Origin of the sequence: Moraxella sp. CTOTU48717 (assembly GCF_032057165.1) — a bacterium.
In the GTDB taxonomy this organism is placed as follows: Bacteria; Pseudomonadota; Gammaproteobacteria; order Pseudomonadales; family Moraxellaceae; genus Faucicola; species Faucicola tetraodonis.
Genome location: NZ_DAMBBC010000007.1, coordinates 1 through 57,671, shown reverse-complemented (window position 1 = coordinate 57,671; position 57,671 = coordinate 1). Strand labels below are relative to the sequence as shown.

The 57,671-nt window shown below is 44.2% G+C and carries 44 protein-coding genes and 1 pseudogene (1 of these 45 running past the window's edge); 18 read left to right on the top strand and 27 right to left on the bottom strand.

The window, feature by feature from the left end:
* On the top strand, positions 1-100 hold the 3' end of the coding sequence (locus tag RT084_RS05770; RefSeq protein ID WP_313098020.1) for an FAD-dependent monooxygenase. The gene continues 1,346 nt to the left of window position 1, outside the view; 100 of the gene's 1,446 nt are visible here — the last part of the coding sequence; the start codon falls outside the window, past its left edge; it ends in the stop codon at positions 98-100.
* 99 nt (positions 101-199) lie between these two features.
* Here the strand turns inward: RT084_RS05770 and RT084_RS05765 are convergent, their stop codons facing one another.
* A complete protein-coding gene (locus RT084_RS05765) occupies positions 200-1,864 on the bottom strand; it encodes a fatty acid--CoA ligase (protein ID WP_095355397.1) in 1,665 nt (554 codons plus the stop codon).
* Between the two features lie 259 nt (positions 1,865-2,123).
* On the opposite strand from RT084_RS05765, the gene RT084_RS05760 reads away from it, so the two are divergent.
* The 3 genes from RT084_RS05760 (at position 2,124) to RT084_RS05750 (ending at position 4,633) form a co-directional block, all read left to right on the top strand.
* The gene (locus RT084_RS05760; RefSeq protein WP_312114321.1) at positions 2,124-3,311 is read left to right on the top strand and encodes a cupin domain-containing protein; all 1,188 of its coding nucleotides are present in this window, start codon (positions 2,124-2,126) and stop codon (positions 3,309-3,311) included.
* A gap of 12 nt (positions 3,312-3,323) precedes the next feature.
* On the top strand, positions 3,324-3,995 hold the full coding sequence (locus tag RT084_RS05755) for a hypothetical protein (RefSeq protein WP_312114319.1): 672 nt from the start codon (positions 3,324-3,326) through the stop codon (positions 3,993-3,995).
* A gap of 80 nt (positions 3,996-4,075) precedes the next feature.
* Positions 4,076-4,633, top strand: coding sequence for a hypoxanthine-guanine phosphoribosyltransferase (locus RT084_RS05750; protein ID WP_007115322.1), 558 nt, complete (start codon positions 4,076-4,078; stop codon positions 4,631-4,633).
* Positions 4,634-4,735: 102 nt separating this feature from the next.
* Here RT084_RS05750 and recD read toward each other — a convergent pair whose 3' ends face one another.
* Genes recD through RT084_RS05735 form a run of 3 tightly spaced genes read right to left on the bottom strand, consistent with a single transcriptional unit; the run spans position 4,736 to position 15,839 of the window.
* Positions 4,736-6,694 carry an exodeoxyribonuclease V subunit alpha gene (gene recD / locus RT084_RS05745; protein ID WP_313098018.1) on the bottom strand — a complete coding sequence of 653 codons (1,959 nt, stop codon included), beginning with the start codon at positions 6,692-6,694 and terminating at the stop codon, positions 4,736-4,738.
* Positions 6,695-6,724: 30 nt separating this feature from the next.
* Positions 6,725-11,236: a UvrD-helicase domain-containing protein gene (locus RT084_RS05740; RefSeq protein WP_313098016.1), complete on the bottom strand. Its 4,512-nt coding sequence runs from the start codon at positions 11,234-11,236 to the stop codon at positions 6,725-6,727.
* Between the two features lie 25 nt (positions 11,237-11,261).
* The gene (locus RT084_RS05735; protein ID WP_313098014.1) at positions 11,262-15,839 is read right to left on the bottom strand and encodes an exodeoxyribonuclease V subunit gamma; all 4,578 of its coding nucleotides are present in this window, start codon (positions 15,837-15,839) and stop codon (positions 11,262-11,264) included.
* Between the two features lie 362 nt (positions 15,840-16,201).
* Here RT084_RS05735 and RT084_RS05730 point away from each other — a divergent pair, with 362 nt between their 5' ends.
* A complete protein-coding gene (locus tag RT084_RS05730; protein WP_313098013.1) occupies positions 16,202-16,420 on the top strand; it encodes a hypothetical protein in 219 nt (72 codons plus the stop codon).
* Positions 16,421-16,444: 24 nt separating this feature from the next.
* On the opposite strand, the gene RT084_RS05725 is transcribed toward RT084_RS05730, so the two are convergent.
* A complete protein-coding gene (locus tag RT084_RS05725) occupies positions 16,445-17,116 on the bottom strand; it encodes a YoaK family protein (protein ID WP_313098011.1) in 672 nt (223 codons plus the stop codon).
* A gap of 186 nt (positions 17,117-17,302) precedes the next feature.
* Positions 17,303-18,106, bottom strand: a complete 804-nt coding sequence (locus RT084_RS05720; RefSeq protein WP_312533836.1) for an enoyl-ACP reductase FabI — start codon at positions 18,104-18,106, stop codon at positions 17,303-17,305.
* 189 nt (positions 18,107-18,295) lie between these two features.
* On the opposite strand from RT084_RS05720, the gene folE reads away from it, so the two are divergent.
* Together folE and RT084_RS05710 are read left to right on the top strand one after the other, a co-directional pair.
* Positions 18,296-18,874, top strand: a complete 579-nt coding sequence (folE, locus tag RT084_RS05715; protein WP_007115330.1) for a GTP cyclohydrolase I FolE — start codon at positions 18,296-18,298, stop codon at positions 18,872-18,874.
* Positions 18,875-19,104: 230 nt separating this feature from the next.
* Positions 19,105-20,163 carry an NAD(P)H-dependent flavin oxidoreductase gene (locus tag RT084_RS05710; protein WP_313098004.1) on the top strand — a complete coding sequence of 353 codons (1,059 nt, stop codon included), beginning with the start codon at positions 19,105-19,107 and terminating at the stop codon, positions 20,161-20,163.
* 77 nt (positions 20,164-20,240) lie between these two features.
* Here the strand turns inward: RT084_RS05710 and ggt are convergent, their stop codons facing one another.
* The 5 genes from ggt to RT084_RS05685 form a co-directional block, all read right to left on the bottom strand.
* Positions 20,241-22,010, bottom strand: coding sequence for a gamma-glutamyltransferase (gene ggt / locus RT084_RS05705; RefSeq protein WP_313098001.1), 1,770 nt, complete (start codon positions 22,008-22,010; stop codon positions 20,241-20,243).
* A 224-nt stretch (positions 22,011-22,234) separates the two neighbouring features.
* Positions 22,235-23,635 carry a siroheme synthase CysG gene (gene cysG / locus RT084_RS05700; protein WP_312385407.1) on the bottom strand — a complete coding sequence of 467 codons (1,401 nt, stop codon included), beginning with the start codon at positions 23,633-23,635 and terminating at the stop codon, positions 22,235-22,237.
* Positions 23,636-23,723: 88 nt separating this feature from the next.
* Entirely contained in the window at positions 23,724-24,359 is a 636-nt protein-coding gene (locus tag RT084_RS05695) for a phosphoadenosine phosphosulfate reductase domain-containing protein (RefSeq protein WP_312385406.1), read from the bottom strand.
* A gap of 219 nt (positions 24,360-24,578) precedes the next feature.
* Positions 24,579-25,154 (bottom strand): DUF934 domain-containing protein, encoded by a 576-nt coding sequence (locus RT084_RS05690; RefSeq protein ID WP_099834026.1) that lies wholly within the window; start codon positions 25,152-25,154, stop codon positions 24,579-24,581.
* A gap of 3 nt (positions 25,155-25,157) precedes the next feature.
* Complete coding sequence (locus tag RT084_RS05685) at positions 25,158-26,867, bottom strand: nitrite/sulfite reductase (protein ID WP_313097996.1); 1,710 nt, start codon at positions 26,865-26,867, stop codon at positions 25,158-25,160.
* Positions 26,868-27,144: 277 nt separating this feature from the next.
* On the opposite strand from RT084_RS05685, the gene sat reads away from it, so the two are divergent.
* Positions 27,145-28,401 carry a sulfate adenylyltransferase gene (gene sat / locus RT084_RS05680; protein ID WP_313097994.1) on the top strand — a complete coding sequence of 419 codons (1,257 nt, stop codon included), beginning with the start codon at positions 27,145-27,147 and terminating at the stop codon, positions 28,399-28,401.
* 173 nt (positions 28,402-28,574) lie between these two features.
* Here sat and RT084_RS05675 read toward each other — a convergent pair.
* The 4 genes and pseudogenes from RT084_RS05675 to RT084_RS05660 all read right to left on the bottom strand — a co-directional run.
* Positions 28,575-29,285 (bottom strand): annotated as a pseudogene (locus RT084_RS05675) (sulfate/molybdate ABC transporter ATP-binding protein); the annotation flags it as partial.
* 42 nt (positions 29,286-29,327) lie between these two features.
* On the bottom strand, positions 29,328-30,182 hold the full coding sequence (gene cysW, locus RT084_RS05670) for a sulfate ABC transporter permease subunit CysW (RefSeq protein ID WP_050325393.1): 855 nt from the start codon (positions 30,180-30,182) through the stop codon (positions 29,328-29,330).
* The gene (gene cysT, locus RT084_RS05665) at positions 30,179-31,090 is read right to left on the bottom strand and encodes a sulfate ABC transporter permease subunit CysT (protein ID WP_198510400.1); all 912 of its coding nucleotides are present in this window, start codon (positions 31,088-31,090) and stop codon (positions 30,179-30,181) included. The genes cysW and cysT overlap by 4 nt, the downstream gene beginning before the upstream one ends.
* Positions 31,091-31,309: 219 nt before the next feature.
* Positions 31,310-32,458 carry a sulfate ABC transporter substrate-binding protein gene (locus tag RT084_RS05660; protein ID WP_409418428.1) on the bottom strand — a complete coding sequence of 383 codons (1,149 nt, stop codon included), beginning with the start codon at positions 32,456-32,458 and terminating at the stop codon, positions 31,310-31,312.
* A 277-nt stretch (positions 32,459-32,735) separates the two neighbouring features.
* Between RT084_RS05660 and xseA the strand changes: the two genes are divergently transcribed.
* The gene (gene xseA, locus RT084_RS05655) at positions 32,736-34,253 is read left to right on the top strand and encodes an exodeoxyribonuclease VII large subunit (RefSeq protein ID WP_313097992.1); all 1,518 of its coding nucleotides are present in this window, start codon (positions 32,736-32,738) and stop codon (positions 34,251-34,253) included.
* Between the two features lie 23 nt (positions 34,254-34,276).
* On the top strand, positions 34,277-34,471 hold the full coding sequence (xseB, locus tag RT084_RS05650; protein ID WP_076776608.1) for an exodeoxyribonuclease VII small subunit: 195 nt from the start codon (positions 34,277-34,279) through the stop codon (positions 34,469-34,471).
* 66 nt (positions 34,472-34,537) lie between these two features.
* Here xseB and RT084_RS05645 read toward each other — a convergent pair whose 3' ends face one another.
* The 3 genes from RT084_RS05645 to RT084_RS05635 all read right to left on the bottom strand — a co-directional run bounded on the left by RT084_RS05645 (position 34,538) and on the right by RT084_RS05635 (position 39,627).
* The gene (locus RT084_RS05645; protein WP_313097989.1) at positions 34,538-36,586 is read right to left on the bottom strand and encodes a potassium transporter Kup; all 2,049 of its coding nucleotides are present in this window, start codon (positions 36,584-36,586) and stop codon (positions 34,538-34,540) included.
* A gap of 153 nt (positions 36,587-36,739) precedes the next feature.
* Complete coding sequence (locus tag RT084_RS05640; protein ID WP_313097988.1) at positions 36,740-38,317, bottom strand: DHA2 family efflux MFS transporter permease subunit; 1,578 nt, start codon at positions 38,315-38,317, stop codon at positions 36,740-36,742.
* A gap of 8 nt (positions 38,318-38,325) precedes the next feature.
* The gene (locus tag RT084_RS05635) at positions 38,326-39,627 is read right to left on the bottom strand and encodes an HlyD family efflux transporter periplasmic adaptor subunit (RefSeq protein WP_313097986.1); all 1,302 of its coding nucleotides are present in this window, start codon (positions 39,625-39,627) and stop codon (positions 38,326-38,328) included.
* A gap of 296 nt (positions 39,628-39,923) precedes the next feature.
* Between RT084_RS05635 and RT084_RS05630 the strand changes: the two genes are divergently transcribed.
* On the top strand, positions 39,924-40,481 hold the full coding sequence (locus tag RT084_RS05630; RefSeq protein WP_203171935.1) for a TetR/AcrR family transcriptional regulator: 558 nt from the start codon (positions 39,924-39,926) through the stop codon (positions 40,479-40,481).
* A 73-nt stretch (positions 40,482-40,554) separates the two neighbouring features.
* Here the strand turns inward: RT084_RS05630 and RT084_RS05625 are convergent, their stop codons facing one another.
* Positions 40,555-41,667 carry a metallophosphoesterase gene (locus tag RT084_RS05625; RefSeq protein WP_313097983.1) on the bottom strand — a complete coding sequence of 371 codons (1,113 nt, stop codon included), beginning with the start codon at positions 41,665-41,667 and terminating at the stop codon, positions 40,555-40,557.
* A 260-nt stretch (positions 41,668-41,927) separates the two neighbouring features.
* Here RT084_RS05625 and mnmA point away from each other — a divergent pair, with 260 nt between their 5' ends.
* Positions 41,928-43,103 carry a tRNA 2-thiouridine(34) synthase MnmA gene (gene mnmA / locus RT084_RS05620; protein ID WP_313097981.1) on the top strand — a complete coding sequence of 392 codons (1,176 nt, stop codon included), beginning with the start codon at positions 41,928-41,930 and terminating at the stop codon, positions 43,101-43,103.
* A gap of 69 nt (positions 43,104-43,172) precedes the next feature.
* Here the strand turns inward: mnmA and RT084_RS05615 are convergent, their stop codons facing one another.
* The 3 genes from RT084_RS05615 to RT084_RS05605 form a co-directional block, all read right to left on the bottom strand.
* The gene (locus tag RT084_RS05615; protein WP_313097979.1) at positions 43,173-44,051 is read right to left on the bottom strand and encodes a metal ABC transporter permease; all 879 of its coding nucleotides are present in this window, start codon (positions 44,049-44,051) and stop codon (positions 43,173-43,175) included.
* A 63-nt stretch (positions 44,052-44,114) separates the two neighbouring features.
* Positions 44,115-44,909, bottom strand: coding sequence for a metal ABC transporter ATP-binding protein (locus RT084_RS05610; protein WP_313097977.1), 795 nt, complete (start codon positions 44,907-44,909; stop codon positions 44,115-44,117).
* A gap of 202 nt (positions 44,910-45,111) precedes the next feature.
* Complete coding sequence (locus RT084_RS05605) at positions 45,112-46,287, bottom strand: metal ABC transporter solute-binding protein, Zn/Mn family (protein ID WP_313097976.1); 1,176 nt, start codon at positions 46,285-46,287, stop codon at positions 45,112-45,114.
* Between the two features lie 261 nt (positions 46,288-46,548).
* Between RT084_RS05605 and RT084_RS05600 the strand changes: the two genes are divergently transcribed.
* On the top strand, positions 46,549-47,319 hold the full coding sequence (locus tag RT084_RS05600; RefSeq protein WP_313097974.1) for a MipA/OmpV family protein: 771 nt from the start codon (positions 46,549-46,551) through the stop codon (positions 47,317-47,319).
* A 79-nt stretch (positions 47,320-47,398) separates the two neighbouring features.
* On the opposite strand, the gene RT084_RS05595 is transcribed toward RT084_RS05600, so the two are convergent.
* Positions 47,399-47,668, bottom strand: a complete 270-nt coding sequence (locus RT084_RS05595) for a hypothetical protein (protein WP_313097972.1) — start codon at positions 47,666-47,668, stop codon at positions 47,399-47,401.
* Positions 47,669-47,728: 60 nt separating this feature from the next.
* Positions 47,729-48,604 carry a DNA/RNA non-specific endonuclease gene (locus RT084_RS05590; protein WP_313097970.1) on the bottom strand — a complete coding sequence of 292 codons (876 nt, stop codon included), beginning with the start codon at positions 48,602-48,604 and terminating at the stop codon, positions 47,729-47,731.
* 279 nt (positions 48,605-48,883) lie between these two features.
* On the opposite strand from RT084_RS05590, the gene queC reads away from it, so the two are divergent.
* From queC to rlmKL, 5 genes are all read left to right on the top strand, one after another.
* On the top strand, positions 48,884-49,594 hold the full coding sequence (queC, locus tag RT084_RS05585; RefSeq protein ID WP_219299395.1) for a 7-cyano-7-deazaguanine synthase QueC: 711 nt from the start codon (positions 48,884-48,886) through the stop codon (positions 49,592-49,594).
* Positions 49,595-49,701: 107 nt separating this feature from the next.
* Positions 49,702-50,016 carry a hypothetical protein gene (locus RT084_RS05580; protein WP_065252727.1) on the top strand — a complete coding sequence of 105 codons (315 nt, stop codon included), beginning with the start codon at positions 49,702-49,704 and terminating at the stop codon, positions 50,014-50,016.
* A gap of 139 nt (positions 50,017-50,155) precedes the next feature.
* Positions 50,156-50,662 carry a peroxiredoxin gene (locus RT084_RS05575; RefSeq protein WP_065252728.1) on the top strand — a complete coding sequence of 169 codons (507 nt, stop codon included), beginning with the start codon at positions 50,156-50,158 and terminating at the stop codon, positions 50,660-50,662.
* A 70-nt stretch (positions 50,663-50,732) separates the two neighbouring features.
* Positions 50,733-51,863 (top strand): mechanosensitive ion channel family protein, encoded by a 1,131-nt coding sequence (locus RT084_RS05570; protein WP_076776581.1) that lies wholly within the window; start codon positions 50,733-50,735, stop codon positions 51,861-51,863.
* 82 nt (positions 51,864-51,945) lie between these two features.
* Positions 51,946-54,192, top strand: a complete 2,247-nt coding sequence (rlmKL, locus tag RT084_RS05565; RefSeq protein WP_313097968.1) for a bifunctional 23S rRNA (guanine(2069)-N(7))-methyltransferase RlmK/23S rRNA (guanine(2445)-N(2))-methyltransferase RlmL — start codon at positions 51,946-51,948, stop codon at positions 54,190-54,192.
* A gap of 66 nt (positions 54,193-54,258) precedes the next feature.
* Here the strand turns inward: rlmKL and RT084_RS05560 are convergent, their stop codons facing one another.
* The 3 genes from RT084_RS05560 to dusB form a co-directional block, all read right to left on the bottom strand.
* The gene (locus RT084_RS05560; protein WP_312385379.1) at positions 54,259-55,092 is read right to left on the bottom strand and encodes an META domain-containing protein; all 834 of its coding nucleotides are present in this window, start codon (positions 55,090-55,092) and stop codon (positions 54,259-54,261) included.
* 181 nt (positions 55,093-55,273) lie between these two features.
* A complete protein-coding gene (locus RT084_RS05555) occupies positions 55,274-55,912 on the bottom strand; it encodes a peroxiredoxin (protein WP_050325417.1) in 639 nt (212 codons plus the stop codon).
* 189 nt (positions 55,913-56,101) lie between these two features.
* Positions 56,102-57,100, bottom strand: a complete 999-nt coding sequence (dusB, locus tag RT084_RS05550) for a tRNA dihydrouridine synthase DusB (RefSeq protein WP_312385377.1) — start codon at positions 57,098-57,100, stop codon at positions 56,102-56,104.
* Positions 57,101-57,671 lie beyond the last annotated feature (571 nt).

Genomic DNA, 57,671 nt, shown 5'->3' with positions numbered 1-57,671 from the left:
AATTGATGTCAATGAGGTCAATATAGTGGCAAACGATATTGCCAAAGCCCGACATTACCCGTTATCAATGGCAAAGGTCAATCAACGGTTAATGGTTTGATGGATTGCTTGATTATTTGATTGGTTGGGTAATAAAAAAGGTAGAAAAAATTCTACCTTTTTTACTTTCTTTTTTACTTTGTCATGATTAAGTAACAGTCTAAGCAAATAACCCTTGGGCATATTGATCGCGGATGACTTTTTTGTCAATTTTACCCACGCTGGTTTTTGGCAATTCCGTGATGAATTTCACATCCTGCGGAATACCGTATTTTGGCAAATGACCGCGCTCATACGCTTGTTGCGCAATCGCGATGATGTCTTCAGCTTTGGTGTCTTGATAATCGGGTTTGAGCACAATCAACGCCATCGGACGCTCACCCCAGCGCGCATCAGGAATCGCAATCACAGCAATGTCGGCAACGCTTGGGTGTAATGACATGATGGTTTCTACTTCAAGCGAAGATATCCATTCGCCCCCCGATTTGATGACATCTTTTAGTCGGTCGGTGATTTTGACATTGCCTTTTGCGTCCATCCAACCGATGTCTTGGGTGTGCAGATAACCGCCCTCCCACAGCTCGTTGCCTGCGTCCTGATTTTTGTAGTAACTTTGCGTCAACCAAGGTGAACGTACCACGATTTCGCCTGTGGATGTGCCATCGTTTGGCATACGTTTGCCATTGTGCCAGATTTGCAAATCGACCAATGGCACCGGCGAGCCAGACAAGCAGCGATGCTCAATTTGTTGTTCTTCGCTCATGTCTTGGAATGTTTCATCAAAGTTGACAATGCTGATAATAGGACAAGTCTCTGACATGCCATAGCCGGTACAAACTTCGATGCCGCTGGCTACAGCCATTTTGGCAAGCCCTTGATTGAGTTTAGAGCCGCCGATGACCATTTTTAAGCCGTTGAATTTTTCTTGGCGGCTGTTGATTTCACCCAGTAGCATTTGCAAAATCGTTGGTACGCCATGCGTGGTGGTGACATTGTGTTTTTTTACCAAGTCAACCATAGTAGAAGGCACATAGCGACCCGGATAGATTTGCTCCAGTCCTAGCATGGTTGCGACAAAAGGGAAACCCCAAGCATGGACATGGAACATAGGCGTCATTGGCATATAGACATCTGAGTAGCGCAGCCCTTGACCTTCGATATTAAGTGCATTGGCAACGGCAACGACGAGCGTATGCATGACGATTTGACGATGGCTAAAAAATACGCCTTTGGGGTTGCCTGTTGTGCCGCTGGTATAGAAGGTTGTGGCAATGGTGTTTTCATCAAAATCTTCAAACTCGTACTCATCGCTGGCTTGCGCTAGCATGGTTTCGTATTCGCCTTGGGCGTATGGGGCCATTGGCGTGTTGTTATCATCCAACCAAATCACATGCTCGACCGATGGCGCATCTTGGGTATGGCTTTTGATCATCGGTGAAAATTCTGAATTTAGCAGTAGTGCTTTTGGTTTGGCATGATTGATGGTATATAGCACTTTGTCTTCTGACAAACGCACATTGACGGTTTGCAAGATATAGCCACACATCGGAATGGCAAAATAACATTCCAAATAACGGTGTGTATCCCAATCCATGACTGCAACCACATCGCCTTTTTGTAGGTTTAAGCCTTTTAAGACATTGGCTAAGCGATTGACACGTTTGAAAAACTCATGATAGGTGTAGCTGGTTTTGTCGGCATAATGGATTTTTTTGTCGCCAGAGACCACTTTGGCGCGAGACAATAAATTTTTGATAAGCAAGGGAAAACCATAAGCTTGGTCTGCTTGTAGGTAGTTTTCGTGTTGATTTAAAATAGCTGTCATAGAACATTCCTTTGTTGTGGTATAACCAACGAGTCAATCAAATATTGCTCGTCTAACTTTCCTGTGAGTACTTCCTTGTGAGTATTGACTATATACGAGCGCTATAACCAATACAACAAAAAATATGAAACTTTCCAGTTCAATATGTTTCATATTTTTACGCTTTTTTTACACTTTGGTGAAAAAAATTTTATTATGGGGTTTTGATAGACTGCCTTTGCTATAATGCGCGTTACATATTCCCACTGAATGAAAAAATATGACCCAGCACTTTTGTTTGCCTAGTGATATCAGCCCCGAACAATTTTTGAGCGAGTATTGGCAAAAAAAACCACTCCTAATCAAGCAGGGCTTGCCGCAATTGGTTGGTATGTTTGAGCCAGACGATATCATCGGACTTGCCCAAGATGAAGACGCCACTGCCCGACTCATCAGCGAAAATAACCAGCAATGGTCACTTAAAACCAGCCCTCTTACCGCTAAAGACTTTCAAAAGCTGCCAAAACATTGGACGGTGCTAGTGCAAAATATGGAACAATGGTCGCCAGCGCTTGGCAACCTATGGCATGCGTTTGATTTTATTCCACAGTGGCAACGTGATGACATCATGGTGTCGTATGCGCCATCAGGTGGCAGCGTTGGCAAGCATTACGACAATTACGATGTCTTTTTGGCGCAAGGGTACGGCAAACGTCATTGGCAATTGGGCAAGTATTGCGACCAAACAACCCAATTTGAAGCAGGGCAACCGATTCGTTTGATGAATGAGATGGGCGAGCTGATATTTGATGAGGTGCTTGAGCCAGGCGATGTGCTGTATGTACCGACCAATCTCTCCCATTACGGGGTGGCCGTTGAGGATTGTTTGACTTTTTCGTTTGGATTTAGGCGCCCTACCCCATTACAACTGCTCGATAGTTTGGCGGATGTGGCTACCCATTTTGATGATTTAGCCATTCCCCTCAAAATCAACCAACCTTCTGCAGTTGCAGGCGAGCTGTCGATAGCCAGCGTTCACGATATCAAAGCGCAGCTGATTGCGCTGCTAAACTCTGAACTTGGCGATGAAATAATGACTCAAGCGATTAGCGAAACGGTAAGCAAACGTCAATATGAGCTGATGCTGCCTGACACGTATGCCGATATTGATGAAATACAAAGCGCCTTGGCAGCGGGTGCTGTCATCATGCAAGACATGTCTAGCCGTATTGTATTTACCCAAACTGAAGCCGACTCAAAAACTCAAGCAAAAATTTATGTCAATGGCTGTGCCATTGACGCGGACGATATACCCGCTAACGCGCAATCACTCCTCATTCGGCTCGCCAATGGCAAATCCGTCGATGAGCAAATTTTGCAAGCAGCCGATGTCGAAACTGATATAATTTGTGATTGGATAGAAAATGGCTGGGTAGTGATTGATTACCCTGAAGAAATCATTGGATAACGAAAAAATATTATGAGCTATTATTTTGGGTTTACCCCTTCCGCAGAATTGAGCGCTACCATTGATAAGGCATATGAGCTGATTGCTAGCAAAAGCAGCGAACGTTATGACGTTTATCGCGATAAAATCACCCAGTTGACCAGTAAAGAGCTGATGGATGCGCTACTGATTAAATTAATCGAATCGCTACCGGATGATTCAGAACGAAAAGCGCATTTGATTAAAACCGCAGAAACCATTGAAGCGACTAGCGACAAACTGATTAACACACTGCTAAGCCCTACAAAAAATGAAGATGTGTTACCTAGCTTTGATTTTTTTGACCAAAAAGTGTTAAAAAACACCCAACTGGGTGAACGTCGTATCTCAGTGCCACTCACTGACGAGCTAGCAAAGAGTTTACTGGCTACCATAGAAAATGTCCAAGCAGGTAAAGGGCTTGAAGAGCAGCAAAATTTGATTCGGTTATTTAGCGAACTAACCAGAGCCTGTTTGCAGCATTTTTTGGTCGATTTTACCAAAACGCTCAATTTAAATATGCTTAAACGTGCGGCAATTCCAGTGACTGACGGCATCATCGTCAAAGTAATTGACATTGCCCTACACCGTTTAATCCCACAAATGCCGCAAGAATCGCTGGAGCGTTTTACCAAACATTACCAAGCGTTAATATTTAACAATTAGGTATTGCTAACCGTTATTATTCAATTAGATAAAACTGCGTTACAATAGCCCACTTATTTTTTTAAATTAATAGGTCCACCATGAATCAACTTAGCAATCAGCAAATCGAAGAAGCGCTACGCAATTCTGAATGTCTTATCAGTAGTTTTGAAGTGAGTAGTGCTTACGAGCGTTTGGCAGCCAGTGTCAACCTGCACTATGCAGGTCAAAACCCCATTGTGATGGTGGTGATGAATGGCGGGTTGATTCCAGCAGGTCAATTGCTTACCCAGTTTACTTTTTATCATCGTATGTACTATATCCATGCGACTCGCTATCGCAACAACCAAGGCACCAATGAACTTGAATGGAAATTCAAACCTGAAATTGATTTGGCGGGTGAAGATATTTTATTGATTGATGATATCTTTGATGAAGGCATTACCCTAAAAGCGGTGGTGGACGAGCTGGCAAAAGAAAATCCAAAATCTATCCGCACTTGTGTGCTACTCAATAAACTCCATGACCGAAAAGTACAAGAGTTTAAAGTTGATTTTGTGGGTCTCGATGTGGCGGATCGCTATGTGTATGGCTGCGGTATGGACTATCACGGGTATCTACGCCATATGCCAGGGATTTATGCGTTAAAAAATGTGTAAAACTGCTTGTCATAAATAAAAAGGTATCGCATGATACCTTTTTTTATAGCGTATTTTTTTAGAAGATATCTTTTTATGATGTCGGTTTTTATGACCTATCTTTTATGGCGTGTTGTTAAGATGATCAAATTGTAGTTGCAACCCAGTTTGTCGCACCGCTTTTTGCGTCACCGCTAACTCAAAATTCTCTTTAGCGCTATATATGGATAAGGCGGATTTACTGCGCGTCACCGCTGTATAAATCAGCGCTTGGCTTAGTAGCCTTGTATGCGCTTTATCAATACAAATGGCGACCGTGTGAAATTCTGAGCCTTGTGACTTATGAATGGTCATCGCATACGCATAGTCGCAACTTTCACGGCTTAATCGCTGAATGGGTATCACTTTTTCTGCAAAACACGCGTATAACTGCCCTTGGTACAACAGACAAATCGCAATATCGCCATTGAATAACCCCAACTGATAATCATTGTTTTGGATGATAATCGGTAAACCGTGATAAAAGTAAGCTTTGGTTCGAGTGATTTTAGAAAACTCGGTAAAAGCCAGGCTCATCTGTTGGTTGATTGATTGGGTGCCCAATTGTCCTTGATGACCCGCACACAGAATACGATAACTATCAAATACTTCAAATAACCCTTTTCGATTATCCGCTTCAAAAATATTGACGGGCTTGCTGTACCATTGCTGCATAAGCGCAAAAAATGGATGGTAAGGTTTCGCTAATTGGCTGAAAACAGCAGGCAGACTCGAAGACGCATCAATTGGGTAAAAAGGAATATTGGCTGTTTGCTGTTTTTTACCAGCCAAGTCTGGTGGATTCTCACTTTGAGATGACTTAAGTGATTGTAAATCATTGGGTTGTAATAATCGCTGGATGAGCTTTATTTTTTTAGACGCAGGCAAATTTTGCTGAATGGCGAGAGCAAACTGACCGACAACTGAATTTGAATCAAAGCGTTTTGACTCCGTCAACTCAGTGATATAAGGCTGCAAGCGAGTCACCGCGCACAAATCTGATAGAACCGACCCCGCGTCTACCGCCGCCAGCTGGTTTGCATCACCCAACAAAATCAGCCGACCCGTGGGTTTGATAGCATCAACCAACTGACTGGCTAGCTCAAGCCCTAGCATAGACGCTTCATCTACGATAATCAAATCATCGGGTAATGGATTTTTGGCATGATAGCGTGGTATGCCATCACTACCAATACCTAGCAGCCGATGTAAGGTTTTTGCATTATCCAAAGTGATTTCTTCATCCTGCAAGCTTTTTTGCAAGCTTATACGTAATGACTCTTGCATACGCTTCGCTGCCTTCCCTGTCGGTGCAGTCAAGGTGATAGATAAAGGTGGTAAGTTAGGGTCCTGTTTTCTTTTGTGCTCGTGCCCCTTTTGCAGCGTGGTTACCAGCTTAGCCACGGTAAAAGTCTTACCCGTACCAGGCCCACCGATAATGATACTCAGCGCGTGTTGACTCGATTTGTCGATGGCGAGCTGCTGCATCGCATTGGGCGCTAAACCATTATCGATGTCCTGTGATGCAGATATACTACTAAACGCTGCCACTTTTCTATGGGCAATTTTCATCAACTGCTTGGCTAACGATTGTTCTGCATACCATTGCCGATGTAGCCAGACCAGGTACTTATGTTCTGTTGCAGAAACTTCATCATCTGATTGTGCGAGCTTTTGAAGAATGATAGGCGCATTGGTATCATGGTTGCGTAATTCATCACTCGCCCCTATTACGCTTGCCCAGTTATTGTCCGTCAACTCTGTTATCAGTGATTTTTCATTCTCATCGCTGATAGTCATCTCGTATACGGTATGACCTTCTGATAGTTGGTTATTGAGCTCATCAAAAATTTGCAAGATTTTCGATTTTTCTTTGGTTTTTTGGTCGTTATTTTTATTCTCTTTGCTTAGGCTATTTTTATTGGTTTTGTTGTTAGTTAGCTGTGATTTTTGCTGCTTGCGGTATTGAATAAAATTGGCTAATTGGGTTAATTTAGCAGTTTCTTCAATTGTAGCGGTTGGCTCAGTCGTGTTTGTTTTCATGATAAATTCTTTATGCGTAATGGTTAAATTTTAATTGCCATTGGGATAGCCGAACATATCATCGAGTGCCAAGATAAAGGCACTATCAAACTGTTTTACTAGCTTCCCACAGATAGCGTGTTTGGGTGACATACCGCGTAAAAAAGCATACTCGACCGCACCCAAATGGGTATTGATATCATAATTAGGTAGTCGTAACTTTAAATAGCGATGCAGCGCCACTTGGTAGATGCTTGCTTGCAACCAATAACTATGCGTGGTCATCGCATCATATAATGCTGCTTGGTTATAATTGTCAAAATCATTGCCAAGATAATTGCTTTTATAATCGACGATAAAAAACTGTGTGCCGTGCTGATACACCAAGTCAATCTCCCCTTTAAGATACTGCCAAACCATGGTATTGACTTCTTGGCTCTGCAATTGCAGTGGGATATCAAATTGATGAAACAACGTGTTTAAGTCGCTAAATGACAAATGCTGGTTTAAGCGTAAATTAAACCCTAATTCAGCAACTTTTTGGTTATATTTGATATTGACCAGCGGCACTGATGAAGCGGCTAACGGTGTATGGATGATGTCATCTAGCCAATCCACCAACGCAATATAATCAGGCTGCAAATCATCAATGTTGATATCGTGCCAGTTGCCATACTGCCCTGCACTACTCTCTTTTGTAGAAAAATAATTGCTCGGCATTTGGTAGCGTCTTAACGTGCGATCCACCATGACTGACCAGCGTTTTAACTTGTCTGCTCTGGAATCTTGCTGTGGCACCGCCAACTCAGGGGTTTCATTGTAATTATTGGCGATGTCTTCTAAAACACTATGTAAAAAAGTCCCCGGGTTTGTGCCTTTTTCAAAGCTAAATCTAATGGAATTAATCTCGTTACTCGACTCCCCCACTAGCCGACTATTGGGGATAAGCAATAAATGGGTTTGCGCCGCTGACAAAATATCATCATCTTGCCTATCTTCGGCATTAACCACTGTGTCAACGCTGGTATGCTCGATATAACGAGACAATGCGGTAAAACTGGTATTCGCCCATCCTTTAAAAGTGTCGATGGTGATAACTTTGATGATTTCATCGTAATCAATCTTAGCGACTGTCTTAGCGACTGTAGCATTTTGTTCATTTTGCCCATTTGTTTTGGGTTTGAAATTTAGCTTCAAATTATAATATTTGCTTAGGCTATTTGAATTTATGATATTTGTCGTTTCAGTCAACGTTTGTTTGACAGCAAATTTTGCCAAATCGTCCATAAAAGGCGCCAAAGCAGAATTTTTCACCGCAGATTTTTTGGCGACAGTCACAAGATACACTTGTTCTTTTGCGCGGGTAAGGGCAACGTACAATAATCGCAGTCGTTCTTCATAGGCAGATTGGTCTTCAATGGCGACATAATTGATTGGGTTGATTGGGTTGTTATTAGTTATTTGGCTGGGTAACGCGGTCAATCGGCGGCTTAACAGCGGGTTATCATTGTTTTGAGTGAATTGGGGCGCTGCTTGATGAGTGGTTTGTATACCATACAGATATAACGGCGCACCATGAAACTTGGCTTTACTCTCCCCGGTAAATCCAACCACAAACACTATCGGAAACTCCAAACCTTTAGACGCGTGAACCGTCATCAGTTGCACCCCTTCATCAGATGGCAAGCGCTGCTGCGTTGACCAATCTTCTTTTGGCTGCTGTTGCACTTGGGCGCAGAACCACTCAAACAGTTGATGCTCGCCTACCTGTCCATTGAACTGGTCGCTAATAATATCTAACAACTGGCGCAAATCAATGAGCAATCGCTCGCCATTTGGATTTTTGGCGAGGCGCTGCCAAAAATTGAGTGTGATTTGGCTGGGTAAAGTAAGGGGCTGATTGAGCAGCCACTGTATAGCCACCAAAAAACTGTGTTTTTGCCACAATTCGCTGGCGGTCAATACCAACTGCTGAATCTCAGCCAAGCTGGTGTTTGTTGACGCTTGATGAGCTTGATGAGGCTGAGCTTGCCCTTGCGCCGCTTGGGCGTTAGTTTGATTAAGCGCATCATACAACTGGTTGATTTGTTCAAGGGTCAGCTGAAAAAAACTAGACAACATCAAGGATTTTAATTTTGATTCGCTAAATGGCGTCAACAGCACGCTTTGCAAGGTCATCAAATCAACACTCATGCTATCGCCGAACACACTTTGACTACCGCCTCTGACCGTCGCAATCCCATGATGATGTAAGCGTTTCTCGATGGTATGAAGTTCACTGTTTTTGACTGCCAACACACAAATATCACTCAGCGTCAAGCCACGAGTCTGGTAGCTTAATGGTTTACTATCATCAAATAAATCAAAAATTTGCGCGGCAATGGCATCGGCATAATCCACCGTTTTTTCATCACTTGATGAGATGATGTCATTCGAGGATTCAGTATCATTTGATATGCCGTCATTCTCGGCTACTGCCACCACTTGCTGACTATAGGGCGCTTTATATTCGATAGCAATATGATTGAATGCAGGTAAGCTAGCAGCTTCATTGTCTACCGCATTACCGACAGCCAGCTCTGCGGTTTGGCGCGTGGCAGAGATTTTACGATAATAAATTTCACGCCCCATAAAATACGGCTGTTGGTTGATATTGGGCAGCTGGTCGGCTTGATTTGGGTCAATATCTTGCTTGCCAACGCCATACCAGTGATTGAGGCTATCAATCAGCGCGGCTGATGAGCGATGGTTTTGGTTCAGTGACTTGGGTTGTTCTGGAAATAATTTTTTTAGCGTGGTGTAGTTTTGTACGTCCCCACCGCGAAATCCATAAATTGCCTGTTTGGGATCCCCTACCAACAGCAAAAACTGCGATGGGGTGTGATATTTTTTAGCATTTGATTTTTCCACTTTATCTGCTGTCTCTGGCTCAAAGTCTTGTAAATAAACCCTTTGAATCAGTAACGCTTGTTCGGTGTTGATATCTTGCGATTCGTCAATTAAGGCGATGGGATACTGATGGCGAATATAACGCGCTAACGATTGACCTTTTTTGCCCGATAACGCATCGTTTAACCGCGCCAATTGTAAGGCAAAGGTAGTTAGCCGCTGTGATTCTAGTCGTTTTGGTAGGTGGGTACGCACATAACGGCTGATAAACTGGGTAAAGTAAAAATTTACTTGTTTAAAGTAGTCTTGCAAGGCTTGCGTTTGTTGGATAAGCTGCCACATGTTGTCCACGATATCAAAGGATTTGAATGTAGCGCTTTGCTGTTCTTTTTTGCTATTAAAGCCTTTATCGTTGGCGTATAAATCTTCAATGCCATCTAGTACCTTAGCTATATTGCCAACTTTGTACATAGCAAAAACATTGGTAATGTCACCCGTGCTGAGTAAATTTTGCAGATTTTTAATTTCGTTAAAGTATTTATGAAGTTTATTGCTAGCACTAAACCCTTGGGCTTTACGAAAGTCACTATCAAAATATGCCTCAAACCCACTATCATTATCATTTGCAATCGACTGCATCAGCGCCTTAATAGTAGTGGTATCAAACGCTGTCAATGGTACAGTATCGATGTCAGCGGTATAAAAATTCAGCGCGCGATTGACCGCCTCGTAGTAATCATCAACCGGTAAAAACACGTTATTATCAAACATCATTGGATACAATTCAGGCATATTGGCATTGACCTGCGCCATAAATGCCCTAAGTTGGTCGTGAATCATACCCTTGATGATGCCGCTGACATCATTACTGATTTGCACCTCGGCAGAAAACCCCGTTTCGCTACTGTATTCTCTTAGCCACTTTTGACACAAACTATCGAGGGTGCTGACGAATAAGCGATCAAGCTGGTTGAGCGCCAATGTGGTGCGCTGCAGTGCGATACGAAAATTGACAGTGTTTTTGGCAGGTTTGTGGGTGCTGTTTTCACTATCATCAGCGCTTGGCTTTAGGGTGTTTAAGCTTGCTCTCGGGCTTACTTTTGGGCTTGCTGCAGCGGTTACATCTACCGGCAAACCAAAGATTTGTTTGGCGACCCACTCGATTAAGTGTTGATTGATAGGATCTTGGTACTTACCCAGTAAATTTTTTTGTGTCGCAAGCGCTTGCACCTGCGCAATAAAATGTGCATATTTTTGCACAGCGATAGCTTTGCTGCTATCCAAATCGCTGTCGTTTAACGGTGTAAATGTAGAATGATTAATCATTTGCAGCAATTGATAAAAATCTTGCAAACGCTCACGAATCCGCTGGCGCATTTCGGCGGCGGCACTGCGCGTAAAGGTCGTGGCGATAATTTTTTCACACGGCTGCCCCGCTTGCACGATTAATCGCAACATCACGCCAGTCAGCGTCCATGTTTTGCCTGTGCCTGCTGAGGCTTCAATCAAATGGCGCCCTGTCAATGGCAACGTGACAGCAGGCGGTAGTAAAGGTTCAGCGTCTTCTTTAATGCGTGCTTTGTCGATGTTTATTTGAGTGTTTGTTTCGATGTTTGCCTCGATATTTGTTTCACTACTTACTTTTATGCTTGGGGTATGAATATCGTGTTTCATAAGATTTCTTCGATAAAAATGCGTGTCATGCTTCAATGAGTTGGTGCAATTCTTTGACCATAGATAACATAGGCTCATAAATCAGCGCGCCCAACGTCTGTGCAAACCCAATAATCACCGATGGTTTATAATCGCCGATTAAATGCTGCCAAATCGGGTAGTCAAACTGGTTCACATCCACAAAATTAAAATTACTGTCTTTTAACCAATCACCTAGATGCTGGCTGGCTGGTGCCTCTGGCTGCTTTTGTTGTTTTTGTAAAAATGACAGGCAAAAAGCAGGCGGTACAATGGTTACGACGCTATCGATGAGTTGATACACCATCACAATATCCTGCAAATAACCACAGGCTTGCTCACAAGGGATGGCAGGTAAATACACGGTTTTTTTATTGCTAAACTGCCACAGCGAAAAGCCATCATTCAGCTGTGCTTGTTGAGCCGTGGTGCGGCGCAGTACTTGCCAACATAAATGATGCAACCAAAATTGTAACAGGTATTTTTCTTTGCCAGAGGTTGGCAAATAATTTAACCAATAGCTGGGATTGGCAGCTGCGGCAACCTTATTTTCAATTGATTGATACGGTTTATATAATGGCAAGTTGGCAGTGATGACCCAGCTTTCTTTACTGTCCATCAGTCCTGCTTGTTTATCCAGCGCCAAGGCACTGATGGCGATTCGCTGCTCTTCACAGGGGGTTAACGCGGTTGCCACCCATTGGATGACCTCGTCCGTATTTTGTACATCTAATGCCCCAAATTTATCTGAATAAAAATTCCCTAACAACTTTGCCTCAGTAGCCTCGAGCTGTTGGCTGATGGTTTTTAAGTGATGAACAAATTCCTGCAAATCTTTTTTGAGTTGTTGCTGATTTTGCTGCAACGATTGGTAGCGGTTCACCCCGGCTGGTAATAACTCATTGATAGCGATGTTGATTGACTCTTGAACCATTGGCTTTTGTGCGTTTGCTGCCAGTTTCATCTCGTTTTGATGGCTATTATGGGTATTATCGCCCTTATCGGACAAGGCTTGTGCAAAAAAAGCGTCTAACAAAGATTTACGCAACAACCAGCCATCTAACGCATCCAAGGTTAACGATTCAAACTCGTTATCATTGTCATTTCTATCATTGCCAACGCTATCATTGTCACCTTGGGCAGGGATAGCAATATTTTGTGCCTTTACAAAGGCTTTGGCAGGATCGGCTAGGTTGCCAACGATTTTGCTTAAATTGACATAATGCTGCTGCGACTGTTCAGGCATATCAGACAGCTGCTGTTTTAGTTGTTGCCACTGCGATAGCCAGTCGGTTAGTTGCTTTGTATCCCAGACTTGCACGATTGGCTGAGTGGACGTAGCGTCTTTATCTTGCAGCGCTGTATAAAGATTATGCCAGATTTTGGCAGGTGGGTACAGGGCAGTTTTTGATAGCTTGATTTGCTGGTTTAGAGTAGCTGTGGTTTGTTGTAAATCAGCGGATACCCCCTCGTCATTAATTTGCTCGGGACTTTGAATACCTTTATCTTTATGCTCGCTCTTTTGCTCGTTTTTTTGCTCAGTTTGCGGCAATTCAAAATAACTTTTATCAAATGGCAAGGCGGCATGATGGGTGACCAAATAGGCTTTTACCCATTGTTCAAAGTTGGCTGATTGGGGATTTGGAGAATTATTGCTTAGGCTATTTTGGTCGTTATTGGGGTCAATGATTACGTCATCACTCGCCATTCGGTTTTGCAAAAAGTCGAGTAATTCCTGTACGGGACTGGCAGGTAAATGCTCGTGGGTATCTGTGGTACTTTTACCATTATAAAATATCCAGCACGCTTGCTTGGCGCACAATAGCGCATCCAAAAACGCGCCTAAATCGTCATCTTCTCGAAATCTGTCACCGCGAATGGGCAATCCTGCCTGCATCAGATTATAACGGTTTTGCTGCTCTTGCTTTGGAAACTCAGACAAATTTAAATTCAGCATCACCACCAATTTATACGGCAGGCTACGCACTGAACCGATACGGGCAAAGGTAATCACGCCTGACGGCTCGGCACTCACTTGCTGATTGATAATTGATTGGGCGATGTTTTCGAGTACAAAAGTGAGTTTAAGTGGCAAATGCTCAGTGTCAATTTGCTGCACTGGCTCGGTAGATATGTTGGGATTTTTTGCGGTTTTGCTTGTTACCGTCGCGAGGTATTTGCTATTGGCTTCAATATTTTCTTTTAGGTCATTTTGTGCGGCAAAAATCGCGCGCCACGCATTGGTTTGATTAAATAGGCTAAATTTTTGTTGAATGAGCTTTTCTATTTGGGTTAGCCATTCAGGCAGGGTTTTGACGTCATTACCTAGGTGACGATTGTCATCCAACGTTTGATAAATATCACACAGCACAGCGACGATGTCGGCATCCGCCATGGTCAAGTTTGTCAGTGGTACAAACTTCTCTACCACACCAAAGCTATTGGTATACTCGCCAAAACTGACCACCGTGGCTTTGGGCATCATCACGCCAGCGACCAAGCGCTCAAGCGCATAAGCAAAGGTGTATCGATAGTCATCATCGGCAGCACTTAAGGTTTGCTGCAAATCCAGCTCGTCAAACCCGCGAATAAATCCTGCCTGAGTCAGCAAATCACAAGCACGGGTCATCTGCTCCAAATTAAGCCCAAAGCTTTCATATAGCGGCGCTAGCATCAACCAATCAAATACTTCGCTACGCTGAAACCGAGCGCCTGCCCGATTGAGCAGCGTGTAGTACCCTGTAATCGCTTGCCAAAGCAGGTTGATATCTTTTGCCACCACACCTGTCACTTTGGCGGGCAACTGATAGCCATCGCCGCCCACATGTTTGGGGAACGTGGCTTCAATGATGTTTTGGTGGGTTTCGATATCGGGCAATAATACCAAAATATCTGACAATGCCCGTCTATCCCAAGGATCGGTGGGAATCTGCGCGGGTGTGGCTTGCATGTCGCTATAATTTAGCCACGCGATAATCATACTGCGTAGCACTTCAAGCTGGCGCACCATGCTATGACAGACATGAATGGCAATACTGGTATCAAGTGGTTTGGGTCGCCATTTTTCCACGTTTTCAAGTTGCTTATTGGATTCTTGCTTGAGTTTGTCTTTGATGGCTTTGTATAGACCAAGCGTGGATTCGATATCTTTAAGCCCATTACTTTGAATATTGGCAAGCTGCTGCTGTAAAAGCTGGGTTTGCTGCGCGAGGTTTTGCCGGCTATCTTCAGCTGCTTTTGCTGCCTTTGCTTCCTCGCCTTTCACCAGTTTAAGCATGTCATTGATTTTGGCAGTGGTCGCGACTTCTTCTAGCATTAAGATGTCATGTTGGATAAATTCAAGTAACGTATTAGGCGGTGTGTTATCAAAATCATCTTGCCATAGCACATGTTCATATTCATTACCCGACAAGCTTGCCAGCATGGCAAACACTTCACGCGATTGTTTGCCAAACCGTGACAACAAGGTATGACCATAATCCTTTAGATACCAAGCGTCATGCTTGCTGGCATCGTCTTCCATTTGCATCTGCATAAGCCAGTTTTTATCAACGATATCTGCCCAAAATTGCTCTGACGGGTTAAAGTGTAAAATCGTGACGTCGGTGAGCACCCCTAAGCGTTGTAAATCCAATAACTCTGTCGGCGGTAACTGCTGCAAAGTAAATAAAAAGATGTGTTTTGGTAACTTGCTACGGCTGATATTGCGGATACGGGTCTCTGAATGGTTTAATGCCTGCCAAAACTGCTGATGCAGCAGCTCGCGAAACCGGTAGTCATCATCAAACAGCTGCCGCCATAAAAATCGCTGCGCGGCTTCTAGCTGTTCGTAGTGCTCAACGAGCCAGTCAGGCGTCTCGATGGCGTTGGACGCATCCCGCCCGTTTAAGCGGTTATGCAGCGCATCTTTTTTGGCAATCATGTCACTCACCGCGACAGGCTTGTCTTGCCCCCAATGAGTGAGCCACTGCGGACGATAAGTCATATAGCGATTGAGCATATTTGCCATATCACTGGCTAGCTGCCAGATACGTTGATCTTGGGTTTGTAAGTCAGCAGATTGGCTAATCACGTCATTAGACAGTAGCGATTGGTTATTCGCCCAGCTCAAACTGTCAACGATGGCGGGTGTATCAGGTGCAAAACCAGTCGCATTTGGGCTATTTGCCTCTTTGTCTTCAACCAGCGGCGATAAAAATGGATAAAGCGGATGTCGCGGCTGCTCAACAATGGCTTGTCGGTACTGGGTTAAATAGCCAAAGATTTGCCACTGCATGACGTTTTTGGATAGCATTGCCACTTCCGGCACGTCTAATACATCGTCGTCTTCCGAGATGCGTGCATACGTTCTTAAAACCCGCTGCATCAGACCCAAAAAATAGCGACCCCAAAATTCGGTGGTTACTAAGGTGCTGATGCCTGCCTTATCTGCGACTTGTTTTTTTAACCACTCCCCCATGACTTTAGATGGCACAATCACCTGAAAAGGCTCAAAAATTGAGCCTTGATAACTGGGATTTTTGTAGGCGTTTAACAAATGGTCAAATAGCGTATCGATTTTATTACTTTGTACAATCGTTAGCATGCAGTAAATACTCAAGAATTTTTATAGATAGTAAGTGAGTCGCTCAAAAAATTATACAGCAAAAAAAACACCTCACCATCACCGCTCAATGAAAAAATCGCCCGAATTGCCACATTCACGACAGCTAGTGTCGCCTGCAATCTATTAACCTCTGTAAATCATTTAGCTGTCATGCGCTACAAAGTATGCAATACATCGCGAACAAAGTGATAAACTTATCCCTACGTCACTCATGAGTATGTTTTTGGTTACGTTTCATTTTTAAGTATTGTAAGCCATTTGGTTTACTTATAATATTAAGCTCACTAGGTCTAACGTATAAAAGAAAAAACCCTATAAGAGAAAACAATAAGGAGATGACCATGACAGACAACAATAACGCTAACCCTATCGACAAATCTCAATTAGACAACGCCCAATCTGATGTTGCCAATGAAGCGATGGAAGGCATCAATCGTACCGACATCAACCAAGATAATGCGAGCACTCCTACCTCTAAGGGCTCTGATGAATCGCTACTTGATATGTTACATGAGGCGAAAAAACTCGAAGATGAAGATGAAGATGAAGATGAAGAATAAGATAAAATCAAACGGTTAAGGTCGCTACTTAGCCGTTTTTTTACGGGTTAATAAATATACTTGATAAGCCAGCGCTGACGATAACACAATCACAATAGGTAGCATCAATGTCATGTATTTGTAGTGGATATAGCCCAAAGCACCTACTACCCCGCCCCCGCAAAAGCTATACCATATCATCGCTTGAAACACGAACATCTTCTTATTAATCGGTCTGCCCGCCAGCCAATTACCCAAGGCTGAGCCCATATCTGAGGTCAATCCTGTCAAATGGGTGGTACGAATCACCGCACCGCTATAGGTCGCGACCATCGAATTTTGTAAGCCGCAAGCCATCGCGGCAAAAACCTGCCCCCAAAACGACTGATAGCTAAATAAAATCAAACTGATGATTAATAAACTTGCTTCAATTAACAGAGCTTTGCCATAGCGTTTACCTTCTTTTAATGCCGTACTACCCACCACAAAGCCACTGATAACTGCCCCAGATAAAAACGATAACAGCACGATACAAACCATCGCCATCTGCTGGTAGTGCTGTTCCGCCAATGCTGTGGCAAATAGCGTCACATTGCCCGTTACATGCGAAGCAGATAAATGCGTGAAGCCGACTAATGCGGTGCTATTGATACACCCTGCATTAAACGCCAGTACGCAGCCACCCCATAAAATCCACTTAGGTAATTTATTAATCATTAGCTACCGCCATTTATCAGTCTTTAGCTGACTTGCCAAACATGTTAAGCCTGACAAAAAATGGTAATCTTAACCACACGGCTTTGCAATCCCTATCGAAACATCCATCAAAAAAAGTAAGCAAAAAACAGCAAGCAAAAAAAAGAGCAACCATGGTCGCTCTTTTATCAACTACTCGCCTAAAAATCAGTCCTCTACCTGCATCATCACTTGTTCAGAGAGCGCCACGGTATTAAACCCAGCATCGACAAATAAAATCTCGCCGGTGATACCAGACGCCCAAGGCGATAACAAGAACATCGCGGCATTACCCACTTCTTCGATATTGACATTGCGCTGTAGCGGTGACATTTTGGCATTGGTGTCGAGCATTTTACGCAATGATTTGATACCGCTTGCCGCCAAGGTACGAATTGGACCTGCAGAAATCCCATTGACACGGATACCATCGCTACCCATTGAGCTGGCAAGGTAGCGAATGCTCGCTTCCAGACTGGCCTTGGCTAGACCCATGACATTGTAGTTTGGCAACACATGGATACTGCCTTCATACGTCAAGGTTAACAGCGAGCCTTGGCGTTTTGCCAGTAACTCACGGCTGGCTTTAGCAAGCGCCACAAAGCTGTAGCTACTAATATCATGGGCAATGGCAAAGCCCTCACGGGTGGTCACTTGGGTAAAATCACCATCTAGCTGATCGGCAGGGGCAAAACCAATGGCATGCACGACCCCATCAATGCCCTCTGGCCAGTGTGCAGCAACTTGGGCAAAACACGCTTCGATTTCGCTATCTGACGCCACATCACACGCCAAGACCTTCTCTGCACCAAAAGTTTCGGCTGCCATATCCACGCGTTTTTTCATTTTTTCATTCGGATAGGTCAAAATCAAACTCGCGCCTTCACGATGTAACGCTTCTGCGATACCCCAAGCAATCGATAATTTACTGGCGATACCGGTAACAACGAAACGCTTCCCTGTTAATAGCATGGTTTTTCCTTATTTTTCAGTGAACGAATATGCACTATAATAGCTCAAAATTAGGGGTTAATTCTAGCAAAAAACCCAAACAAAGCAAATTTAGTGATTTTCATGGCGTTTGTGACAAAAATCGCTTTACAAATAGTGGTAAAGCGTTAAGCTATGCCTATTTTTTTAAACTTAAATGTTATCATGACTATGCCTGCAAATTTTGACGAGATTATCCAACAAAACAGTGATGCCTACCGCACCCTTATTGCATCAACAGGGGAAGACTTAACACGTGAGGGACTACTTAATACCCCAGAACGTGCCGCTAAAGCCTTTAGTTTTTTGACCCAAGGCTACCATCAAGATTTGGTCGAAATTACCAACAACGCGATTTTTCCCACTGACAATAATGAATTGGTCATGGTAAAAAATATCGAGTTTTATTCGATGTGTGAGCATCACATGTTGCCTTTTTATGGCGTGGCGCATGTGGCGTATCTGCCCGATGGCAAAGTGATTGGACTGTCAAAAATGGCACGTATCGTGGATATGTACGCCCGACGTTTGCAAATTCAAGAAAACTTAACCCGCCAAATTGCCCAAGCGGTGATGGATATGACAGGGGCAAAAGGCGCGGCGGTGGTGATGGATGCCGCGCACATGTGCATGATGATGCGCGGTGTGATGAAACAAAAATCTGATACCCGCAGTATGTCACTACTGGGCGAATTTAAACACAATACCGAGGCAAGACAAGCGCTGTTAATGGCGATTCCAAGCGCCTAGTGTCTAAACTTAATACCTAAACTTAGCGCCTAAACAGCCAACCAAAATTAACTAGTTAAAAAAGCCCCAGTGATGTTACTAGGGCTTTTTTGTATTCAGCCGATTTATAACGGGCATATAGTACTTTTCAATGTCATCTATTGGCGATACACTGAAATGGTTTTCGATTTTTGCCCTATGAGTCCATAACATTAAGATAAACACATTAAAACAATAACAAGGAACATAAAATGATTAATCATACCAAGGCTATTAACAGCTTTCTTGACTACGTTAAAGTTCAATTGCCCATCATCCAAGCGCCGATGGCAGGTGTCCAAGACAGCAAACTTGCTATCGCAGTGTGCCAAGCAGGCGGGCTTGGCTCACTCCCCGGCGCCCTGCTCAGCCTACAAAAAATCGAAAGTGAAATTGCGAGTATCCGTCAAGCGACTGATGGCCCCTTTAATGTCAATTTTTTTGCCCATCAACAACCTGACTATACCCAAGCAATGCAAGAAAAATGGTTTAATGCCCTACAACCTTATTATCACGAATTTGGTTTGACGCAAGATGAGATAGCCACGACTGGTGGACGTCAGCCATTTACCCATGAACAAGCAGCGCTAGTGGCGGATTTAAAAGTCCCTGTGGTGAGTTTTCATTTTGGCTTACCTGACAAAGCTTTGTTAAATGTCGTCAAAAAATCTGGGGCGATTGTGGTATCCTCCGCCACCACGCCTGCAGAAGCACGCTGGTTGCAAGCCAATGGGGCGGATATGATTATCGCACAGGGGTTGGAAGCAGGTGGGCATCGGGGTATGTTTTTAAGCCAAGATGTAACGCTGCAAGCGGGCACTTTTAGCCTATTACCCAATATCATCAACGCTGTCAGTTTACCGGTGATTGCGGCAGGCGGCATCAGCGACAACGCTACCGCACAAGCAGCATTTGCTATGGGTGCTAGCGCAGTACAGGTGGGTACGGCATTTTTGCTGGCAGAGGAGTGTGATACCAAAGACTTTCACCGCAAAGCACTGCAAAGTGAGCGAGCCGAACACACGGCTTTAACCAATGTATTTAGTGGTGGCTTAGCACGTGGGATTGTCAATCGCTTTATGCAAGAAGCGGGGTATATTAGCGAGTCTGCACCGCCATTTCCCCATGCATCGTTTGTGAGCAACCCCATTAAAGCCAAAGCCGAAAGCATGGGAAGTGATGAGTTTAGCTCACTGTGGGCAGGGCAAAATGCGAGATTGGCGAAAAGTGGTACAGCAGATAAAATTATTCAAGATTTACTGGGCTATTAATTGTAAAAAATAATCTTGATATATTTTGTTAGTAAAAAAAACGTGAGTCGCAGCACTCACGTTTTTTAATGAACAGTTTAGAAACCTAATGTTTTGCCATCAGGATTTCTTGGGTCAGAATAGCCATAAAACCCAGAATCATCCGCTTGAATAATTTGAATACGTCCCATTGGTGCTTTAGTAACAACTTTATGACCTTTGTCTTGCAACAATTTTATCGTATCAGGACTAATGCCTGCTTCAACTCTAAGCTCATCGGGTAACCATTGGTGATGAACGCGTGGCGTAATTATCGCTTCTGCTGGATTCATTTCATGGTCAATCGTATTAACCACACTTTGCAATACAGTGGTGATGATACGAGCACCGCCTGGACTACCTGTAACCAGCCAAGGTTTATTATTCTTCATGACAATCGTTGGTGTCATTGAAGACAGTGGACGTTTTTTTGCTTCAATCGCATTGGCAGTGCCACCCACTAGACCAAACGCATTTGGCACACCGGGTTTCACTGAGAAGTCATCCATTTCATTATTGAGTAAAATCCCTGTGCCTTCTACAACAATGCCACTACCAAAGTTAAGATTTAATGTATAGGTGACAGCAGCGGCATTGCCCGCTTTATCCATGACGGAAAAATGCGTAGTCTGGTCACTTTCATAAGGTTGTGGTTTACCAGGTTTAATGGTTGATGAAAGTCTTGCTTTATTATCATCAATCGTTTTGACCCGTTCATTCGCATAGGCTTTCGATGTTAAACCTGTGACAGGGATTTTGACAAAATCCGGGTCACCCAAATATTCTGAGCGGTCAGCATAGGCTAATTTCATACTCTCAGCCATGTGGTGAATATTTTTGGCACTATTTACCCCATCTTCTTTGATAGGGTAATGCTCAAGCATATTTAATATCTCAATCAAGTGTACACCACCCGAACTTGGGGGTGGCATGGTAACAACTTTATAGCCTCGATAATCACCAATAATTGGCTGGCGCTCAACAACTTTATAGGCTTTTAAATCTTCAAGTGCCATTGTGCCGCCATGTGATTGCATTTCTTTCGCAATTTTTGTGGCGATTTCACCTTGATAAAATGCTTTCGCCCCTTGTTTGGCAATCAAACGCAATGATTTCGCCAAGTCTTTTTGTACCAACAAATCACCAGATTTCAGCGGTTCACCGTTTTTGAAAAAAATCGCTTTGCTAGCTGCCCATTTACCCAGTGTTGATTTTTCTTCTTTTAACGTCTGTGCCAATACATCACTGACAATAAACCCTTTGTCTGCAAGCTTAATTGCAGGCTCAAGCACTTTAGATAATGGCATTGTACCCCATTTTTTTAGCGCGTATTCCATCCCAGCTACTGTACCAGGCACACCTGAAGCGTCATGCGTGAACAATGATTTTCCATCAATAACATTACCTTGACTATCAAGGTACATATCACGGCTGGCTTTGGCTGGCGCAATTTCGCGAAAATCAATCGCAACATCTTTGCCAGTTTTATCATCATGCAACACCATAAAACCACCACCACCAATGTTGCCAGCATTTGGCAAGACGACTGCTAAGGCAAATCCAACCGCGACCGCCGCATCGATAGCATTGCCGCCTTGTTTTAATATATCCAAACCAACTTGCGTCGCTAACCCTTGCTCGGAAGCCACCATACCATTTTTACCATAGACAGGATGAAAGATAGCATTACTGCTATCGTAGCGATTTGCCGCTAACTGGCTAGCATTGGTGGCTGGTTGTGGTAATAGTTTGCTTTGGGCAATGGGTGATATCACCAACATTAAAGCCAATGACAGATTGGTTAAAATCAGTTTCGGTTTTAGTCGCATGTCCCTATCCTTCTAAATTACTAGTTGATGTTGTAGCAGATACAAATAATATGTATTGCTACAATATACATAAATCCTTTCATAAAAACGTCATATTAAATTGTGACAAAAATATTTCTGTTATCGAACCAATTCGTTAATTTTTCTAACGGATATCTAAGTTATAAGTATTTACCCCAATCTGCAAGCTTTTTTAACTGCCATACCCCATGAGTTAAAAATTGCTATCGTTTATGAAGTCTGTGATGTAGCTTAACCACATTGCCCATAATTAAAATCGCTGGGGCGGGCAAGTTTGCCTCACGTTGTTTTGCCACGATGGTCTCAAGCGTGCCTGTCAATACTTGCTGATGCGGCAAGCTGGCATTGGACACAATCGCAATCGGCGTCGTGGGATTTTTTCCTGCGTTAATCAAGCCACTCGTCAATTTATCAAGCTGTTTTAATCCCATATAAAAAACCACGGTTTGGTTATCATCAAGCCAGCTGGCAAAGTCTTCATTGATGGTATCCGTCTTAAGAGAGGCGGTGACAAACTTGACAGAGTGCGCATACGCACGGTGAGTCAATGGAATACCGGCACAGCTTGCCGCCGCGGTGGCTGCGGTAATCCCCGGCACGACTTCAAACTCAATCCCAGCTGCAACCAATTGCTCGGCTTCTTCGCCGCCACGCCCAAATACATACGGGTCGCCGCCTTTGAGACGTAACACCCGTTTTCCTTGCTGCGCCTGTTCCACGAGTAGCTCATTGATTTTTTCTTGCCTTACCGCATGATCACTGGCTTTTTTGCCGACGTAGATTTTGCTGGCATCACGCCTGCATAGATCAAGAATCTGCGCTGAAACCAAATTATCATAAAACACCACATCCGCTTGTTGCATCAATCGTAGCGCTTTAAAAGTTAGCAAATCAGGATCGCCTGCCCCTGCACCCACAATATACACTTTGCCAAGCTGTGCTTTATCCGTGGGTTGGTTGTTGGCGTGCTGTTGTAGCAAAGTTTCAAGTTGGCTTTCAGCTTTGCTTAGGCTATTTGTATTGCCTTCAAATACCGATTCTGCGACTTGTCCTTCAAAGGCTTGCTCCCAAAACTTACGTCTAGCCGTCACATTGGGCAATGCAGCTTTTACTTTATCGCGAAATCTACCTGCCAACCCTGCCAATTCACCATATTGCGGTGGCACCACTGTTTCGATTTTGGCTCGCAGCAGTCTTGCCAGCACAGGGGCTTTGCCTGCACTGGATACCGCAATGGTAATCGGATTGCGGTCAACGATGGCAGGAAAGATAAAGGTACATAGCGGTGGATTATCGACGACATTGACTGGGATAAAACGGGCTTCACAATCATGAAAAATCTGTGCATTCACCGTTTCATCATCGGTACAAGCAATGACGATGGTTTGTTTATCCAAATATTTTTGCTGATAAACATCGTTAATCAATTGATGACGAGAATCGCTAAATTGCGCGATGAGTCTCGCCTCATAGCTGGGTGCGACAAAGGTGATAGTAGCACCCGCTTTGTCAAGCAAATCCGCTTTACGCAGTGCCACTTCCCCACCGCCAACTACGAGTACGGGGCGATTTTCTAATTTAAAAAATAGCGGTAAGGTATTCATAGACATTCTCAACATTAGATAGTGACAAGAACAATTAAGCCGAACCGAAGTTCAGCTTAACATTTTCATACATACTGCCGATCAAAAATTATAATTGTGTGTGTAGACCACATTCACGGTTTTCTTCGACTTTGGTAGGGTCAAAGTAGTCATGTTCATTTGGCAAATCATGCTCTTTTAAGTAAGCTTCTAGGTCATCTTCTGACCAATGGAACAATGGCGCTACTTTTAACACGCCGTCTTTACTTTCTGACAACACGTCAAGCGATTGGCGAAATTCCGTTTGGTCTTTACGAATCGCATTAATCCACACGTCAGGGGCAATTTCTTTTAACGCACGTCCAAATGGCTCAAGTTTCACTTGCTCAGTGAATTTTGCGTGCGCTGGGTTGTTGACACTAGGTATACCATTGAACTCAACATCACGCCAAGCTGCGGTTTGTTGTGGCAAGTAGGTAATCACGTTTAAGTTTAGACGTTTAATCAAATCTTGGGCATGGCGGTAAGTGGCTTCAGTGTTGTAGCCAGAATCCACGAACAATACTTTGATATCAGGACGTTGTTTGGTAACCATGTCTAATAATACCACTTCGTAAGGGCGAAAGTTAGTAGTGATGATAGGATTACTACCTTGTGCCAGTGCCCAAGCAATGATTTCCTCTGCGGTTTTGCCGTTCAATTCTGCGTTGGCTTTGTCTAGGTCGATATTTAGTTTATTGCTCATTGGATTTCCTAATGTTTTATGGTGAAAAATTGGGATACGCTATGCTAATCAATTATGCGATGTTTAAAAAATGATTTTTAATGATATTATTATGAAAATTTAGAATTAACAAATTGACTGGAAATGCAGAAACCAGAAGTTAGAAACGACACGGTGGCAACGGGCTAACATTAAAAAAGCGAACCCTTAGATTCGCTCAATCTTAGCATCATTCAACAATTAATTGGCAAAAATCGGTAATTGCGTCACGCTGCGACCTGTATAGCGGTGTTTGATATCGACAAAATAATCAAACCAACTGGGGTTAAAATCGCTGTCATCAATATCAAACTCACTAAACCCTACTTCGGTGAGCAGCTGCAACGTATCTGGCAAGATATCACCGCTGGCGCGCAACACAATAGCGGGGGTATAACTGGGGTGTTGCTGGATTTTTTGCGCTAAACTATAACCGCGTCCATCACGAAAACCATGAAAATCAATCACAATCACCGACAGTAGCGGCATCACTTTGACAAAGTCCTGGTGCAAAAACTGATAATCACTAGCACCCGATAAAATAATACCCAGTTTTTTATCGCCCAACCGATGGGAAAGCGCTACCAAATCATCCGCTTCTAACTGCGGTTTTGGCGGATTTTTCTCGCTAAATTCGACAGGGCGATAGTCTACCAAAATTTCAGTGATATCTGAGGCATACTGGGATGGGTCGATATGCTCGATTTTTTGCTCATGAATACTCACGCTGACTGACTTTACATTATCAATCACTTGGCTTTGGTTAATAAGTGCCATGGCTTATCCCTCCACCGGCTGTTCTGATTTGTCACGATATACATACTCTTTAAATGGCTCAATACCGATACGATCAACAACTTCGGCAAATGTTTCGCTACCAAAGTCGGTATCCGCCGCTTGGCGATATTTAAGGTAGACTTGCAGGATATCATCCACCGTCGCCGCAACCGCATCGACAGGCACGGATTTGCCCAAAATATCGCCTAATTTGGCGTTTTGACCCGATCTACCACCGAGCGAAATTTGGTACCAATGCTCGCCTTTTTTGTCCACACCCAAAATACCGATATCTGCGACATGGTGATGCGCACAGGCATTCATACAGCCTGACATGTTTAGGCGAATTTCACCAATATCATGGACAAAGTCTGCGTCTTGGAAATATTGGTTGACTTGGTTGACGATATTTAAGGTGCTGGCATTGGCCAATGAACAATAGTCAAAGCCTGGGCATGAGATAATATCCGTCAATAAGCCAATATTTGGGCGGGCAAGGTGGTATTGTTTGAGCACCTGATAGACGTCATATACATCTTCAAGTTTGACGTCCGTGAGCACCAAGTTTTGATGATGGGTGCCGCGCACTTCACCAAAGCTGTATTTATCCGCCAAATCAGCCACCACGCGCATTTGGGTAGCGGTGATATCGCCGGTATCTTGCATAAAATGTTTGAGTGAGATAATCACCACGTGATAGCCTTTGACTTTATGCTCGCGGGTATTTTGGTTAAACCAACGCACAAACTCGCTATCTTCAAACTGGGTAGCCAGTTTGTCTTGGCTAGCTTGTAATTGTTGTTGGCTGAATGTTTGGTACGCCGGCTGTGGAAAGAAGGTTTTGGCGTGTTCAATTTGTTCAGCTGTCAGTGTTAATGCACCGTCTTTATTGTGTTTTTCCCAATCTTCTTCCACGATTCGTGAAAACGCTTCGGCGCCCATACTTTCAACTAAAATCTTGATACGCGCTTTGTATTTATTGTCACGGCGACCGTATTGGTTGTAGACACGTAAGATGGCATCTAAATAAGAGAGTAAATGGCGTTCAGGTAAAAACGGACGAATCACTTTACCAATCACAGGGGTGCGACCTAGACCACCGCCCACAATCACTTCAAAGCCGATGTCACCTGCGTCATTTTTGACCACATGCAGTCCAATGTCATGCAGCTGGGTCGCGGCACGGTCTTCCCGAGTACCGATGACCGCAATTTTAAATTTACGCGGTAAATAGGTAAATTCTGGGTGAAATGTTGACCATTGGCGAATGATTTCACAATATGGGCGCGGATCGGCGATTTCATCAGCCGCCACACCGGCAAACTGGTCGGTGGTGGTATTGCGGATACAGTTGCCCGAGGTTTGAATCGCATGCATTTGTACCGATGCCAATTCTGCCAAAATATCGGGCACTTCTTCTAATTTTGGCCAGTTAAATTGCATATTGGTACGGGTAGTGATATGACCATAGCCACGGTCGTATTTTTCGCTGATGTCAGCAAGTTTACGCAGTTGATACGTCGCAAGCAGACCATAAGGAATCGCCACGCGAAGCATCGGCGCATGACGCTGAATATATAGACCATTCATCAGGCGTAATGGCAAGTACGCTTCTTCACTGAGCTCGCCAGCCAAATAACGTCGGGTTTGGTCGCGAAACTGCTCGACCCGATCGTCTACCAATTGTTGGTCAATTGCGTTGTATTTATACATGCGGATTCCTATGTCACTAATACAAATTGTAATTACAAATTCTAATTACCAATTAAATTTAAATTTTAGCTGTTGCAGCCATTTCAACTGGGTGAAATTTTAACCTGCCTATCATAAATGCCCAAGGGGTTTTTAGTAAATTCCATTTTTACATAAATATATCGAGTTACTGCATTTATTATTGCGAAGTGCAATATTCTATTATACGCTACCTTAATCTTTTTGAACCGTCTGTTTTTTGACACGTTAATTTTGACCCGCTAATATAGGAAATCCGATGAGCCAAAGCGCCACTTCAACTCTCCATTCTCTAAGCCAACTGGTCCCACCACACGGTAGTGACACATTAAAAGAAAAATTACTTAAAGGCGATGCGTTTACCGCTGCTCAGCAAAAAGCCAAAAATCTGCCAAAAATCCAAATCAGCTCCCGTGAAGCCGGTGATTTGATTATGCTCGGTATTGGCGGCTTTACCCCGCTAGATGGTTTTATGAACCAAGCAGACTGGCAAAGCGTATGTGACAATATGCATTTAACCACTGGCGACAATGCGGGCGTATTTTGGCCCATTCCTATTACCCTATCGACCGATGCTGCCACTGCCGATACGCTAAACCTAGGCGATGACATTGCGCTGGAATACCAAGGCGAAATCATGGGGATTTTGACCTTAAGCGAAAAATACCGCATTGATAAAGCGCACGAATGCCAAACCGTCTTTGGCACTACAGAGATTGAGCATCCTGGCGTTGCTATGGTAATGGCACAAGGTGATGTCAACCTAGCGGGCGATGTGGTGGTATTAAGCGAAGGCGAATTTCCGAGCAAATATGGTGATATCTACCTCACCCCGGCACAAACCCGTGACATCTTTACTAAAAATGGCTGGAAAACCGTCGCTGCCTTCCAAACCCGTAACCCGATGCACCGCTCACATGAATACCTTGCCAAAATCGCCATTGAAATCTGTGATGGCGTACTCATTCATTCATTGCTTGGTGCATTAAAACCTGGGGATATTCCTGCAGATGTACGCCAAGAAGCCATTGGTACCTTAATCGACCATTACTTCCGTAAAGACACCGTCATCCAAGCAGGCTATCCACTAGATATGCGCTACGCCGGTCCGCGTGAAGCGTTATTACATGCCTTATTCCGTCAAAACTACGGCTGTAGCCATTTGATTGTCGGGCGTGACCATGCGGGCGTGGGTGATTACTATGGCGCGTTTGATGCGCAGCATATTTTTGATACGCTCAAACCGAATGATTTAATCACCCAACCGTTAAAAATTGACTGGACATTCTGGTGTGACGCTTGTGACTCGATGGCATCGACCAAAACTTGCCCACACGATGCCAGCCATCATGTCAAAGTCTCAGGTACCAAATTGCGTAAAGCCTTATCTGAAGGCGAAGACGTGCCTGATAACTTTAGCCGTCCAGAAGTGTTAGCGGTACTTCGTAACTACTATGAAGGCTTAGAAGATCATCAAAAACATAAAGTTGAGCTAACCGGTCACTCTGCAAAATAATCATTGTGAGGTTTCATTTATCAATCGATAATCCATCGATAAAAAGGGTATGTGATAATACCCTTTTTTTATCCAGCCTTTAGCAAAAAAAAGAAGCACACGGCTTCTTTTTTTATTGCTTAACTAAGCTACATTTAAATAAGCTAAATCACATATTCGACGTGCGAATCTTGCAGAAAATTGGCAACAAAATGATTCGAGGGATGATTGACTAGCGTCTCATAATCCCCAACTTGCACGATTTGACCTTGGTTCATCACCACAATTTCATCGGATAATTCTGCCGCTTCTTCTTGGTCATGGGTCACTAAAATACTGGTGACACCGAGCTCATGATGAATCGAGCGCAGCCAAGCGCGTAATTCTTTACGCACCTTGGCATCGAGTGCGCCAAATGGCTCATCGAGTAACAACAGCTTTGGCTCTACCGCTAGCGCACGCGCCAATGCGATACGCTGACGCTGACCGCCTGAGAGTTGATGCGGGTATTTTTTTGCGGTTTGGGATAGTTGCACCAGCTCCAGCAGATGATTGACCTTTTTGCTGATTTCCGCGTTGCTTAGGCGTTTGTTTTTTGGCATGACGGTCAAGCCAAACGCCACGTTATCAAACACGGTCATATGGCGAAATAACGCGTAATGCTGGAACATAAAGCCGATATGACGCTGCTGGACAGGCACATCGGTCACATCTTCACCATCAAACAAAATACGCCCCGTATCGGCAAGCTCAAGCCCTGCAATGATGCGCAGTAAGGTTGTCTTACCGCAGCCTGAAGGTCCCAAGAGCGAGGTTAATTTGCCCGTCGGTACGGTTAAATTAATCGGTTGTAGTGCAGTAAAGCGACCAAACTGTTTGGTGATATCACGGATTTCGATACTCATGGTATTCTCTTAACTTTTTTTACTTTTTAAATTGCATCAATGTTATTCATCATTGGCAGACTGACGTTTAGTCAACGCCTGCTGCACGATTAAGGTAACGAGTGCCAACAACGCCAACAAACTCGACAACGCAAACGCCGCCGTCATGTTGTATTCATTGTAGGCAATCTCAACCAATAGCGGCATGGTATTGGTTTCACCGCGAATATGACCTGAGACCACACTCACCGCGCCAAACTCACCCATCGCCCGGGCATTGGTCAAAATAATACCGTATAGCAATGCCCATTTGATATTGGGCAGCGTCACCCGCCAAAACATTTGCCAGCCTGAGGCACCGAGTGTTAATGCCGCTTGCTCTTCACTGCTGCCCTGCGACTGCATCAGCGGAATCACTTCACGCGCCACGAATGGAAAAGTCACAAACATGGTGGCAAGCACGATACCGGGAATGGCAAAAATCACTTGAAAACCAAAGTATTCTAGCCAGCCGCCAAGCCAAGTATTGGCGCCCAGTAGCGCGACAAACATCAAACCTGCAACCACCGGAGATACCGAAAATGGCAAATCTAGCAGCGTGGTGAGAAATTGCTTACCTTTAAAATCAAATCGGGTCAATAGCCAGGCTAAGGCAATCCCAATCACCGTATTAATCGGTACCACAATCAGCGCCGTAATCAAGGTAAGCTTGATGGCCGATAATGCCTCATGATCGGTCAAGGCAGCCACATACAACTGCCAGCCAGATTTTAAGGCCTCATAAAACACCGATATCAGCGGAATCACTAGCATCAGCGTCATAAACGCCACCGCAATACCAATTAAGGTATAACGTAGCCATGTCGGCTCACGGGTTGCGGCTTGGGTTTGGTAAGGATATTGGCTGCTGTCTATCATACACTTGCCCCGCCCATACGTTTGGTCAATAGCCACTGCAAGGCATTAATGGCAAATAAAATCACAAACGAAATCATCAACATAAATAAAGCAACCGCGGCAGCCCCCTGTACATCAAAACTTTCAAGCTTACCAATAATGATTAACGGTAAAATCTCAGATTTCATCGGTAAATTACCCGCAATAAAAATCACCGAGCCATACTCCCCCGTCGCCCGCGCAAACATCATGCCCGAGCCCATCAGCAACGCAGGATACAACTCCGGCAAGATGACCCGTCTAAAAGTTGTCAATCTCCCAGCGCCTAGCACCGATGCCGCCTCTTCATATTCTGGCGACAGCTCCGCAAGCACAGGTTGTACCGCACGCACAATAAACGGCAAACTCACCACAATTAGCGCCAACCAAATACCAATGGGGGTAAAAGCAATTTTAATGCCGAATGGCGCAAAAAACTGCCCGATTAAACCATTGGGTGCATATAAGGTTGCTAACGAAATACCCATTACCGCCGTTGGCAAGGCAAAGGGCAAATCCACGAGCGCATTTAAAATCGACTTTCCCCAAAACTCATAGCGCACCAACACCCATGCAATCAGCGTACCAAACACCAAATTGGTCAATGTCGCTAGCAATGACATTTTTAGCGACAGTTCAATCGCTGCCTTGACGCGCGGCTCGGCAATGGTTTTGATAAAGCCTGCCACGCCAATATCGGCGGCTGTCATTACCATCGCCACAAATGGCAACAGCACGATAATCGACAATGCCAATACACTGATGCCCAAACTCAAATTAAAAAACGGCATGATATGGCGCTTTTTATTGCGTTTCAAGGGTGAATTGGGTGTTTTAGGCTGATTGTTTGATGTTAAATCGGCTTGATGGTTAGCATTGATGCTTGCCATGCAGGGCTTCCTTTACTAATAATCGGTAGGCAACGTGAGAATTTAAAATAATAAACATATAAAAATAAAGATACAAAAAGCTCTGTATCCAAAATTTTAAGCACGGCTATAGTACCATCTCACTTTGATTTTCCAAACTATATTTATGCGCTTTAAATATTCTTAGCTAGAATAAAAAACCAGAGCCGAACTCTGGTTTTATTAGGTAAAAACAGCGAACTATTTTGCCGCAGGTGCCGATGCTATGGTGCTCGTTGGGCTGGCTAGCTGATCAAAAACACCACCATCTTTGAAGTATTTGGTCATGATATCCGTCCAGCTACCAAATTCGGCATTGGGGCTAAAGGTAGTAAGCGCGGGTAATTTATCTTGATTTTTAGCCAGTACCGCCGCGTCGCTTGGGCGCAGGTATAAATCTGCCGCCAATTGCTGGGCAGGCTCGCTCCATAAATAATCAAGATACGCTTTCGCTGCGTCGTTCGTGCCTTTTTTATCGGTCACTGATTTGACAATCGCCACGGGGTTTTCTGCTGATATGGTATAGCTTGGATAAACAATTTGCACATCGCCTTTCCCAAACTGTTTAACAGCTAGGTTGGCTTCATTTTCAAAGGTGACTAACACATCGCCAATTTGACGTTGTAAGAACGTGGTAGTCGCCGCACGCCCACCATTTTCATACACCGGTACGTTTTTGAGCAACGCTTTGACAAAGTTTTTGGTTTTACTTTCATCTTTATTAAAACTATGTAAGCCGTAGCCATACGCGCCTAAAAAGGCATAACGCCCATTACCCGTGGTTTTTGGGTTGGCAAGTACGATTTGTACGCCTGGTTTTGCCAAATCAGACCAGTCTTTGATTTGTTTTGGGTTGTCTTTACGCACCAAAAACACGATGGCACTGGTATAGGGTACTGCTTTGTTTGGGAATTGGCTTTGCCAATCTTGCGCTACCAAGCCTTTTTTCACCAACAGCTCTACATCTGAGCCTTGGTTCATACTGACCACGTCTGCTTGCAGACCATTGGCAACTGCGAGCGCTTGTTTGCTAGAACCGCCATGCGATTGCTGGATATCAACGGTTTTGCCGCTATTTTTGGCTTCGTAGTCTTTGATAAACAGGGGATTGTAGCTTTTATAAAAGTCACGAGCGACGTCATAGGAAACATTGAGCAGTTTAATAGTGCCTTTATCGCTCGCGCCTGCATTTGATTGCGTCGCGGCTTGACCTGAAGCGGCTTGTTGGTCTTGCTGGGTGGGCGCACGTGAACAACCCGCTAGGCTCACGCCTAATAACGCTAGACTTGATAGCACAGCTACGGTTTTGTGTTGAACCTTAGTTTTTTTTTGAAAATTAACAGTCATCATGGTCACCCCTCATCTCAATGTATAAAAATCAATATATAATGTTAAATGTTAAATTTATTCATACTATTTTACAAAAAAAGCGTCGTCAAGCAAAAACAATATTATTCTGTATCCATATTCCACTTCTGAATATTACATCATAAAATATAATGTAATATTTAAAATTAACAGCTTAACAGGCTGTATCAAGCCTGAATCACACCTCAATCACAAATGTCACGTTGTCAGCTTTATCATTTTCGCCTACAATTTTATTTTTAATTATCAAGAATCCTCCATGGCAAAAGCTTCCAAAACTGTTATCAAATCAATTGAAGAGCAGCTCGCACGACTGGATTTGCAAACCACCTCATTAAATCAGGCTGATGACGTATTTTTGGCGCTGCTTGACGATGGTGAGGATGACAATAAAGCAACTGCAAAGCGTGGCAGTATTGATAACTTAAGCGTTGATAACTTAAACGATTATGACTTTAGCGAACAATTAGCCATTCAAGATCGCGATAGCCAACTGCAACAGGCGTTAAGCGACACTGTATTGTCACTGAGCGATTATCTATCCGCTGTTCAGTTGGTGATTAGTGAAACGTTTGCCCATACTGTTTGGGTGAAAGCTGAAATTCGTAGTCTGTCAGCCAAAGGCGGTCACTACTATTTTGAATTGGCGGATAAAGATATGGATGGCAAAGTCACCGCCAGCTGCCGCGGCACGCTATGGCGTGGTCAAGCAGCCAAAATACTGGCAAAGTTCGAAAAAAACACTGGCATGAGCCTTGAGCGAGGCTTGAATGTATTGCTCAAAGTCTCAGCCACGTTCCATGCCCAATATGGCTTTTCGCTAAACATCGTCGATATCGACCCCACTTACACACTGGGCGATTTGGCAAAGCAATACCAAATGATTTTAACCAGGCTGCATGAAGAAGGGCTGCTCGATCTCAATCAATCGCTCCCGATGCCGTTTGATATTGAGCATGTGCTCGTCATCGCCCCTGAAAAAGCTGCAGGGCTAGGCGATTTTCGCGCGGATGCCGATAGGCTCGCCAGCACAGGAGCGTGTATTTTTCATTATGAGCACGCCACCTTTCAAGGCAATCACGCCCCTGAAGATATCCGCCAAGCCCTCATTAAAGGCATGAAAAATCTGAGCAAGCAGCATATTACCACAGATTTGATAGTGATTATCCGGGGTGGTGGCGCGGTGGGCGATTTGGCCTATCTCAATGATTACGAACTTGCCGCGCTGGTGGCGGAGCAGCCGATACCGGTATGGGTCGGCATTGGTCATGAGCGCGACCGCGTCATGCTAGATGAAGTGGCACATCAAAGTTTTGATACCCCATCCAAGGTTATCGCAGGCATTCGCAATCATCTGCTCACTATTACCCAAGCTGCCAAACAACATTTTTTGACTATCGAGCAAATTGCTAAGTCCAGCATCATGCAGGCACGCCGTGATAGCGAACAACAACTTACCAAGATACAATCGGCAGCGCAGCGACAATTATCTGCCGCTAAACTTGCCATGGACAACCAATTTGTACAGATTCGCCAGCTTGCCTATCAACAAATCACCACCGCTCGTCAATCGACCAACCAACTGCGTGAGATGACATTGTTACAGCATCCGTCGACCGTATTAACCCGTGGCTATGCGATTATCCGAACCTCGCATCCTACATCAAATACGGTGATGACTTCGATTGCCCAAGTTGAACCCAATTCAACCATAACCATTGAACTACAAGATGGCTATCTACAAGCCACTGTCAATGCCAAACACCCAAAAAACTGACCTATCCATCAACAGGAATAACCATGACCGAGCCAACTGATTTCAAAAGCGCCTATGAGGTGTTAAAAACAAATGCACAGCGCTTGCAAAATAGCCAAGAACCCAACATCGACGCACTGATGACCATTGTAGCGGAGTCCATTGACGCCTATAAAGTATGCCAAGCGCGAATTGATGCCGTCGAAGCCTCGCTGAATCAAGCATTTGAAACAGACTAAGTCACAATCAAGCAGAAAAGCAGAAAAAAAAGCCACTATCGAAGGAATGGCTTTTTAGTTGGGCATTTAAATTTCTACTTTGGCACCCATTTCTACCACATTGTTGCTAGGAAGTTTTAGAAACTCAGCCGCGGTGCCGGCATTACGGTGCATATGGGCAAACAATTTTTCACGCCATAACGCCATACCTTTAATACTCTCAGATGCCACCACCGCCTCATGGGATAAGAAATAACTCACCTTGGCAGGATCGAAATCAAAGTTAAATTGCTGAATGTGTTTGAGTGAGTCTGGCACATCAGGGTCATTTTTAAAGCCAAAATTGAGCACTACCTTCCAGCAATTGTGTCCCAAATAGGTCACTTCACTACGCTTGCTGAGACCCACCCAAGGGGTTTCTAGGGTATTCACAGTGACAAAGATATTGTACTCATGCAAGCATTTATTGTGCTTTAAGTTTTGTTTCAACGCCACGGGTACGATATCGACTTCAGAGACCATAAATACGGCAATACCTTTGATTTTTTTGATATTTTCAAAGAGCACTTGGCAGCGCTGGTTGATTAAGATTTTCTCCTGCAGTACCGCTTGCTGATTTTGCAGCTCTTGGATATTCTCAAGTGGCGCGTTTTCAATATCTTGGGTCAGCTTTTCTAATTTGCCTTGCGTTGACTCCAGAGCTATTTGTAAGCGTTTATTGGTAAAACTGCCAAACAAGTCATCCAAGAAATTTTTTAAGTTAATTTGTCTTGTGGTATGGGCAATTCTCACCAAGTTACGCCCATCTCGCCAAGTCATCATGAGCACAAACATGACGCCCCCTAACAACAATGGGAACCAGCCGCCTTTGAGGAGCTTAAGCAGATTTGACGCCCAAAACAAGAAATCCACCACAAAGAACAATGAGGTCGCGGTGATACACAGTAGCAATGGGTATTTCCACGCATAGCGAATCACAAAGAAGGTCAATATCGTGGTAATCAGCATATCCGTACAAACCGCAATACCATAAGCGGCCGCTAACGCACCGGACGATTTAAACATCACCACAGCAAACGCAATGGCGATAAATAAGCCCCAGTTAATCGCTGGAATATACACCTGACCCACTTCTTTGACATTGGTATACACAATACGCATACGCGGTAAAAAGCCCAGTTGCACCGCTTGTTTGGTGATACTAAACGCCCCAGAAATCAGCGCTTGTGACGCAATCACTGTCGCTAAGGTTGCCATCACTACCATCGGGATACGCATGGCATCTGGAATCATCAAAAAGAAGGGATTGGATTTGCCCTCAGGATTGGCGAGTAAAAATGCGCCTTGACCAAAATAATTAAGCAGCAAGGCGGGCATGACAATGGAAAACCAAGCGATACGAATCGGTTTTTTGCCAAAATGCCCCATATCGGCATACAAGGCTTCACCGCCTGTCACACACAACACAACTGCCCCCAAAATGATAAAGGCGAGTGTCGGATTGGCCATCACAAACTGATAAGCATAGATGGGATTGATGGCTTGCAAGATTTTGACATTGTGCTGAATATGATAAACCCCAATGCCAGCAATCAACAAAAACCATAGCACCATCACAGGTCCAAACAGCTTGCCGATACCTTTGGTACCAAATTTTTGCACAAAAAACAGTATGAACAAAATGGTCAGCGTGGCAGGTATCACCACACTATGCAGCCGTGGCGATACCACCGTCAAACCTTCTACTGCCGATAGCACCGAGATGGATGGGGTAATCACCCCATCGCCATAAAACAAGCAGGTACCAAATATTCCCATGGTCATGATGATTGCGTGCAATTTTGGGCGATGTTTCACCGCGCTTGATGCCAAAGCGAGCATCGCAATCAGACCGCCTTCCCCTTTATTGTCGGCACGTAGCACCAACGAGATGTACTTGAGACTGACGATGATGGTAATCGTCCATACAAATAACGACAGCACCCCATAGATATTGGCAACGTTAAAGGCGACATGACCAGAATTAAAAACTTCTTTTACTGAATACAGTACACTGGTACCGATATCGCCATAAACGACCCCGATTGCCCCTAATGTCAGGGCAGGTACCGAGCTTTTAGCATGTGCTTTACTCATAAATTAACGACGCAATTTGATAAGATGGATTATTATAAGTCGAATTATAAAATTGCGGTTAAATTTTATTTTGTAACCAAAGTTATCTATGTACTTGACGATAGTAACATTTTATCAGCGTCAATTTGTGCACAGTAGCTTAAACCCTTATTTTTAATGGTGAAATGGCGGTTTGGCAAGCCAAATCATACCAATCAATAATAAGAACACCAAGCCAAACACATAAAAGACCTCATTCGAGCCAATAATCAGCGCCTGTTGGTTAATATTTTGGTTGATGAGTGCCAGCGTTTGCTCATAACTCATGCCAGACGCTTGCAGGCTTTTTGACCACGCATCAAAATTGGAATTTTGGGTGATACTTTCGGTCAAATAAGTATGGGCATGATTGCTGCGTCTTTCCCACACAGTCATCACCATTGAAGCGCCAATCCCGCCCGCCAAGGTTCTCACAAAGGTAAAAATCCCTGTCGCTGCCGCCATTTTATCATGCGAAATGTTGGAGAGCGCAATGGTAGTTAAGGGCATAAAAAACATGGCAGTACCCAGTCCTTGGATAAACTGCGGCCAAAACACATCCCAAAACGTCATCTGCGGATTAAAATCACTTCGCCATACGAAGGTGGCACAATAAATTAAAAAACTTAACGTCACCAAGATGCGCATATCGATGTTTCGCGCGTATTTACCGATTAAGGGCGTCAACAATACCGGGAAAATACCAATCGGTGCCGCTGCCAGACCTGCCCAAACTGCGGTATAGCCCATGGTTTGCTGTAGCATGACGGGCAGTAACACAATGGCGCCCATATATAGCAAAAATGCCAAGCTAATCACCAATGTGCCAATAGTAAAATTGCGGTCTTGAAAAATCGACAAATCAATAATCGGATGTTCCTCACCGCGCTCCCAAATTATCAAATAACTCAAACATAAAACGCTAATGACGGCTAAAGCAATGATTTCAGGGGAGGCAAACCAATCGAGCTCACGCCCACGATCCAAGAAAAACTGCAGTGCACCCACCCCGACAATCATCAAAACAAGGCCTACTTTATCAATATCGGTCTTGATGACAGGCGTTTCGCGGTCTTTAAGTTGTTGCCATGCCAAAATGATGGCGACAATACCAATCGGAATATTGATAAAAAATATCCAGCCCCAGTGATAATTATCGCAGATATAGCCGCCCAAAATCGGACCTAATATCGGCGCGGTGACCACGACCATAGCAAATAATCCAAGCGCCATCGCCCGTTTTTCAATCGCAAAAGACTGTAATAATAGACTTTGTGCCAGTGGAATCATCGGGCCTGCCACTGCCCCTTGCGCCACCCTGGCAATAATCAGCATCGTCAAACTATGGGACACCCCGCATAGCCATGAACAAAATACAAATAAACTTGCCGACACCAAAAACACTTTGACCGAGCCATACTGACGAGCCAACCACCCTGTGAGGGGAATAGATATCGCGTTGGACACGGCAAACATGGTAATCACCCATGTACCTTGCGAGGTCGCCGCACCCAAATCTCCTGCAATGGTCGGTAATGCCACATTGGCAATGGTCGAATCAAGCACCATCATAAACACCGCCATCGATAGCGCAAATGTTACAATCGCAAGCGGCATCCCTGATAAAGGCGCGGGCTGATTTAGCTGAATACGGGCTTGACTATCAGCCGCTAGCTGCTCGGTATCCATAGTGGGTGAAATTGCTTCCGCCATTTTTCACCTCATGATTGGTTTTGCTGGATGATTTGTTGGATAATTTTGGTCGCGCCTGACATATCGACTTGCGGCTGCAGCTGGGCAACCGGTTTGTTGCTAGCGGTCGCGGTAGCCACCTGCGGTTTGCCTTGTTGGTCTCGGCTATCCAGCTCGGCATGCATACTTAGCCCCACGCGTAGCGGATGCTGTTGCAACTCTTTGCTATCGAGTGCAATTCGTACAGGCAGACGCTGGGTGACTTTAATCCAGTTACCGGTGGCGTTTTGGGCAGGCAAAACCGAGAACGCACTGCCTGTTCCTGCTGATAAGCCAATCACTTTGCCATGATAAATAACTTCTTTACCATAGATATCTGATGTTAAATTCACCGCTTGACCCAGATGAATGTCTTTAATTTGGCTTTCTTTAAAATTGGCATCGACCCACAAATCATGTAACGGCACAATCACCATCAAAGGCGTGCCTGCGCTGATTTTTTGACCCAATTGCACACCGCGTTTGGCAATTTGCCCATCGATGGGTGCTACGATCTGGGTACGGTTGAGATTGAGCCAAGCGGTTTGGATATTCGCCACCGCGGTTTGCACCGCAGGTTGTGATAGCACATCATTTTTACCCAAATTGGCCACTGTCACATTGCGCTGTGCTTGGGCAGTCACAACGGCAGAGCGAGCGGTGGCTTGCTTGGCAACTGCCGCGTCGAGCTGGGCTTGGGCTTTTTTGACAGTGTCGGCAGCATGCTGGACTTCTTCTTGCGATACTGCTTGACTTGCCATCAAAGCGGCGCGACGTTGATAGTCAGCTTGTGCCGCAAGTAGCGCAATTTTCGCCGATTCAATTTGCGATTGTACTTCATTCATCGCAGTTTGCGCTTGCGAGATATTGACATCAGCTTGTTGAATGCTGGCAGTTTGGGTTTTGTACTGTCTGATTGCTGTTCGCAATTGTGCTTTGGCGGTTTCAAGGGCTAAGCCATTATCCGCTTGGTCTAACGCCACCAAGGTTTGCCCGGCTTTGACCATATCCGTGTCATTGACCCCAATTGCTGTCACCGTCCCCGATATTTGCGCGTTGATTTGTACTTGGTTGCCGCTCACATAGGCGTCTTCGGTACTGACTTGATAGCGCCATTGGGTGAAGTATAGCCATAACGTCACCGCCGCAATCGCTAAAACAATCAAGGTAAATAACAATAGGTTTTTTTTACGTTTGGATTTGGCAGGAAGTTGGGTTGTGCTATCTATAGGTGCGGGTGTCGGTGCTGGTTCAGGGCTATCATCAACCCCAGTCGGCATGGTTTCAGCCATTTTTTCGTCCTTATCGCTAAACTTGAGTGGAAAAATCTAAAAAATCCGACGGTTGGCAGACGGATTTATCCTAGACAATATGCTTGATTATGTAATTTGATATGCTTAATGGGTGGCAATATAAAACTATCCTAAACAGCCATCAAGCATCAAATAAAACATAAATGTTGCATAAGAATACAGTTAGGTAGATAATGTTGTTTATTGTAAAAATTTTGCGCAATTCGTGCGATTGCTAAAATTTAAAGGCTAAGACATAAAGCGTAAGATGAAGAGCGTAAGGATACAAAAAAGCGATGAACGAAAATGATTTACGGGTCATTAAGACTGAACAACATATCGAGCAAGCTTTTCTGGCATTACTGCAGCAGAAACGTTACCGCGCCATCACGGTCCAAGATATTTTAGATACTGCGGCGATTAATCGCTCAACCTTTTATCGTCATTACGCCAGTAAAGAGGCGCTGGCAGAGAAAATGGTAAGTAATTTTCGCCAAGTGTATGAGAAGTTTTTAACTGAACGCTTTAGTGTCGCCAGTCAAGAAAATTTACTGATGTGTTTGGAACAATTTTGGGCGTTTATTCACGCGCAAAAACAACGCATACTGGCTTTTTGGCAAATCAAAACCCCCAATATTCATTTATATGATGACATATATGCGTTAATCAAACAAAATTATATTGAGCATGCCAAGCGTCATGGACGCCCAGGCGACTTAGAGTTTCAAGGGCATACGTATGCAGGCATTATATTAAATAATTTAAGTTACTGCCTGCAGCAAGACCACCACATATCACTCGAGGATATTCGTAGCAATATACAACTGATGATGCAGACAGTGTCTATACAGTAATCTCTCATCATCATAATCCGCAGTAGCCTTGATATCCTCATTAAACATTAGTTAAAGCGTAATTAAGCTAGATTTAGGATTTTTTACCGACTAAATCAATCACCCAAAGCTCCGCTTGTGAGCCCAACCGAAACGGCACACCCCAAAAACCATAGCCCGAGCTTACAATCACATCGGTATTGTTGATACGCTCATAGCCGTAACCCAAACGGTTGATAAATTTGACAATGAAATTGGCAGGAAATATCTGCCCATTATGGGTATGTCCAGACACTTGTAAATCAATCGGTAATTGTACGTTTTGTTCAATCTCATTGGGCTCATGGTCAAGTAAAATAATCGGCTTATCGGTACTTGACGGCATTAAATCCTTGGTCGCTTTACGATAACTGGCATGATTATCCAGTCGTCCTACCAACCAAAGCTGGTTATCAACCAACACGTTATCATCTGCCAATAAGGTGATATTGGCTTTTTGGATTGCATCGCGAATCTCGCCTTCATGCCCATACATATCATGATTACCTAACGTGGCGTACGCGCCCATTGGCACTGCATTTGCTAGTTGCTGCAGTGCTGGCTGCATATTTTGCGAGGTATAATAGTCAACATTATCATCCATGATATCGCCAGGCATCAGCAGCAGTTGCACGTTGTGTACTTTTACCATATCGGTTAATCGGTTAATTTGCCGCTCACCGACCATTAGACCCAAATGCAAGTCTGAAACCATCCCAATCCGAATCGGTTTAGCAAGTGGCTGATTGGCAGTCAAGGTGATATGACGAATGGTGGGTGTATAAGCATTATAAATACCCATCAACACCATGCCAAAAAACACCAGCGGCAACAAAATGCGTTCTCCGTAAGTTTGATAACTCACGGAATTAAAAAATTGCGGGGCAACTTTCATCAACACCAAATTGATAATGCCCACCGCCACCATCGACATGATGACAAACCACAAAATAGTCAGCCAAGTCATAGACAGCTTAAGCCCAAAGCTTGTCAATCGTGCGATGCCAAATACCAATAACGCATTACTCATCACAAATAGACTAATCATCAAATAGCGAGAAGACCGATCGGATAACCAAGACCCTGCCCACCACTGCAGCCCCCGCCCTGCCCCATAAGTAAACAATTCAAACAACAATACAATGACGGTCAGAAATATCCAACGCATACCAGCCCCAAATTTTTTATCATAAGTAAAGGTTATATAAAGAATGTTTGTGAATTTACAATGTCGCTTTATCTATTAAAGCCAATCAGTGAATTTGAAAAAATCAATTAATATAATTTGCGCATTAAAAAACCCAACTTACGAGAATAAGTTGGGTTTTTTCGATATCGGCTCATCCGATAACGGTATTGTGGCAGGTTTATTGATTTTTAACAAGCAATAAATTTGCTATAATAACCCTTTTGGCACTTTTAAAAATTATGACATATTCAACTGCTGTTAATTTATCTGATATTGCCAACCCTGCCCAAACTCGCGTCATTGTGGGGATGTCAGGGGGTGTCGATTCTTCTGTCACCGCCGTTTTGCTCAAACAAGCGGGCTTTGACGTTGAAGGCTTGTTTATGAAAAACTGGGAAGAAGATGATGGTACCGAATATTGTACCGCCATGACTGACCTTGCCGACGCGCAAGCGGTCGCCGATAAAATCGGTATTAAGCTACATACCGCCAACTTTGCCATGGAATATTGGGATCGCGTATTTGAGCATTTTTTGGCGGAATATAGCGCCGGTCGCACACCAAATCCTGATATTTTATGCAACAAAGAAGTCAAGTTTAAAGCCTTTTTGGATTATGCGCTAACCTTGGGGGCGGATTATATTGCCACCGGTCACTATGCACGCCGCGGTTTTGGTGATGAAAATGGCAAAGCGCCGCTGCTGCGCGGACTTGATAACAATAAAGACCAAAGCTATTTTCTGCACGCAGTCGCAGGCGATAAAATCGCCAAAACATTGTTCCCTGTGGGTGAATTAGAAAAACCTGAAGTACGCCGTATTGCCGAGCAGTATGATTTAGCGACAGCGAAGAAAAAAGACTCTACCGGCATTTGCTTTATCGGCGAGCGACGCTTTAAAGACTTTTTACAGCAGTATTTGCCCGCTCAAAAAGGCGATATCTATACCGATGATGGCAAAAAAATCGGCACCCATGATGGCTTAATGTATTACACACTTGGTCAACGTGGCGGTATTGGTATTGGTGGGGTCAAAGATAGAGATGAGGCGCCTTGGTTTGTGTTGTACAAAGACTTGGATAATAATCGCCTGATTGTCGGTCAAGGGCATGACCATCCGATGTTACAATCCACTGAATTGACTGCTTATAAGCTTGACTGGGTGGTTGATGCACCTGCCCAACTGTTTACTGCCCAAGGTTATCGCTGTACCGCCAAAACGCGCTATCGTCAGCCCGATCAAGCCTGCACAGTTTTTGCCCTTGATGAAACGGGTGACACCATAAAAGTGGTATTTGACGAGCCACAGCGTGCGGTGACACCCGGTCAGTCTTGTGTGTTTTATGACGGTGATATTTGTTTAGGGGGTGGCGTGATTGAAACCATTGATGCCCCTACTAGCCTGGCTGAAGTTTAAAGTTTAATACACATCCAGATAAAAACAGCGCAAATTGATACCATTTGCGCTGTTTTTATCGCCTGTTGATTAAGAAAAGTTTGCAGCTAAGCGTTTGTTCCACCCTGCTTTTTTTCTTAGGTAGCCAATTCCCCAGCAGCTTAAATAAATCACAAATGAAATCGTGGTGATATAAGGTGAAATCGGCAGTCCAGGTCCTAACGATAGTAATATCCCGCCGACCCCAGCGATGATGGCAAACAGCATGGACAACAAATAGACATAGATAGGTCTAGCCGTCACTTGACTCGCCGCCGCCGCAGGCGTGATGAGTAACGATAATAGCAGCAATGCACCGACAAACTGCACACTCACCGCCACCACAAGACTCAGTGCAAACATAAACAGCAAGGATAAAAATGTTAAATTTAAATGCTGTGCTTGGGCAACTTGCGGGTCGACTGCGGCAAATAACATGCGCTGACCAAATATAGCAATGATTGACAGTACAATCACCGCGACCACTAACATTGACTGCAATTCAGCGGGCGTGATTGCAACAATCTGCCCGGTTAATAAGCCAAATTTATTGGAGGAGCGCCCTTGATACAAGGATAAAAACAACACCCCCAGCCCAAGCCCGAATGGCAACAAAATACCCACCACTGAGTTGCGGTTTTTGCCATCAATCCCCATGACTCCCAGCACCATGCCAGCCGTCACCGCCCCAATGACGGCACCTATCGTCACTGAAGACCCTAACCATAAGGCACACGCCGCCCCTGCAAACGACAGCTCTGCTGTCCCATGCACGGCAAATGCCATGTCCCGTGCCTGTACCATCGGTCCAATGAATCCCGCCATCACACCCAATAACACCGCGGCCACGATGGACGTCGACACCAAGGGCAACAGCTCAGCAAAGTTATCAAAATTGATGATGGTATGTAGCCAAGTCGTGAGCAGCATGTAAATTCCAAAAGTTAAAAAACCATCGAATGTGATGGCTTGTTTTTGATTGAAGCAAATAAATTAGCGAAATCGATTGATTAAGTCGACACCACCGAGGTTGGCAGTCGCATTTTCAAGGCGCAGCACTTTATCTACCAAGGGTATAATCGGCTCGAGTTCATGGCTAATCATCAAAATCGCGGTATGATGCGCCTGTTTGCGATGGGCTAAAATATCACTGACCACATACTGGCTTGCCACATCAAGACTCAGCAGCGGCTCATCCATCAACAAAACATCAGGCTCAGCGACCAAGGCTTGGGCGATACGCATGCGCTGCTGCTCACCACCCGAGAGCATAGTAAGCGGCGCATCACAAAATGACTCACCGCCGACTTCCGCAATGGCTTTATCCACCAAATATTTTTTTTGTTTTGCTGTTTGCCAAAAACCACCCAAAGTTTTTTTGGGGCTAAACAGACCAAACAGATAATTTTCCCCATCCAGCCCTAGCTGCACCAAGTCCCTACCCCGAATCGGTAGTTTTGGCGCAAAGTCTTTGAGCTGAGGCACATAGCCCACTCGAATATCTTTGCCAAGCGTGATTGAACCACTTGATAGGGGCACAAGTTTAAGTAAACTTCGCAGCAATGTCGTCTTGCCTGTACCGTTTGCGCCGAGCAATGCCACAAATTCACCCGATAAAATCGAAAAATTGACATCCTGCCACAGCAGACGTTGTCCAAAGTGCATACTGCCATCTTTGACTTGCAAAACGACTTGCTGTGATTGGGGCAATCTGATAAACGATTGGCAATGAATAGCCTGCGCAAACTGCCGCTCGCTATTGGCTATTTTGGTGGTTGACATGGGCATGGTAGCTACTTCTTCATCCTAACGGCAAGATTAACGACAAGATCCCAAAGGCAAGGATGGTTGATTGGCAATATCACATTGCAAAAAATCTGGGCTAAAAATTAAGCATTATAAAGGATAACCAGCCAATACTATACCAATTAACGCAAATTTTTCCCCAAATGCGTTAATGGGTAATCTAAAATTTTTAGGCTAGTTAAAATTAGCGCGTCGCGGCCGCAAAATCATCCAGGGTTTTTTCAATAAATTGCGTATAGCTTGTCACGCCATCGGGCAGAGTTTCATAGACCGCCACAACCGGGACTGTTGATGCCTTCGCCAATGTGATTAGTTGCTTTGAGGTGGCATCCTCGGTCTGGGCATTGACCACCAACAAACCGACTTGTTTATTGCTCAGCAGGCTTTTGCTGTCATTGAGTACTTTGACCGATACCCCTGCATCCGTCTCTGATTGCACAGCATAGGCTTTTGGCGTCACATCCTTGATGCCCATATCGGCTAGCAAATAACCAATGACAGGCTCCGTAGCAAAGGCAGTGATGGCTTTTTGCTGTCCGATTTGTTTGGCTTTGACTTTAAGGGCATCAATTTGCTGGATGAATTGCTGGGTATTTTTCGCATAAATTGCTTGATTGGCAGGCGATGTTGCAGCCAATTGCTTGTTGACCGCTTCAGCCACTTTTTTTGCTGTATCAAGGGAGAAAAACACGTGCTCATTGAAGTCACCGTGCGAGTGACTATGTACTTCGCTATGCCCTTCACTGGGCACGTGAGGATGATCTGATGGTTGCGGATGAGCGGTATTTATTTCTTGTTGGGTGTCGTGTTGGTGTTGTTCACCGGCAGGCTCATCTGCCGCTTTGTCCGTGTTAGGCGACAGTCCTGAAAGTGCTACGGCATTAATCACTACAGGTTTGTGACTCACCGACTCAGCTAAGCTCATACCCCAATCATCATACCCACCACCGTTGACCAGCATGACAGCGGACTTAGTGATGTTAAGCTTGTCGGTCGCTGTGGCTTGATAATCATGCGGATCTTGTGATAAATCATCGACCCCCACAATCACATTGACTTTATCCCCCCCGACCGCTTTAGCTACCAAACCCCACACATTGGTGGTCGCATACACGGTGGGTAATTGGCTATCAATAACGGTGTTTGATGAGACTGTTGTAGCTGAGCTATTTGATGGGGATTGATTTGAGGCTGATTGCGTTGAAGTGGATTGATTATCAGTTTGCTTTTGGCAGCCTGTTAATCCCCCCAATAGGCTCATCGTCAATGTCATCCCGGCAATCGCGGGGGTTTTTAGTAGCCTTAGTAGCAAAAAAGGTCGGCTAAAAAAAGCATATTTGTTAATCAATGCGTTTATCATGCTGGGTCGCCCAATCAAGTATTGAGAATATTAAAATGTTATATTATAACATTTTAATGGTGTTCTCAAGGTAGCTCAGTGATTTATGCTGGCTTGGATTTTATCTATCGCACCTTTAAATTCAACTATTTGCGCTCACCTTTTTATGCCATAATAAATTTATCACCTTGCTGTATGGTTCACAGGCAAATCGGTTGTTATTTTCTACGCTTTGCGCCTGTCAGCACTTTTTTGTATGACCCACTCTCACAGGATGTTTTTATGAAACAATTTTTCGCACCTTGTCTGGTACTTGCCAGTATGTTGGGCTCAACACTTGCCCACGCAGCTTCTATGCCAGTGGATACCAATGCCCACTTTAAACTGGGTTTAAACGCGTCTATCAATCATTATGCGTACGACAAGGACAATGATGTTACGATCATGCCACAGGCATTTTATGACAACAATCGATTCTACATTGAAGGCAGTGAAGCGGGTTATTATCCCTACAAAGATGCACAAAACGAATGGCGATTGACCGCAAGCTACGATAGCCGTTCATTTGATCCAGACGATGCGAGCACAGCGGCGTTAAAAGGACTCGATGAGCGTAAATGGTCTGCTATGGTGGGCACTAGCTATATGCGCATCACCCCGTATGGTGGCTTTAAAGCGCAACTGGAAACTGATGCATTGGGTCGCAGTGATGGTACTAGCGCAAAAGTGGCGCATTTGAGCAGATTTAAGGTAATGGATGATAAAGTTACCATCTATCCTGAGTTAGGACTGCAGTGGTACAATGACAAGTACAACAACTACTACTTTGGTGTTTCTGAGCAAGAATCGCTACGCACCGGGATAAAAGCTTATAACGCTGATAGTAGCATCACTCCCTATGTCAATGTCAGCGCCAGTTACGCAATTTCGCCACGCTGGAGTGCGTTTATCAGTCAGCATTTAGAGTATTTGAGCGATGAGCAAAAAGACAGCCCACTGGTTGATAACCGTGTCGATAGCAAAACTAAAATTGGCTTTAACTATCAGTTTTAATGCCTAGTTTGATGCCTAGTTTACCAATAAATAGTTGACCCATAAAAAGCGCAAATTGTTTGATTTGCGCTTTTTTTATTTATAAGAAAGGGTTATTTACTTCGTCCACGTGCGACGCTTGCTCCTGTTGCGTGGCAGATTTTTCCACTGTTTGCGCTTGATGGGCTTCTAAATACGCAATGATTTGGCTCAACACATCTTGCAATTGTTTTGCCGTGGCTAAACTTTGTTTATCCAACGTAAACGTCGCACTGCCATAGAGATTGACTTGTTCTCCTTGATTCTCAAGGGTAAACTCGCCCAATCCCACGCTTTGGCTATCATTTTGAAATGGTTTAAAAGCACTCATCTTTTCCCCCTGTTTAGTTGCTGATTTGCTAGTTTTTGACTTGCTAATTACTGCTTGTGGTTATGGTGCAATAGTCGCTACATTACTCGGCAAACTGGGAAACGCATTGACCCCGGTGCGTTTTTTAAGTGTGCTTAGGCTAATTTTTTCAACAGTTCCGCTATCATCATTTGGGCTAAAAAATGCCATCGCTTGATGCTGTGATGGCAAATATACCGCTTTAAAAAAATGCGATGGCACCAGCACACGATTTTTTAGCCGTTTGACTTCCGGTGTTAAGAACGCCACCCCTGTCACCACATAAGCTGAGCCGTATTGGTTGGTCAGGTTGCGAGTTTGTGTTTCAATTTTTACCCAAGTTTTCCGGTTGTTGTCAGGCGTTTGTGGGGCAATATTGGCTAAACTAAAACTATCAAATTGTGAGTCCGGGTTTGCCATATCAGCATTGGGCGCTAAATGCCCTCTGTCAAATCCGGTATTGGTATAATCGCTCAATAGACTACGCACCTCGGTTGGCAGGCGAGTTTCTTCATGAAAGTTACCCTCTCTCACCAAGGTTTTGGCAGCCGCTATTCGTTGTCGCGTCAAATGCTCAGCGACCCAAATAGGGGTTTTGGTGACCCCCGAATACATCACCGCAAAGCCATTAAAGCACAGTGGGTAGGTTTTTTGCGACAGCTTGGCAGTCATTGTCGGCTGGGTTTTATCCAAAAACTCGCTAGCGCATTTTTGTAGCGCCTTGTCTAGCGGGCGTGTGGTGAGTGCTTGGGTATCTGTGTTCGCTTGGGTGGCAGCAATAGTAGTAGGAATAGTAACAGTACTGCTATCGGGCGTGGCGGCCGAGGGCGCAACACTACAACCTGTCAAATACAGCAAGCCAACGCTTATGGCTGATAAGATGGCAGTATGGCTAACAAAATGGGTATGAACTATCATGAATAACCTTAAAAATGAAAAAAAATAAAGAAAATAAAAAATGCTGCAATGATTACAGTGGTAGGTACTGGGCTAAAGTGTCGGATAACGTAGTTTAAAGCTCGGTTTAAAACTTTTTGGTTATTTTATAAGGTATTTGGGTGAAATACGCAAATATTTACTGGTAGTGATAGCAGTTTTTTGGCTAATATTGCGTTGACTACTTTTAGCCCCATATTTTCCCATCAACAATTGCTTAAGTTCTGATAAAATACACCTTTTGTCGTTAGTAAATCCTCTATGAGTACATCAACCACATCACAAAACGCCGTCGTCTTACTCTCGGGCGGGCTAGATTCCGTGACTTGCCTTTACTGGGCAAAAGCCAATTATGCCAACGTCACAGCGGTAAGCTTTAACTACGGTCAGCGCCACAATAGCGAACTTAATGCCGCCAAAAAAATTGCCGCGACTGCTCAAGTCAACCATCGTATTATTGATATTGATTTGGCACAGTTAGGTGGCTCGGCGTTGACCGATGCTTCGCTGGTGGTACCCGATGCCAAACAAACAGATTTTAGCGATAATCAGCATAATGACAGCATTCCAATTACTTATGTACCTGCGCGTAATACCATCTTTTTGTCGTATGCGCTGGCATTGGCAGAGGTGACACAGTCCAATGCCATTGTGATTGGTGTCAATGCAGTCGATTATTCAGGCTATCCTGATTGTCGTCCTGAATATATTGAAGCCTTTGAAAAGATGGCAAATCTCGCTACCAAAGCCGGTGTGATGGGCAATCATCTCCACATTGCAACGCCATTGTTGCATTTAAGTAAAGCAGAAATCATTAAGCTTGGGGTATCGCTGGGGGTGGATTATGCTTTGACCGTGTCATGCTACCGCGCAGATAGCGAAGGACGCGCCTGCGGGCACTGCGATAGCTGCTATCTACGTCAGCAAGGTTTTTTACAAGCTGAAATAGATGACCCGACTATTTATCAGTAATCTATCATCATCAAATCCTGCCAGCTTTATTGCGTCAACGGTAAAGCTAGCCATTGTACGATTGAACACCTGCTGTTCTATACTGCTGTCTCTTATGAGGATAAACTATGAAACATTCAGCCATCGTGACCCTATTTGCTAGCATGGTTTTGCCGTTTGCCGCGCATGCCGCCAACCCACAATATGTCAATGCTTGCGCTACACAAATGACCGAAAAACACATCACTGATGCCGCTTCTGCAAAAAAAGTATGTACTTGTGTGGTAGATGAACAATCAAAAATCACCCAAGCGCAAAAAAATGAGCTCGATACCTGGGTAAAAAGTGGCAAAGATGTTCGCCAAAACAAAACTTTCCAAACCATCAGTGCTCGTATGAAAGCGTGCGGTAACGGCGTTAAATTTAATAAAGCCCGTCCCTAATTGGTTACACTCAATACCATAATCGATAGCGCCGCACCACCAGACCAGTTGTTTACTGGTCTTTTTTTATTTTGTCGCATGAAGAAGTTTGTACTCAATCTGGCTTTCTGATATTGTTAGTTCAATTTTTGCTTGGGAAATGTCCATGACTCAACTACCCAATTTTTTAGTCACCACGGTTGAAGCGGATACCAGCCGTCATGCTACAGCGCAGCCGCAATTTATCCAGCGTCAAATCAACCTGCAAGACTACGCAAAGCAGTCAGAGAAAGGCTTGATTCTGTACTTTTATCCAAAAGACAACACCTCAGGCTGTACTGTACAAGCGCAAGATTTTAGCCAGCATTTGACCCAATTGCAGCAGCTTGGCTACCAAGTCATTGGCGTATCAAGAGATAGTGTTAAAAGCCATGAAAAATTTATCGCCAACCAACAAATTAATTTTGCGCTGGTGAGTGATACCGATGAACAACTTTGCCAATATTTTGGCATCATTGCCGAGAAAAAACTATACGGCAAAGTCAGCCTTGGCGTGGTACGTTCAACGTTAATTTTCGACAACGCAGGCAAGCTGGTTCATGAGATGCGCAATGTCCGCGCCAAGGGGCATATTGATAAATTACTTGCGATATTGCCCACCCTTTAACCCAAACTAACCTAAATTAACCCAAACGCCTTATTTTATTTTGATTTTTTGACTCGAGATCACTCATTGTATGTCCGTGAACCAATTTTTTAAAAATATCTATCACGACTTGTATTATGACGTCTATAAAGCAGTCGGTGGTTCGCTCGAAGACGAAGCGGTTAATTGGCCGCTGTATCTCTCCAAACTTGCCAGCACAGGCATCAAAATTATGGTGCTGTTGGCAATTTTGGGCGTGGTCTATCGGTTAAGTTTATTGCTCATCAATTCCGCCCGTTTTATCGCCAAAGACAGTAAATACAGCCAATCGTTAAGGCTCATCGCACGATTAATGTGGTTGTTTTCAAGTTTGCTTGCGGTGATGAGTCAGCTTAATTTTGAACCTGAAACAGTCAAAGCCACTGCCAAAGCAGGTATTTGGTCAGTGATTTTTTATATGGCGTGGTACAACCTCGGTTATTTGATGCAAAAAATGCTCAAAAATTATGGACTAAACGCGTCGATTGAACAACTACTGCACAATTTGTTGTCCATGCTCATCATCGTATTGTGGATTGCCTCGGTGATGTCGCAGTTTGGTTTTGATATTGTGTCTGTGGTCGCAGGTCTTGGGATTGCGGGTATCGCAGTGGGTTTTGCCGCGCAAGCCACACTTGCCAACTTTATTGCCGGTATCACCATTTTGATTGAGCAGTCGTTTCAAGTCGGTGATTGGGTCAGCATCAATGAAAAAGAAGGTAAAGTGGTGCAAATCGCCCTGCGCACTACCCAAATTTTGACCCGTGATAATATCACTGTGATTTTCCCCAATTCAACGGTTGCTTCAGCAGAAGTCATTAATTTAACTGCCAAAAATCTGATTCGTTTTGATATTGAAGTGCGTATCGCGTTGGAAGCGGATATCGAAACTGCTCGCGCTATTATCCTTGATATTTTAGCCAACACCAAAGAGGTACTAGAGCGTCCTGCGCCCACAGCGACAGTGGATAAAATTGGCGATTTTGGGGTGTTTTTTATCGTGCGGTTTTGGGTCAATCCGCCACACGTGTCTCGAATGCCATTTATCAAAGAAAATCTACGCGAACAAATCAAAGTAGCACTCGATGATGCCGGCATTGCCACACCTTACCCTCATATGCAGCTTTTAATGCCAAGCGCAATGCCAAGCGAAGCAGCCCCATCGGTAAAAACTTCTCCATAATTTCAGACATTCTGTCATTTGTCCTTTGCTAATCATGCTAAAATACGCCATTAATCAACTTTGACTTTTTTTGGCAGTTTTTATGACAGACAGCAATACAACGCCCGTTGGGCAAACTTTTCACATTGTCATCACTTGTGCGGATGGGCTAGAGATTCCCTTGCAAACTGAGCTGGCAAGCTTTGGTATAGGTACACAAATTGAGCGCACGGGTCGGCTGATGGCGACATTGACGTTAGCGCAGATTTATCAAGTTTGTCTATGGTCTCGTGTGGCATCGCGGGTATTGTTACCACTGGGCAAAAAGAACATCAATCCCGAGTACGATATTGCAGATCAGCTCTATACCTTTGCCAAAACTGTCAAATGGACCCAGTTATTTGATTTGGAGCAGACCTTTGCGATTCGTTTGACCCTAGATAAGCGCGTACAAGCCAACCAACAATTCACCATGCTGCGCGTCAAAGATGCGATTGCCGACCAATTTAACGAGCAGTTCGGTCGTCGCCCCAATGTCGATAAAACCCCCGATTTTGGCATTGTCGCTACGGTGGGTGACAAACAAGCTGAATTGTATTTAGATTTATCAGGTACCAGTTTGCACCGCCGTGGTTATCGTGCTGCGATGACCGAAGCGCCACTCAAAGAAAACTTGGCGGCTGCCCTGCTCTATAGCGTGAATTTTCACACCACCCAATTTGACAGTATCGTTGACCCCATGTGTGGCTCAGGCACGCTGATTATTGAAGCCTTACTGATGAGCGCAGATTATGCCGTAGGACTGGATAAAGCCGATAGCCAATTTGGGTTTTATGCATGGCAACATCATGATACTGCCCTTTGGGAGGCCATGGTGCAAGACGCGCAAACCCGTTTTCATCATCGCCTAAATGCCATGGCAAATGGCGAGATGCCCGCGGTATTTGCTTTTGATATGGACTCAGGCGCGGTTCGAGCCACGCACAAAAATTTAATCGCCGCAGGTTTGACGCCTATCATCAACCGTATTACTTTGCAGCAGCGGTCACTGGCGACCCTTAATTTGGCACTAGAAAAACAAGTCAATGGTTGGGTCAATCCCCTGTTTATCACCAACCCACCGTATGGTGAGCGTCTGGGTGAAGAAGAATTGATTAAACCCTTGTATCAAGGTTTGGGTAAAAAATTACAAGCGCTGTTTGCAGATAGCCCTGCCAAAGTGACTTTGGGTGTCCTCGCTGCCAAAGTTGAACAAGCCGACGTACTACCCCTTGCCGAGCCAAAAACCCTGCGCTGTCATAATGGCGCTATCACCGTTTATTTTCGTTATGGTGAGCTGTTAAAGAGTAAAGACACACCGTTGATTACGCGCTTTGAAAAACGTGAAATCGCCGTAGATGAAGGTCAAGATTTTGTCAATCGACTACAAAAAAATCTTGCCAATCTGCGTAAGCTGGCTCACAAACAAGCCGTGACCAATCTGCGGGTGTATGATGCCGACTTACCTGATTTTAAAGTGGCGGTCGATGTGTATGGTGAGTTTGTGCATGTGCAAGAATATGCCGCTCCCAAATCAATCCCGTTAGAGACCGCCAAAAAACGCTTTAATCTAGCGCTGCATGGCGTGCGTGAAGCCTTGCAAGTGAACCGTGAGCAAGTGTTTATCAAAACCCGCGCCCGCCAATCCGGCAATGAGCAGTATGAGAAAAAAGCCAATTCGGGTAAATTCCATGTGGTCAGCGAGCCAACCGCCAACAACCAACGGGCGTATTTTTTGGTGAACTTTAGCGATTATTTGGATACAGGGTTATTCCTTGACCATCGCAGCCTCCGAAAAATTATTGCAGAAAACGCACGCGGTAAAACGGTGCTTAATCTGTTTGCTTATACTTGTACTGCCAGTGTACATGCGGCATTGGGCGGGGCAAAAGCGGTGACATCGGTGGATTTATCACAAAACTATCTGGATTGGGGACGCAAAAATTTTGCCCTAAACGGCTTGCCAGATTTGCCAAACTACCAGTTTATTGCCCAAGATATTTTTGAATGGATTAAAAGCAATACTGAGCAGTACGATGTGATTTTTATCGATCCGCCGACTTTTTCTAACTCCAAGAAGTTTCAAGGTACTTTTGATGTGCAGCGCGACCACGTACCACTCATCAACCGTGCCATGAATCGCTTATCCGCTGAAGGCGTGTTGTATTTTTCCAATAACTTTACCAAATTTGTGCTAGACGACGAAATTAACAACCGTTATCACGTTGAAGCCTTGACTGGGCAAACGATTGGTTTCGATTATGACCTGAAAAAACCCATTCATCAATCTTGGGCTATCCGGCATCGATGATTGGTCAATGATATAGTCAAACAGCGAGGGTACATAAGCGGTATCATCGCTGTTTGACGACCCAAATTAGTTGGCAATGAACTGTGTTTCAATCACGCTATCAAGCTTATAAAGGTTGCCGTAACCTTTGGTATCGGTCGGTGCGGTGCGATAGCGAGTCAAGCGCAAAACCCGCTGTGCGCTTTCGTCATGACGATAACCCATGATTGGCGCATCGAGAAAATGCCATTGACCCACCGCTGTTTTTAGTCCCTGCGTGTCATAATTGATGTCACGCACTTCTAGGCACTTTCTATCGGTCACGTTGTCGCAATACTGCCATTTGGGTTTGACCTCCAAAAATACGGTTTCCCCTTTGCCGTATTTTACTTCAGGCTTTAATTTACCTACCCACTGAAGCCAGCTACCATCAGCCGTGGTTTGCGACAATACTGCATCTACTTGAGTTTCCATTATTTGTAGTTCACTTGGGCTTTGCATCTGTTTAGCAAGCCATTGTTCCGGTGCTTGCAATTCACCACAACCCATTAAAGTACTAATACCTGTCCCAATGGGTTGCATGGTATTTTTGCTTAGGCTATATTGATTTGATAGTTGGTTACAGCCTACATTATAGGTTATGTGATTTTGGTTAAAGTTTAGCGTAATTTTGCCATTCTGTGTTTGCAAGTATGAACCATTCCACGTAATCGGATCTGTGCTATTGATATTGTTAAGCTGCCAATCATAACTCTGTAAAGAATTAGTGGTTGGGGTAGAGCCGATAAAGATGGGCAGCTGCACGTATGGCACTCTTTCAATAGGTGCTGATGGGTTAGTATGCACCGTTTGGCAACCAGTCAGGGCAAGCATGAGCAATGCGCTGGTTTTAAAGCCGCCTTTAACTTGATTGTTTATCATTCTTTATATCCATTATTAGACCATTAATCGAAGTTTAGCCAAATATTTATGGTTACTCAGCATCCGTTCTGTAAATTTAGTTTAGTACCTTTAATAATGGAAAAGTTGGCAAATGGAAGAGTTGGCATAAAAAAACCCAGTCAAGCGACTAGGTTTTTGATGTCAAACTTAACATAAACGGTTATTTATTCGGTTGTGGCGTGGTGCGCAGATAAGGCTTAATTTCTTTATGACCTTTTGGGAATTTCGCCGCGATTTCTTCGTTTTTGACGCTTGGCGGGATAATCACATCGTCCCCGTCTTGCCACTCAACTGGCGTTGCAATGCCATAATTATCTGACAATTGCAAGGCATCAATCACCCGTAAAATTTCATTGAAGTTACGACCTACGGCGGCTGGGTAAGTGAAAGTTAGCCGCAGTTTATGCTGTGGATCGATAATAAATACGCTGCGAACCGTGTGCGTGGTTGACGCATTTGGGTGAATCATGTCGTAAGCTTCCGATACTTTTTTATCGGCGTCTGCAATGATAGGGAAATTCACCGCGCAGCCTTGGGTTTCTGAGATATCGCCTGCCCAAGCTTTGTGATCTTCGACGCTATCGACTGATAATGCGATCGGTTTGACATGGCGTTTTTTGAATTCGTCACCCAATGATGCCGTGCGTCCTAACTCCGTGGTGCAAACTGGGGTAAAGTCTGCCGGATGTGAGAATAAAACCACCCAGTTATCACCTTGCCAATCGTAAAAATTGATGTTGCCTTCGGTGGTTTGTGCGTCAAAATTTGGTGCCGTGTCGCCAATTCGTAATTGTGCCATCGCTGACTCCTTATGATTTGATTTGATCTGATTTGATTAATAATATGTGGTTATTGTTTGATATCGGTCTTTTACACAGACTCAGCAAAATTTTAACAGATTCTAAATTCATTAATCATGACTTTTTGCAAATCTTTGTTTCTAAAAAGGCATAAGCACTCTACGATAGGCTGTTTTATAGTAAAGGTTTTAATCAAATTCCGCCGTCTTTAAAAACCGCGCGACCACGTTAAACTGCCCAGCGGTGGTATCTTCTTCATACATCGCTTGGCGAAACGCATTGGAATTGGCAATGCCTGAGGTATACCAAGCAATATGTTTACGAGCGATACGACACCCCGAGTATTCACCATAAAACGCATAAATCTCTTGCAAATGGCTTAATACAATCTCTTTTAGCGCCTCCATCGTTGGACTGGGCAAAATTTCACCAGTCTTTAGGTAATGCGCAATGTCGCGAAAAATCCAAGGCTGTCCTTGCCCTGCTCGCCCAATCATAATGCCATCAGCGCCTGTTTGTTCATATACTTGTTTGGCTTTTTGCGGGCTGTCGATATCGCCATTGACGATAACAGGAATGGTGAGAAGATTTTTGACTTCTTTAATTAACTCATAGCGAGCGCGGCCTAGATATTTATCTTCGCGGGTACGTCCATGTATCACAATCATGGCGATACCTGCCTCTTCTGCCATTTGTGCGACACGTAAAATATTTTCTTCACCATTGGCATAGCCTAGACGGGTTTTTAGCGTGACTGGCACATCCACGGCATTGACCGTGGCATCCAATAGTCGCTTGACCAAGTCTTCATCTTTGAGTAGCGCTGAACCGGCAAGCTTTTTGCAAACTTTTTTTGCTGGGCAACCCATATTGATATCGACAATTTGCGCCCCATTGGCAACTTGATAGCGAGCCGCTTCGGCGATTTTTTCTGGGTCTGAGCCCGCGATTTGCGCAGAAATAGGTGCGATTTCGCCATCAAAATTGGCACGATACAGCGTTTTGTGATGAGCAAATAACGTGGCATCAGACGTCATCATCTCTGACACCGCATGCCCTGCACCAAAGGACTTAGCCAGCATGCGAAAAGGCTTATCAGTAACGCCTGCCATCGGGGCAACGATGATGCGGTTGGCGATGCTCTGGTCGCCGATATTGAGGGGAGTGAGCAATGGATGGTTGGACATAAATAAAAAAGCATGATGCGCTCAAAAATGGGGGAACATTATAACTTTTATTGTCCATGCTTTGGCTAAAAATATTACGCATTTATCATATTCTCCATTTCCCCCTCTTTTAAACAATCGGGTGAGTTTTTATATCAATTTTTTACGATTTTTTATCTATTTGTCATATAGACTTAACCCAATAGAAGTTTAATAGTGTCATACTCATCAATTTATCAGACATAGATATGGGCATAAACATATGTTAAAACAGCTTAAACTTTGGTATCGAGGCGGTAAGCATGTCAATGGCGAAGTGGTTTATCAGCTGCCCCATTGGTCTGCTAGGTTAGTCCGTCGCACGGTTGATTTTGTTTCGCTTGAATGGAAGTGGTTATTGGCATTTTTATGCCTAATCATGATAATTCTTATTATCGCTATTTGATTCGTCGATACTTTACCCATTTAGCCATGCCAATTTGGGCAAAATTTTCAACTTGATAACGAGCAGCTTCGGTTAAAAGTGAGTGTGTCAAAATATAGTAAAAGAAATTAAAAACTACCACAAATCCACATAAAGTAGAAGAATAGC

Excerpts from the sequence above, each read along its gene's own strand:
- mnmA (WP_313097981.1), top strand. The coding sequence starts at position 41,928 with ATGACATATTCAACTGCTGTTAATTTATCTGATATTGCCAACCCTGCC.
- RT084_RS05685 (WP_313097996.1), bottom strand. The coding sequence starts at position 26,867 with ATGTATAAATACAACGCAATTGACCAACAATTGGTAGACGATCGGGTC.
- RT084_RS05630 (WP_203171935.1), top strand. The coding sequence starts at position 39,924 with ATGAACGAAAATGATTTACGGGTCATTAAGACTGAACAACATATCGAG.
- RT084_RS05695 (WP_312385406.1), bottom strand. The coding sequence starts at position 24,359 with ATGAGCAATAAACTAAATATCGACCTAGACAAAGCCAACGCAGAATTG.
- xseB (WP_076776608.1), top strand. The coding sequence starts at position 34,277 with ATGACCGAGCCAACTGATTTCAAAAGCGCCTATGAGGTGTTAAAAACA.
- RT084_RS05600 (WP_313097974.1), top strand. The coding sequence starts at position 46,549 with ATGAAACAATTTTTCGCACCTTGTCTGGTACTTGCCAGTATGTTGGGC.
- RT084_RS05740 (WP_313098016.1), bottom strand. The coding sequence starts at position 11,236 with ATGAAACACGATATTCATACCCCAAGCATAAAAGTAAGTAGTGAAACA.
- RT084_RS05560 (WP_312385379.1), bottom strand. The coding sequence starts at position 55,092 with ATGATAAACAATCAAGTTAAAGGCGGCTTTAAAACCAGCGCATTGCTC.
- dusB (WP_312385377.1), bottom strand. The coding sequence starts at position 57,100 with ATGTCCAACCATCCATTGCTCACTCCCCTCAATATCGGCGACCAGAGC.
- RT084_RS05710 (WP_313098004.1), top strand. The coding sequence starts at position 19,105 with ATGATTAATCATACCAAGGCTATTAACAGCTTTCTTGACTACGTTAAA.
- xseA (WP_313097992.1), top strand. The coding sequence starts at position 32,736 with ATGGCAAAAGCTTCCAAAACTGTTATCAAATCAATTGAAGAGCAGCTC.
- RT084_RS05765 (WP_095355397.1), bottom strand. The coding sequence starts at position 1,864 with ATGACAGCTATTTTAAATCAACACGAAAACTACCTACAAGCAGACCAA.
- RT084_RS05590 (WP_313097970.1), bottom strand. The coding sequence starts at position 48,604 with ATGATAGTTCATACCCATTTTGTTAGCCATACTGCCATCTTATCAGCC.
- RT084_RS05720 (WP_312533836.1), bottom strand. The coding sequence starts at position 18,106 with ATGCTATTAACAGGGAAGCGTTTCGTTGTTACCGGTATCGCCAGTAAA.
- RT084_RS05610 (WP_313097977.1), bottom strand. The coding sequence starts at position 44,909 with ATGCCCATGTCAACCACCAAAATAGCCAATAGCGAGCGGCAGTTTGCG.
- cysW (WP_050325393.1), bottom strand. The coding sequence starts at position 30,182 with ATGATAGACAGCAGCCAATATCCTTACCAAACCCAAGCCGCAACCCGT.
- RT084_RS05555 (WP_050325417.1), bottom strand. The coding sequence starts at position 55,912 with ATGGCACAATTACGAATTGGCGACACGGCACCAAATTTTGACGCACAA.
- RT084_RS05755 (WP_312114319.1), top strand. The coding sequence starts at position 3,324 with ATGAGCTATTATTTTGGGTTTACCCCTTCCGCAGAATTGAGCGCTACC.
- RT084_RS05605 (WP_313097976.1), bottom strand. The coding sequence starts at position 46,287 with ATGATAAACGCATTGATTAACAAATATGCTTTTTTTAGCCGACCTTTT.
- RT084_RS05640 (WP_313097988.1), bottom strand. The coding sequence starts at position 38,317 with ATGGCGGAAGCAATTTCACCCACTATGGATACCGAGCAGCTAGCGGCT.
- RT084_RS05730 (WP_313098013.1), top strand. The coding sequence starts at position 16,202 with ATGACAGACAACAATAACGCTAACCCTATCGACAAATCTCAATTAGAC.
- RT084_RS05725 (WP_313098011.1), bottom strand. The coding sequence starts at position 17,116 with ATGATTAATAAATTACCTAAGTGGATTTTATGGGGTGGCTGCGTACTG.
- recD (WP_313098018.1), bottom strand. The coding sequence starts at position 6,694 with ATGAAAACAAACACGACTGAGCCAACCGCTACAATTGAAGAAACTGCT.
- RT084_RS05575 (WP_065252728.1), top strand. The coding sequence starts at position 50,156 with ATGTCCATGACTCAACTACCCAATTTTTTAGTCACCACGGTTGAAGCG.
- queC (WP_219299395.1), top strand. The coding sequence starts at position 48,884 with ATGAGTACATCAACCACATCACAAAACGCCGTCGTCTTACTCTCGGGC.
- ggt (WP_313098001.1), bottom strand. The coding sequence starts at position 22,010 with ATGCGACTAAAACCGAAACTGATTTTAACCAATCTGTCATTGGCTTTA.
- folE (WP_007115330.1), top strand. The coding sequence starts at position 18,296 with ATGCCTGCAAATTTTGACGAGATTATCCAACAAAACAGTGATGCCTAC.
- RT084_RS05645 (WP_313097989.1), bottom strand. The coding sequence starts at position 36,586 with ATGAGTAAAGCACATGCTAAAAGCTCGGTACCTGCCCTGACATTAGGG.
- RT084_RS05635 (WP_313097986.1), bottom strand. The coding sequence starts at position 39,627 with ATGGCTGAAACCATGCCGACTGGGGTTGATGATAGCCCTGAACCAGCA.
- rlmKL (WP_313097968.1), top strand. The coding sequence starts at position 51,946 with ATGACAGACAGCAATACAACGCCCGTTGGGCAAACTTTTCACATTGTC.
- cysG (WP_312385407.1), bottom strand. The coding sequence starts at position 23,635 with ATGAATACCTTACCGCTATTTTTTAAATTAGAAAATCGCCCCGTACTC.
- RT084_RS05690 (WP_099834026.1), bottom strand. The coding sequence starts at position 25,154 with ATGGCACTTATTAACCAAAGCCAAGTGATTGATAATGTAAAGTCAGTC.
- sat (WP_313097994.1), top strand. The coding sequence starts at position 27,145 with ATGAGCCAAAGCGCCACTTCAACTCTCCATTCTCTAAGCCAACTGGTC.
- RT084_RS05625 (WP_313097983.1), bottom strand. The coding sequence starts at position 41,667 with ATGCGTTGGATATTTCTGACCGTCATTGTATTGTTGTTTGAATTGTTT.
- RT084_RS05595 (WP_313097972.1), bottom strand. The coding sequence starts at position 47,668 with ATGAGTGCTTTTAAACCATTTCAAAATGATAGCCAAAGCGTGGGATTG.
- RT084_RS05580 (WP_065252727.1), top strand. The coding sequence starts at position 49,702 with ATGAAACATTCAGCCATCGTGACCCTATTTGCTAGCATGGTTTTGCCG.
- cysT (WP_198510400.1), bottom strand. The coding sequence starts at position 31,090 with ATGGCAAGCATCAATGCTAACCATCAAGCCGATTTAACATCAAACAAT.
- RT084_RS05750 (WP_007115322.1), top strand. The coding sequence starts at position 4,076 with ATGAATCAACTTAGCAATCAGCAAATCGAAGAAGCGCTACGCAATTCT.
- RT084_RS05760 (WP_312114321.1), top strand. The coding sequence starts at position 2,124 with ATGACCCAGCACTTTTGTTTGCCTAGTGATATCAGCCCCGAACAATTT.
- RT084_RS05615 (WP_313097979.1), bottom strand. The coding sequence starts at position 44,051 with ATGCTGCTCACGACTTGGCTACATACCATCATCAATTTTGATAACTTT.
- RT084_RS05735 (WP_313098014.1), bottom strand. The coding sequence starts at position 15,839 with ATGCTAACGATTGTACAAAGTAATAAAATCGATACGCTATTTGACCAT.
- RT084_RS05660 (WP_409418428.1), bottom strand. The coding sequence starts at position 32,458 with ATGATGACTGTTAATTTTCAAAAAAAAACTAAGGTTCAACACAAAACC.
- RT084_RS05570 (WP_076776581.1), top strand. The coding sequence starts at position 50,733 with ATGTCCGTGAACCAATTTTTTAAAAATATCTATCACGACTTGTATTAT.